Source organism: Streptomyces sp. NPDC126510, assembly GCF_040302345.1.
GTDB lineage: Bacteria > Actinomycetota > Actinomycetes > Streptomycetales > Streptomycetaceae > Streptomyces.
This window is the reverse complement of sequence record NZ_JBEORR010000028.1, coordinates 1-57,167: the sequence shown is the minus strand read 5'-3', so window position 1 is coordinate 57,167 and position 57,167 is coordinate 1. Positions and strand designations below refer to the sequence as shown.

The following is a 57,167-nucleotide window of genomic DNA, read 5'->3' as shown; positions in this document are numbered from 1 at the left end:
GCCACCGTCCGGGAGATCTTCGACAGGCCCTTGATGGACGCCCGTACCTCCTGCGGTGAGTCCTCGAAGGTGGTGGAGATGGTGTCCAGGGCCTTGGCCAGCCGGTCGGTGTCGACCTTCTCCGTCGTGGTGGTGAGATCGCTGAACGCCTGCACGACGTCGTACGCGGGGACGGTCCGCTCCAGGGGGATCTCGCTGCCGGGCTCCAACCGGCCCCGCCCCCTGGGGTGCAGGGCGAGGTACTTGGCGCCGAGGATCGTCTTGACCCGGATCGACGCGCCGGTCTCGGTGCCGAACCCCGGCTCGTCCTTGATCTTGAAGGTGACCTTGACATGGTCGCCGTCCAGGTCGACCTCTTCGACCTTGCCGACCTTGACCCCGGCGATCCGCACCTCGTCGCCGGGCTTGAGACCGCCCGCCTCCGCGAAGGCGGCGCTGTACGTCTCGCCGTCGCCGATCACCGGCAGGCGGTCGGCGTTGAACGCGGCCACGGTCAGCAACGCCAGGACGGTGAGTCCGACGGCGCCGATGACGATGGGGTTGCGCTCGCGGAAGGGCCCGAGGTGCGGGCGGCGGAGCCGTATCCTCGGCAGCTTCGGCGGGTCGACGCGGACCTTGATCAGCGGCTGTCGGCGCGGCTTGCGGCGGGGCAGGAGCCGTACCTCCGGCAGTCGTACTCTCGGCAGCTTCGGCGGTTCCACGCGCACCTTGAACAGCGGCTCCGGGCGGCGCTTGCGGCTCATGCCCCGCACCTCGCCCTCGCCACGTGCATCTCGGGCGTGAGCACCCGCTTCGTCTTCGGCAGCACGATCCGGCCGTCGAAGTCGCACAGGTAGAAGTTGAACCACGAGCCGTAGGACGCCGTCCCCGTCAGCTCGCCCAGCTTGTTCGGCAGCCTCTTCAGCACGCCCTCCACGGTCTTCTCGTTGTCGTTCAGCGTCCCGGTGAGGTCGGTCAGTTCCGCGATGTCGTCCTTGAGCGGCGGGCGCGCGTCCTTCAGCAGGCCCGAGGTGGCCTCCGTCAGGTCGCCGATGCTCACCAGCGACTGACCGATGGGCTTGCGGTCGGCGGACAGGCCCGAGATGACCCGGCGCAGCTGCTTGAGCAGCCCGGAGAAGCGGGCGCCGCGCTTGTCGAGCGTCTTCAGCACGGTGTTGAGGTTGTCGATCACCGAGCCGATCAGCTTGTCGCGGCCGGCCAGCGTCGTGGTGAGCGACGCCGTGTGCGTCAGCAGGCTGTTGACGGTGCCGCCCTCGCCCTGGAGGGTCTTGATGATCTCGGTGGCCAGCTGGTTGACGTCCTTCGGGCTGAGCGCGGCGAACAGCGGCTTGAAGCCGTTCAGCAGCGCGTTCAGGTCGAGGGCGGGCTGGGTGCGCGCGAGCGGGATCGTGCCTCCGGGGCGCAGCCGGGTGCCGTCGCCGGCGCCCTCGGTCAACGCGACGTAGCGCTGACCGACCAGGTTGCGGTAGCGGATGACGGCGCCGGTGCTGGTGAGCAGTGGCCGGTCCCGGCTGGCCGTGAAGGTGACCTCGGCCAGCGTCCGGTCCTTGATCCGGATGCCCGCGACCTCGCCGACCCGCACTCCGGCCACCCGGATGTCGTCACCCTCCTCCAGGCCGGTGACGTCGCTGAAGACCGCGCGGTACTCGTGCTCGGGAGTGAGGGAGATGTTCACGATGGTCGCGGCGAGCAGGGCCGTCGCCACCACCGTCACCAGCGCGAAGAGACTGAACTTGATCAGCGGAGCGGCGGTCTGCCGGGAACCTGTGGTGCTCATGCGACGCTCACCGCCGTCCCGCGCGCCATCGGCCCGAACAGCAGCGTCGCGACCGGCGGTACCTCGTCGGCGGGCACGCCCAGCACCGGCGCCACGAGCGAGCCGACGGCCCGCTGCTCGGCCCGGGTGGCGGAGACGCCGAGGGGGCCGCCCGAGGCCGTACCCGGGTTCTTGGAACCGTCATCGAGGTGGGCGCCGGGCGCCGGCACCGGAGGATGCGGCAGATCACGGCAGTTCGGGCCCGACCGCTCGCCGTAGCGCGGTTCCTCACCCGGTTCGTACGCACCCCGCGGTCGTACTACCTCCAGCGTGATGTGCATCTTCCCGCCCCGGAACGCCTCCTCGGACGCCTTCTCCTGCCGGACCAGACCGGCCAGCAGACAGGGGTACTGGGGCGAGTAACGGGCGAACAGTTCCAGCGTCGGGCGGGAGACCTGGCCGAGGGTGATCAGCCGGTCGCCGTTGGCGTCGAGGAAGTCCTCGGCGGTGCCCGCGACGGTCGCCGTGGTCGTCAGCGCCGCCGCCAGCCGTTCCTTCTGCTCGACGATCGTGCGGCTGGTGGTGACGGTGTTGCGCAGGATCTCCATCAGGTCGGGCGCCGCGTCGCCGTAGACCTCGGCGACGTCGGCGAAGCGTGCGATGTCCTCTTGCAGGGAGGGCAGGTGCGGATTGAGGCGGCGCAGGTAGGCCTCCACTCGCGTGAGGTTGTCGCCGATCCGGTCACCGCGTCCCTCGAGGGCGGTGGCGAACGCGGAGAGCGTGGCGTTGAGCTTGCCGGGCTGCACGGTCCGCAGCAGGGGCAGCAGGTCGTTCATCAGTTGCTGGACCTCGATGCCGACGCGGGTGCGGTCCTGGGTGATGACATCCCCGGCGCGGATGGGCCGGGCCGATGAGCCGCGCGGTGCGATCAGGTCGACGTACTTCTCACCGAACAGCGTCTTGGGCAGCAGGCGCGCGTGCACGTCGGACGGGATCCGGGCGACGTGCTCCGGCTTCAACGCGATGTCGAGCGTCGCCTTCGTCCCGTCGGCCCGCACCTCGCGCACCTCGCCCACCAGCAGCCCGCGCAGCTTGACGTCGGCGCGCGGATCGAGCTGGTTGCCGAGGCTGTCGGCCTCCAGCGTGATCCGCACGACCGGCGTGAACACCTGGCGGTAGACGGCGACGGACAGGGACAGCAGCAGTGCGATCACGGCGATGAAGACGACGCCGTACAACCTCAGTCTCAGCACCCTCATGCGGCGGCTCACCCCGCGATCCGTACGGTCGTGCTGGCGCCCCAGATGGCCAGCGACAGGAAGAAGTCCAGGACGTTGATCGCCACGATCGAGGTCCGCACCGCACGGCCCACCGCGACGCCGACCCCCGCCGGACCGCCGCTCGCGTAGTAGCCGTAGAAGCAGTGCACCAGGATGATCAGGACCGCGAAGACCAGCACCTTCCCGAAGGACCACAGCACGTCCACCGGGGGCAGGTACTGCTGGAAGTAGTGGTCGTACGTGCCCGTGGACTGCCCGTAGTAGCCGGTGGTGATGGTGCGGGCGGCCAGGTACGAGGAGAGCAGGCCGATCACGTACAGCGGGACGACGGCCACGAACCCGGCGATCATCCGGGTCGTCACGAGGAACGGCAACGAGGGCACGCCCATGACCTCCAGCGCGTCGGTCTCCTCGCTGATCCGCATCGCGCCCAGCTGGGCGGTGAACCCGGCGCCGACGGTCGCGGAGAGGGCGAGCCCGGCCACCAGCGGGGCGATCTCACGGGTGTTGAAGTACGCCGAGAGGAACGCCACGAAGTTGGAGGTGCCGAGCTGGTTGAGCGCGGCGTACCCCTGCAAGCCCACTTCCGTGCCGGTGAAGAACGACAGGAAGGCGATCACGCCGACCGTGCCGCCCACGACGGCGAGCGCGCCCCGGCCGAAGCTCACCTCGGCGAGCAGCCGCAAGATCTCCTTCTTGTAGCGGCGCAGGGTGCGGCCGGTCCAGGCCAGCGACCGCCCGTAGAAGGACAGCTGGGCACCCAGCTCCTCCAGACGACTCAGCAGCGCCATGCCTCAGCCCTTCTGCGGAACGACTTGGAAGTACACGGCGGTCATCACGAAGTTCGTCACGAACAGCAACATGAAGGTGATCACCACAGACTGGTTCACCGCGTCGCCCACACCCTTGGGCCCGCCCTTCGCGGTCAGCCCCTTGTAGGAGGCGACGATCCCGGCGATCGCACCGAACACCAGCGCCTTGGCCTCGGCCGCCCACAGGTCGGAGAGCTGGGCGAGCGTGGTGAAGGAGGCCAGGTAGGCGCCGGGAGTGCCGTTCTGGAGGACGACGTTGAAGAAGTAGCCGCCTGCCACGCCGACCACCGACACCAGGCCGTTGAGCAGCACCGCCACCAGCATCGACGCCAGCACACGGGGAACGACCAGCCGGTGGATGGGGTCGATGCCCAGCACCTGCATCGCGTCGATCTCGTCGCGGATCTTCCGCGCCCCGAGGTCGGCGCAGATCGCCGTGCCGCCGGCGCCCGCGATCAGCAGCGCGGTGACGATCGGCGAGGCCTCGCGCAGCACGGCGAGCACGGAGGCGGCCCCGGAGAAGGACTGGGCGCCCAACTGCCGGGTCAGACTGCCGATCTGGAGCGCGATGACCGCCCCGAACGGGATGGAGACCAGGGCCGTCGGCAGGATCGTCACGCTCGCGACGAACCACGCCTGCTGGATGAACTCCCGTGCCTGGAAGGGCCGTCGGGGGATCGTCCGGACGACGTCCAGCGCCATCGCGAAGAGGCTGCCGGAGTGCCGCAGCGCTCCGGCCGGTGACAGGGTCATGCGCCGGCCACCTCCTTCTGGTGGAGCTGGGCCTCGCGCCGTGCGATCGCCTGCCAGCGGGGCGGGCGGGTGATGCCCGGTCCCGGCAGCAGGCGGGGAGTCAGCTGCTGCGCGCGCGGGCTGTCGTCGATCTGCGCGAGCTCCTGCTCGACCTGCGCCGCGTCCTTCTCCTCCGCCATGCCGATCGGGCCCTGCATCCGGCCGTTCAGGAACTGCCGTACGACGGGCTCGTCGCTGTTCAGCAGCTCCGCGCGCGGCCCGAACATCACCAGCTCACGGCGGAACAGCAGCCCGATGTTGTCCGGCACCTGGCGGGCCGAGGCGATGTCGTGCGTGACGATCAGGAAGGTCGCGTCGATCTGGGCGTTGAGGTCGACGATGAGCTGGTTGAGGTAGGCGACGCGGACCGGGTCCAGGCCCGAGTCGGGTTCGTCGAAGAGGATGATCTCCGGGTCCAGGACGAGGGCCCGGGCCAGCCCGGCGCGCTTGCGCATCCCGCCGGAGATCTCGCCGGGCAGCTTCCCCTCCGCCCCGATCAGCCCGACCATGTCCATCTTCTCCAGCACGATGCGCCGGATCTCGCTCTCGGACTTACGGGTGTGCTCACGCAACGGGAAGGCGATGTTGTCGTACAGGTTCATCGAGCCGAACAGCGCGCCGTCCTGGAAGAGCACGCCGAAGAGCTTGCGCACCTCGTACAGGTCGCGCTCGCGGAGCTTGGTGATGTCCCGGCCCTGGATCGTGATCGAGCCGCGCTCCGGCTTCAGCAGTCCGACGAGCGTCTTGAGGAACACCGACTTGCCCGTGCCCGAGGGGCCGAGCATGACCGAGACCTCCCCGGCGGGCAGCGTCAGCGAGACGTCCTGCCAGATGACCTGGTGACCGAAGGACTTGGTCAGCCCTTCCACACAGATCTCGACACCCATCCGGTCCACCCTTCAGCCCGTGGAGCAGTGCCCCTGAAGCAGCTCTGACATCCGCTCTACGGGGAGGGGCTGGGCGTCCGTCGCTGGTGTGGCCGGATTTTTTTCGGGCGGGTTACGGGCAGCGCTCTCGGGTCGGTTTCCGGGCAGCGCCTTCGGGCGGCCGCCGGGCAGCGCTACCGGGCAGGTCTCGGCAGCGCTACGGAAGCGGGCTCGCCGTGAGCTCGGGGAACGGGGAGGTGGACGGCGCGTCGGATGTCCCGGGAGCTTCCGGGATGGCCGTGGCCGCCGTGTCCGTCGGCACCGCGGAGAGCTCCACCGGCAGGTCGGGGACGTCGGGCACCTGCGGGACCTCCGGCGCGGACAGCCCTGGCAGCGGGGCCGCCGGGACCTCCGGAACATCCGGCAGGCCCGGGACCTCCGGAACGTCCGGGACCTGCGCGACGACCGGGACCTCCGACAGCGACGGCACGGACAGCGGGAGGAACGATTCGCCGGCTGGGGCCCCGGCCGCTCCGCGCTCGGCTGCGGCAGCCGTGGGCTCAGGCACCCGAGGCGTACGGCCCTCGCCGCCGTCCGGCCGCAACGTCTCCGCGCCAGGCGTGGCGACCGCGGGCCGAGGCGTCGCGCCACCCCCGCCTCCGCTGCCGTCGAGCGCGTACGGCAGGACGAACCCCGCCACCGCCAAGGACGCCGCCGTCGAGGCGACCGCCACGGCCTGTGCCCTGCCGACCCCGCGCGGCCGCCCCCACCCGATCAGGAACAGCGCGCAGCCGAGCGTGGCGGCCAGCGACTGCCGCAGCGTCCGCCGGGCCCGGGCCAGCAGCGACTCAACGGTCCGGTAGCTCAGCCCCATCCGGACGGCGACCTGGCCGACGTCCAGGTCCTGCGACTTCAGCCGCAGCGCCTCGGCCTGCCGCGCGGGCAGCTCACCGCTGCGCACCGCCAGCCACTTCGCCTCGGCCCGGTCGCACACCGCCTCCTCGACGGGCACCGGACCCGGGGCGATGAGCGTCGGGCTGGTTCGCACCTCGGCCTCGCGGTTCATCTGCCGATAGCGGTCGACGCACAGGCGCATCGTCACCGTCGTCAGCCAGGCCACGAGCCGTTCCTCGTCCAGGTCGGGCCGCTCGGCGGCACGCAGCATCGCCTCGTGTACCGCGTCCTCGGCGTCCTCCGCACTCATCGACCTGCGCCGGGCCACCTTGAGCAAATGCTCGCGGTGGCTCCACATGCGCCGCCACCGCTCGTCGGCCGCGTGCATCTCCACAGGTGTCTCTGCGGGCATGTCCGTCGCCATGAGGACCCCTTCGCGCTCACCCACCGGAATCGTGCCGTCCGGCGGGGGGCGACATTACCGCCGAGTATCGGCGGTTGTGGAGGGGGAGACGGTCATCGAGTCCGCGCTGTTACTGGTGAGTGGGGCGCCGCTGGGCAGCAGGTTCTCGCCGGGGAGCTCGATGTCCGGGTCGGGGGCGGGGAGTTGCGGCTCGTCCGGCTTCTCGGGTTCGGTGGCCGGGCCGGTTCCGGCCGGAGCCGGAGAGGCGGAGGTGGACGGGATACGGGACGGCGGGGCACTCGGCCGGGCCGAAGGTGTCCGCGCCGGCTTCGGTGTGGCGGCCGGCCGCGACGGCTCCGGGCGCGCGGAGGAGGACCCGGCGGAGCCGTCCGGCACCACCCGGTGTCCTTCCGTGAAGTAGGCGTACCAAGCCCTGACCGTGCGCAGGTAGGCCGCCGAGTGGTTGTAGCCGAGGATCGCCCGGTCCAGCTGGGCGGGGACGGACAGGTCCCGGCCGCCGGCACACAGGTACCGTCCGGCGGCGAGTGCCGCGTCGAAGACGTTGTTCGGATCCGTACTGCCGTCGCCGTTGCCGTCCGCACCCCAGCGGGCCCAGGTCGACGGGATGAACTGCATCGGCCCGACCGCGCGGTCGTACGCGGCGTCCCCGTCGTGGACACCGCCGTCGGTGTCCCGGATCAGCGCGAAGGCCACCCCGTCCAGCCGCGGCCCCAGGATCGGCGCCACGGTCGTACCGTCCGACGTCACCCTTCCGCCCCGCGCCTGCCCCGACTCCACCTGCCCGATCGCCGCCAGCAGCTGCCAGCGCAGCCGGCAGCCGGGCGCCTCACGCGCGAGCCGGACCTCGGCCTTCCGGTAGGCGGCGAACACACTCGCCGGCAGCGCGCCGCCCACCTCCACGGCCGCCACGCCACCCGCGCGCTTCCCGGTCCGCAGCGGCGGAAGCTCCGTGCGGTACGGGGTGTCGCCGGACACGCTCGGTCCGTGCTCGGCCGGTGCCTGACCGGGCGCCGGTACGGAGGCCCGCGCCGGGATCACTCCCGGCGCCTGCGACGCGGTGAGCGCCGCCATCGCCGCCACCGCGGCCGCCGTACCCCTGACACGTCTGCCCCTGTGCCCTGCCACGTCCTGTTCCCCTCCCGGTGAGCTTCCTGTCGTCTGCTCTACGGGGGAGGGTGGGGGGTCCGTCGCGGGGATTTGCGCACGTTGCGGCTACGGCGGTTTCCGCACGCCGCTCAGCGCCTTCTCCGCTCGCTGGCCGACGAGGCGGGTGACGAGGTGCTGGCAATCGTCCGCGAGCGCGCAAGGAATGCCCTGCTCAGGGATGCTCGACTGGCCAAGGGAGTGTGTGAACCAGCCCCCACGCGAAGCGGCGAGCTTTCGATCCGCACTCCCCCAGTGGCATGATCGATTGACAATTCGAATTGACGGGCTTGGAGGGGGACAGGTTGTCTTTCGAAGAGGAGTGGGCCCAGTTGAAGGCCGACGCCTTGGCGCGTCAGCAGACCGGCACGCAGATCAATCAGTTGCCGGCGGACAGCGGCGGCGGGGCCGTCGCCCCGGCTACCGGTTCCCTGGTCGCCAAGGCCCAGTCGATCAACGGCAACGCGAACCTCCTGATCGAGATCGCGGGCTTTCTCCATGAGGGCCGGCCCGACGACGAACTGACCACCATGACCCGCGCCCCTCGGGCGCCCGCGGACGTGTGCAAGCAGGTGGCACGGTTCGCGGGGTTCGCCGATGACCAGTACCTGGACGCCGTCGCCCTGTTCGCGGCCCTGTCCACGCGCCTCAGGACAACCGGCAGCGACTTCGTGAAAATCGACGACGACACAGCTCAACGCTTCCTGGACAACGTGCTGGAGTATGGCCAGTACGTCGCCCCGGAGGCGCGATGAGCAACGGCATCAGTCACCGTAAGGACGTCGAGTTCCTGGAAGACTGCAACCCGCCCCTCGTCGAACGGAACGCGGACGAGTTCAAGCGCCTGCACGACATGCTCGTGGCGGTCGACCCTTCCGCCGAACGCGCCGAGAAGCACACGCAGTGGAAGAGCGAGGGCAGCCGGCACTACGAAGCCCGGCTCTCCGAGGGGCGCAAGCTGGTCGCACAGCTCGCGGAAGGCTATGACAAGGCGTCCAGCGCTCTGCGCGGCTACGCGTTCGCGCTGGAGGTGGCCAAGGCCCACTACTCCAACGGCAAGGCGAACGAGCGGTTGCTCGCGGACCTGATCCACACCAAGGGCACGGCGATCACCCGTGAGGCGCAGGAGGCGGAGCCGATGCGCCAGTGGGAGGACATGCGTGACACCACCGGGGTCATGGACTTCTTCGCCGAGCTGACCATGGATGTCGACGACATCCGCGAGGACGCGAACCGGCTGCACGACGCCGCCGGTGGGGATTTCCAACTCGCGAAGACCACGGAACACGAGGCGCGGGAGATCTGCGTCCACGAGCTCAAGCAGGCCTATGACCTGCTACCTGATTTCCGCATGGGTTTCATCCAGCGGGTCGACATCGTCTCGGCGATCCCGGAGCTGCGGCGCGAGGCAGCCGAGGCGAGTACGAACCCGCTGACGCGGCTGTCCGGCAGCGGCCTCAAGCAGGACTACTCCCCCATCGCCGGCGACGACATCGTCTCCCCGGCCCTGCGGGACATCCGCCTCCAGATCGCCAACCTTCCCGGAGGGCAGGACAGTTACTGGAGTCCGCCGTCCACCGCGCAGGACCGCGCCGACTGGATAGCGGCGAACAAGGAGATCATCAAGGCCGCGGCACGGAATTCCGGGCTGCCGCCGGACATGGTCGCCGGTATCGCGTGGCAGGAGGTCGGCGGACAGCCCGGCATCCTGGACGACATGACCGACACCATCCGCGAACAGGCGGACTCTCCCTTGAGCCCGATCGCTCCTGAGAGCCTGCCGTGGCGGCTCGGCGGTGACCCGGACAACACGTCCATGGGCCCCATCGCCATTCAGGTGCGACGTGGCGCCGAGGTTCTCGGATACGACCCCGAGCACCTCACCGACCAGCAGCGCGGCACGGTGGAAACAGCCCTGCAGGACCCCGCGCAGAACATCTTCATCGCTTCGGAGTACCTGGCCCAGCTCAAGGCGGAGAGCGAGTTCGCCGATGTGCCGGCCGAGGAGATGACACCGGCCCAGTACCAGGAACTCGCCGCGCGTTACAACGGCGGGCCGTACTGGGAGACCGACGACGCCCAGGACTACGGGCGTGGGTTCGCGAACAATTTGGACGAGGCAAGGAACGCACTGCGCTGATGACCAGCCCTTCCCACGTGGACGACGACCGCGGCTGCCTCCGTCTGGTCCTCGCTGTACCCCTCACCCTGCTCACCCTCATCGCCGCGTACTTCTGCTGGACAGCACTGACCATCACGCCGTCCGGCACCTGGGACGACGACGCGTACGCCGGAATCGTGCTGTCGTGCGTCGTCACCATCGCTGTCGCCGTAGCTGCGGCGGCGCTGTGGCTGGTGCCTTCGGTGCGGAGGGCCATGCCGTGGTGGTGGATATTGCCCCCTCTGCTGTTGGCCGTGGTGGCAGGAGCGCGATGGGCCGTAGGTGGCTAGGTCCAGCCACCGTCGCGTGTCACATCGACCCACAACACGTCCGCCCAAGGCGACGCCACCCGGACGTGCCCCAACGGACCATCTGCTTCCAGCAGGTCGGCACGTCGTCGGGCGGCATGGAGAGGACCGGCTTCGGAGCCGTGCAAAGCCGTGCTGATGCCCCGCACAGCGCATCTACGAGAACCAGGTGACGCTGGGCAGCCTCGGTATCAACACCCGGGGCCGGTCCGCGTAGCTCAGCCTCAACTACCGCACTACACGGCAGATCCTGCACTCCACGCTGGAGGTTCTGGGCGAGGAGACCTACGACGACCTCGATGGGAACTCGGAGACTCTCGCCGGATTTCGTTCCGCGCTCAGCGGCAGCGCACCGGGCATGCACCCGTGCACGGACTGGCAGACGGAACGCGAGCCGATCGCCGCACACATTCGGGCCTGGGACGCCAACCCGGACGAACGGATGGCCCACGAGCAGATCGCCATCTGCGTTCCCACCAGTCTGATGGCCAGTGAGATGGGAAGCACACTCGGGGAACACGGCATCCGGGCCCTGGAGATCGGTGCCGACGGCGCGCGGGGCTAGCCCGGAGTTCACATCGGGGCCATGTTCCGTTCAAGGGCTTGGAGTACCAGCGCATGATCATCGCCGGGGTCAGCGATGGTCTGGTCCCACGCGAGCAGGTCAACCAGTTGCGCCAGGTGGACCCCGCCCGCTACCGGAGGGAGCTCCAGCAGGCGCGATCCCTGCTGTTTGTGGCGTGACCCGGGCACGCGACAGCCTCGACATCTTCTGGCACGGCACGCCGAGCCCATTCCTCCACCATCTGCCATCCTGAGCAGAGCAAACCCCCGAAGGTGGATAAGGGCCTCCCACTCAGGTCAGAGGTCCTTCCCGGGGCAGAGCTGCCGACAGCGGCAGACGAGTCGGGCTGTACGCCGGGGAAGATCACCGCAACGCTATGACCTGCGCAAAAATGCAGGATGGCCCGCTCCATGGCTACTTTGACGGCTACTTATGTTCCCTGCCCTGGTCTACCTCTGCGTAGTAGCGCCCCCGGCTCAGCACCACCGAGGGCCTGCCTCCGCCAGTCTCCCAGGGAACGACGTGCGCCCTTCTCACGCCCCCCTACATCGCAGCGACCCTCTCACACCCGAGCGCGGCCACATCACCCGATGGCCGTCCTGGTCGCACCCCCGTGCCTGGTGACGCGCGGGCGGCACCGGATCCTCACTGCGCCTCGGACGAATGCCTCGTCGGTGGCCTTGCCCGACCACACGAAGGCCTCACCAGGGTTCAGCGACGCCATTTTTTCTGCGGTCAGAGCGGACAGGGCGGCGTTCGCCTTCTGCAAGTGCTTCAGCCATGCAGGTGAGGTGAACTTGTGCAGCACCATGTGGTTGGAGAGCTCGATCAGTGAAATCGGCACGGACGGCGGATCCTGGCTCGCCACGAGAATAGACATGCCCTTATGCCGCATTTCGCGGACGCTGGACACCAGCCCATCGACAAGGTCGGGGCTGCGGATGTACTTGTGGGCCTCGTCGAACACGACAAGTTTGTTGAACGGCTGTCCCTCGTGCCGGGCATCGGCAAACAACTGCATGAGGACAACGAACAGACCCAGCGCCTCATCCTCTCCGATGTAGTCGTCACGCAGATCGACGATGATCAGGCGTCCGGGCCGTACCAGATCCTGGAGCCGAGCATCGTCGTCGATGTACTCGGCGGCCAGATCCAGTCGATCGTAAGCCAGTTGCTTGAGTGCGTCCGACAGTGAGGACTGCTCGATCCCGAGCCGGATCGTGTCCAGCGTCAGATCGTCGCGGTTGGCCTTCATGATTCTTCCGAGCTGACGGATGTAGAGGGCCTGGTTGCCGACTGCCCCCATCAGGAACCGCCAGTGCGCGGCCTTCAACTCAGACGAGGAGAACGTGAGCGCCCGTACGTCGAGGTCCGGATAGTCGCGCCTGCGCTCGTCCACTCTGTCGGCGGGAGCCAGCAGCAGGACGTCGGACAGTGCCGCGGGCTCGGCTCCGTACCGTTCCCGGAGGGAGGCCAGCTGGTCCTGGTCGCTGTTGGGCCTGGTCATGCTGGTGAACTCGGGCGCGTAGTCCTGCGTGTCGCTGTAGTGGAAGACGATGCTGGCCAACGGGTGCGAAAGGTGGTTAACGCCGGCAGCGGGCAGGCTCGCCATCTCCAGAATCGATCCGAGGGTGTAGCTCTTCCCTCCGCCCTGCACACCGAACAGGCTGATGGTGTGAGTCTCGTTGAGGTCGAGGGCGATCCTCCGGCCCGCGCTCATACCGAGCAGACCGTATTGCGCGGTCGGTTTCGACACTCCGAGGAAGACGTCCGGGACCGGGGGGCTGTTCGGCGGATCCACCGATGACGCAGCGGCTGGCGGCTGTGCGGGGGTCTCCGGTTCGCGGTCCGGCGCAGGCTCCTCGACCTCCGCCGCGTTCCCGGCGTTCTCGCCGTCCGCCCCGGCAGCTGCGGCATCCGACGATCCCGGCGCCTGCTCTGTACCGATGGGGTGTTCGGAGGCCTGTCGCGAGGCAGAGCTCAGTGGTTCTCCTGCCGTTTCTCCCACAGCTCCCGCGGCCCGTTCGTCGGCCGTCCCCGCGGTGCCCTCGCTGCCGGCCGCTGCCGGTACGAACTCCTCGTCCAGCACAGCGCTGAGCGGAGCCGGTTCCTCCGGCAGCTCGCGGCTGCGGTCGCGTGGACGCAGACTCCGCGTGGACTCTCCGCGTTCGATGCCCGGGACTTGCGCCTCCGCCAGCATGTGGGGCGCGCTGCGGACAGGCCCGCCGAGGTACTCCGTCTCCACGGCGTCCAGCAGTTCGGTCACCTGATGACGGCCGATCCGGTGGAAGGTGATGCCCCCCTCGCCCTCGACGTCCGTGCCGTCCCCGCCCAGGTCGAAGAGGAGTCCGGTCCTGGAGAACTCCAGCGTGTAACCGTGGTCGAGATGGTCGAGGAGCCACCGTGCCTCGTCGTACCCCTTTTCGTCGAAGAGGCCGTAACGGTTCGCACGCGCGAGGTAGTGGCCGAGCAGCGAGCGGAGCGTGAGGTTCTGCAGGGGACGGTCGGGGCGCTCGACCAGCGGGTCGAACTGCGCGGCCAGGATCTTCCGGCTGTTGTCGATCTGCTGGCTGATCTGTTTCTTCTTGGCGTCGTAGGCGCCCAGACCGCCCACTCCGGTGAAGCACTTGACCTCGATCAGTCGGCACACCACGACCCGGCGCTCGGCGTCCAGGTCGAACAGCGCCAGGTCGGTCCGGTGCAGCCGCACCGCACCGTCACCGGCCGCGATGCGTCGCTGCGCCTCGCCGTAGAGGTCGGTGTGCGCGTCGAGCGGGATGAGGATCTGGTTGTGAAGCGCGCCCTGGTACCCCAGGTACAGCCGGGCGAGCGCCAGTCCGAGGACCTCGGTACGGCTGCTGCTGCCGAGCGCGGCGAGCTTGAAGGCGAAGCTGCCGGAGAGCTCCCTGAGCTGATCGAAGAACGTCGCCACATGGCGCGGTTCGATGCTGAGCTGCTTGTCGCCGAGCACGGGCCCGACCAGTGCGCGCAGCTCGTCGACCGATCGCGACGAGACCACGATGTGATGGCCCATGCCGGGCTGGGCGGTCGCCGAGTAGTCGATGACGTATTCGGGCCGGTCCGCCCGCCCGTGATCGAAGTACTCCACTCCGAGGGTCCGGTCCACTGTGACGACCCAGTCGCTGGTCTGGTGCACGTCGTGCAGGAGAGCCTTGTCCTGAGCCGACAGACGCAGCGTTATCTGCGGCAGATGTCCCGGACGTGGCTCTCCCGACGTCACAGCGACCACGGCGGCCGACAGGGCTTCGGGCAGTGCCGCCATCAGGTCACCGGTCTCCTCGGCGCCGGGCACGGGGTCCGTGGCGCCGTGGCGGGGCTGACGGCTCCACGCCACGGACTCCTCGTCCTCGGCGTAGTGGCTGGTCAGTTCCTGTACGAGCCCGTGTGCCGCCGCCCGGCCCGAGGTACGGGCACCCGGCGCGATGTCGTACTGCTCCCCGCCGAAGGGGTCGAACAGGATACTCAGGTGGGCGGGGAAATCGGCCGCGCGGGTGCGGAGGTCTGCGGCATCACGCACGACGACGGCGAGCTTGGGACGCAGGGGATCGCCCGGCGTACCGAACGGCTCCGCGGCGGCGGCCCGCGGCCCCGACCCCGGCGAGAACAGATCGGTGAGCGCCTCACCCACCCACGGCTCCTGGGGATGATCCGTGAAGAGGCGGACGGTGTAGCGCAGCCGGGCCAGGTGCCTGCGGCTCTGCAGCTCTGTCAGCATGGAGGCCAGAACCTCTCCCCGGCCGACACCGAGGGCGTTGATGACGAGGCTGTCCGCATACGGGTGGAGGCGCACATACCGCTCGACCCGGTCCGCGAGGTCGGAGCCACTAATCATGCCGGAGGCCGTCGAGCCGTCGCTCACGCCCAGGGCGGAGCCCAGTCGCGAGACCGTTCCGCGCGGATCGGCCGTCTCACTGGGCAGGCAGACCTGCCAGTAGTCGGTGAACTGTCCGGCGGCGAAGGTCAGTTCACCAGTGGTGAGCGGCACCACGAGCGGGAACCCTAGAGGCGCGAGCCGTTCGACGAGGCTGTGCAGGGTTTCCAGTACCCGGTCCTTGTCCTGGCCCTCGGTCCGGTCGAGCCAGTGGTCGGCCAGCGCCGCCTGCCCGCACCACCACAACACCCGCAGCGGATGAGTGGGGGCGACGAGCACCGCCTGACGCAGCCCGTCCTGCGCGTCGGCCAGCTCCACCACCATAGTGTCGGTGCGCAGCAGCAGCGCGAGTTCGGCCCGGTCCCGCTCGGCCGTGCCGCCACGGGGATTCTCCAGTGCGCGGACGCATCGGGTGACCGCTCTCAGATAGGCCTCCGCGCAGCTCTCGGCCTCCTTGCGCACCGCGCGAGGGTCGGTTCCTTCCACCACGAGCGGTACGGATCCGTCCGTATCGGCCCGCACCGCCGCGAACAGTGTGGCGCGCGCCTGGAGGTAGCTGCCGAAGTCGCTGCCTTCGGCAGGGGTGATGGCCGGGCTTTCGTCGTCGCTCAGCTGCCACCGTCCCGAGGCGTCGACGCTCAGCCGGGGTCCTTCCAGGGCGTACGGCCGGGCCAGCATGCGTTCCTCGGCCTCGGCGAGGGGAGTGGGCAGGTCGATGGTGACCGGGCCCGCGGGTCCGAACCGGGCCCGCAACGGCCGGGTCTTGGCCGTCCGGGCTCCCCAGCTCACCTCCCGGCACGACACCCGCCACGGATCGCGGCCCTCCGCCCGGGCGATGAAGCGCAGCCGGTTGATCGCCTGGGCTAGCCCGGGAGCATGCTGGGAGCGCTGGACGGGCGGGTCGTCGAACTCGCCCTCGGGGACGACGTAGAAACGGTCGCTCTCGTGCGGCCGGTGCGTGCTGTCGGCGCCGGCCACCCGCAGGGGATCGCCGTTGGTGTCGAGCGGGGTGACCCTGACGAAGTGCCACCCCTCCTCCCAGTCGGCCTTGCGGCCCTTCTTTAGCTTGATGCTCGTCTTGTAGACCGTCTTGGCGGTCTTGGCCACCGCGAGCGTGGCGGTGAAGCCGGTCGGGCTCACCGTGCTGGCGCCACGGCCCTCGTCGGTCTCGTTCTCGCTGAGGATCTGGATCGAGAAGCGCGCGAGGCCCGTGATGTGGCGGGGATCGGGATCGACGGTGAAGGAGACGGGGAGCGAGGAGAGCCCGCCGGGCAGCAGATACTGCCCGCCGAAGAGCCTCTCCAGCGCGGGATGGTTGCGCAGGTCGTCCTCGTTCTGGCCAGCCTTGGGCAGTACCGTCAGCTCGTGGACCTCGATGCCGACCTGTTCTCCGCCGGGGGCGTTCTCCTGCGGCCAGTGGTGGAAGGCGAGCGGCCAGTTGTCCGGGTCCACGGCGATCGCCCGGCACCAGCGGGACGGGGTGTCGAGGCCGGTGCGGGCGGCGAACCGCACCAGTCGGCGTACGAATTCCTCTCCCGCCGGCGAGTTCTGCGGCAGCCCGAGGCTCAGGACCCTCTGGCGGTCGGTGGATGTCGCCTCGGTGAGCTTGGCGACGGTTTTGCGGTTCCGGTCCGCCTTGCGGCCCACCAGCGTCATGTCCTGGAACAGGCCGAAGTCGGGGATCAGCCCGAGCAGATGGACGGCTGCCCCGGCCGCCTCCGGGTCGTGGTCGTTCTCCCGCAGCGTCAGCAGATACCGTACGGCGGCCCGGTCGTCCGCCACCGCGCCGCCAGCCGTGACCTGGTCCTGGCGGTCCAGTAGTTCGGTGACGGGCTGCCGCAGCGCTTCCGGCACCTCACGCAGCAGTGACGTCTTGAGCTTCGCGTGGACGTCGTCCAGGGACAGTTGCTCGAAGGTGGCGATACCGAAGGAGTCCTCGGCGCTGGCGCGGATGCCGGGCGGGACGAACACCAGCAGCGGGGGCCGGAGTCCGCCGTCCTCGTCGGGGTTGCGCAGTTCGACGAGTTTGGTGCTGGTCACCGCGACGTCGGCGGGAGTACGGCCGTCGCCGCCACCCAGGACGAACACCTGCGCGTCGGGCACGAGGACACGCAGTCCGCGTACCAGCCGTGCGGCGAGGTCGGTGTCCAAGTCGCCCAGCCGCATGCAGTGCCCGGCCTGCCTGCCGCGCAGCACGGCCGCCAGCCGTGGCAGCAGGGCGTGCTCCAGGGCGTCCCGCCACTGTGCCTCGGTGATCTCCGTCAGTCCGCGTGCCATGCCGTCACCTCCCGCCCGTCGTGACCGCGCCGTCCAGGGAGATCGCGAATCTGGGCGTGATCACCTGGGTGAGGTAGGCGTCGGATAGGTCGCTGTAGAAACCGATCTCCCGCATCCGGGTGGTGAACGCCTCAGCGTTCGACCGCAGAGCCGCCTGCTCCTCGAACCCGGAGGTGGGAAAGCCGTCGTCGGCCGGCAGCCGGTCGACGTATAGCCCGTATCGGGTGCGCAGCGTGTCCATGAACTCGTCCAGCCTCAACTGCTCGGTGTGGTACGGGAAACGCGAGCGTGTGCCGCGCGGATTGGGCCGAAGCAGCGCGATCTGGACCAGGACCTCCAGGAGCGCGCTGTCCATGACGAAGCGGCGGCGGCCCCGGTGGGGCTGGGTGATGACCGCGCCGGGACGGTTCTTGAGCAGCAGCGAGTCGATGGTCTCGACGATGTAGTCGTAGTGGTACTTACCCCGGTACGCCATGATCAGCTCGATGTACTTCTCGAACGCGCCGAGCCCCATCCCCGCGCTGAGCAACGGACGTACGCCTTCGGGCTGTTCGTCGATCGGGGTCTCGTCGAGGAGGGTGTCCATGCGCGACGCGAAGAACTGCTCGCGCCGCTCCCGGTACGCCTCTCCCGCGTACTGCAGCAGCTCTGCGACGGTGAAGAATCCTCGGGACGGCCTCGTGATCTCCTTGGCATCGGCCAGGTGATCGGCGAACTCGCCCAGCTTGCGTACCACGTAGCCCGCGCGCACGAAGCCGGGGACCCGCCGCAGCCAGATGTCCGCGCTGTGCTCCGCGAGGGCGGCGACCGGGGTGCCGGGCACGCCTGCCGCGTCGACCAACAGCCCCACCCGGAAGGGGCAGCTCGCGAATCCGTCTGCCGAACCGCCTGTCCCCAAGGGGCAGTTCTCCGGTCCGCAGGTGGGTTCGGCCGCGGAACGCTCGACGGCGGACGGCAGCAGTTTCATCGCCTTGAGCTGGCCGAGCGCCAGATGGAACGCGAAGAGGATCTTCAGGTACTCGACCATGACGATACGGGGCAGCAGGTCCTGCAGGGACAGCAGTCGCAGTACGTCGTCGGCGAGCAGGTCGGACTGTCCCGCGCACAGCGGAGGTGCCGAGTACCAGCCCTTGACGGTCGCCGGGGAGTCCTGCTTCACCTGGCTGTTGAGGTGGAGCACGGCCTGGGTCTCGACGTCGACGCCGGTGCCGGCCAGCTGGGTACCCAGGGCGGGGTCGAGTCCGGTGAAGAAGAAGGCGCGGATCTTCTCCAGCGCCATCGTTCCGCGACCGCCCCGTGCGTGCCGCAGCATCTCGTAGAGCTGTGCGTCAGCTCCGTAGGCGCGGGAGTGGTGGTGGTTGCGGAACTTGTACGTCAGCCCGTGCAGGGGACGCAGCCCCGCGACCGCCTGGTTGGGCCTGCCCCGGTTGACCATGTCCAGGAGCTGGGTCTCGATCCAGCGCCGCGCAATGTCGGGAGAGTCCCGGAAGCCCTGGAACTTCTCGGCATGCTCCTGGGCGCGGAACTCGTCGACGAACTCGTTCGCCAGCGTCTTGCCCCGCACCATCTTGCTGGTCTGGCCGTTGTGGTTGACCCGCATCAGGAACCCGGTCAGGACACGGTCCATCTCGACACGCTTGAACTCCAGGTAGGACACACCCAGATGACGGAATTCGCTGTCCCGCTTGCGCAGCACCATCAGTTCCCCTTCCTCGCGGCGTCGTTCGCCGCACCCACCGGCCCGAGCCTGAGCGCTCCGTCCGGCAGCCGGGTGATCCGGTGCGGCACACTGCCCGGTGCGGTGAGCAGCACCTCCTGGTAGGAGGTGGCCGACAGCGCGTTCTTGAACACCGCCAGCGCGAGGTTCTGCCCCTGACGGTCCTCGACCCCCGGCTGATACCCGGAGTGCAGCCGGTCAAGGAGTTCGTACAGGTCGAGGCGGACCACCAGTTCCGCGTGGTGCTCGGCGGATCCGTCCGGTGTCCGTCCCCGGTACCTGACGACGATCTCGCGCGGGCCGGCCTCCACGTAGGCGGAGGCCGGGGGCCTGCCGACCTCGATGGTGAACCGGTCGGCGGGGAATAGCCGGTGGCTGCGGATGGTCCCCCCGGGCACGGACCTGACCTGCAGCGCCAGGGCCCGTTCACCGTCGTACAGGGCCCCAGGCAGCCCTTCACCCCGGTTGACGGCCTCGATGATCCGGTCCAGTTCCGCCTGGCCGGGTTCGCCCGCCGCGAGGAGGTCCAGGAAGCGTCCCCCCGCACGGTAGCTGAGCAGGGTTTTCCAGCGTTCGCCGTCCAGGCTCTCGAAGAAGAAGCGGCGCCGGGCCGCGGCGAGGTAGGCGCGGTGCGCGGCGGCTTCCGCCGGGTCGGCCGACGGGGTGCGGGGCAACGCTGCGAACCGGTCGCCGAGCAGTTCCGCGTCATGGCTGCCGCGCTGGTCGACGGAGATCAGGCTGTGACCGCCGTCCGGGCCCACGTAGTCGAGCTTGCGGTCGAGCTGGGGGTCGGGCACGGTCGCGACGTCGAGTTCCCGCAGCTGGGCGAGGAGCCGGTCCTGTTCCGGCTCGCCCTCGGTGTGCAGGCCCGCCCAGCTGGTGAAGTAGAAGCTGTCCAGCCGCTCCTGGACGCTGTCGGGGCGCTGGTAGAGGTCATGGATCTGAGCGCAGTCCCGGCCGGAGGTGAGCATGTAGGCCAGAGCGGAGCGCAGATCGCGGAGGGTGATGTGGAGTCGTCCGCGCAGATGGGTCATCCGGTACAGGGCGGCGAGCCGCTCGGTGATCACGGGGCCGGCGGTCGGGTGCGCGAAGGTCTGCGCGTTGTGCCTGGCGTAGCAGCGCGGCGCCAGGTCGCAGGAGGCGCAGCCGCTCCAGTGCCGGGGGTCGGTCATCGCCTGGACCATCCGGTGCAGGATGGAGTCCCCGGTGCCCTCGGGATCGGCGACGACGTCCCGCGCGTTGAGGTTGACGACGGCGATGCCGTGCTCGGCTCTGCCGCTCACCAGTCCCTGGCGGACGGTGTCCGCCAGCAGCGGATAGCGGTCGGCGTGTGCGGTGACGAAGTCGGTCAGGCGCCCTTCGTTGACGGCGATCAGCCGCGTCTGATCCTGCGGCCAGGCAGCGGCGTCCGTTCCCTGGAACGGCGAGAGAAAGGCGTCGAGGACGGTGTCGTTGTCCTGGTGTCCCTCGTCCTGGCTGCCGTCGTGGTTGGTGTGGAAGGCGCGGCCCCGGAAGACGAAGTCATCGCCGTTGACGCGTTTCTCGCCCATGTCGGCGTTCCGCTTGACCGCCTCGACGGCCAACTGTTCCAGAAAGGCCGTCTTCCCGTCACCGGCGTTGCCCGTGATGACGACCAGCAGGTGTCTGCCCGCCAGGACGTCGTCCCGCAGCGCGGTGTCCAGGGCGGTGGCCACGTACAGCGGGAACTGCGCGGGATCGAGCCCGCGGGTGCCCGCGTTGGTCCGGGAGCTCTGGCTGTAGAGGGTCTGGAGATGACCGACGAATGCGTTGGTGCCGTCCCGCCCGGCTCCCGTGGTGCAGGCCGGCTCGGGCTCCGTCCGGATCTGCTCGTCCTGCTCCTCGCCGTCACGCGTGCGCCGGACCTCCCCTATGGCCCGTACGGCCGCCAGGAACGCCTCGGCGTCCGGGAACCGGTCGGCACGGCGTGGCTTGACGGACCTCAGCAGTACGTCGGCAAAGGCACGGCTCAGGTCGCCCAGGCCACTGATCTTGCGCGGGTCCAGCGCCTCCTCGTCCCTGGGCGGCTGCGCACGTCCCGGCCAGGGATATGTTCCGGTGAGCGCGATGTAGGCGGAGACCCCGAGGGCGTACAGGTCGAGGTCGGCGAGTTCTGCCCGGGTGGGGCGCTGCCGGGCGACGGTGTCCGGGGCCTGGTAGCGCGGCGAGCCGAGGGTGGGCGTCAGGGTGGAGTCGACGGACACCGCCGCGTTGAAGTCCAGCAGCTTTGTGCCGTCGGCGGTCCACAGCAGGTTGCTGGGCTTGATGTCGCAGTGGTAGACGCCGTTGCGGTGCAGATGGTCGAGCCCGGCCAGACAGTCCTCCAGCAGCCGCACCACGTCGGCGGCCCCCAGTCGGCGCTCACGGGTGGCCGAGGCCTGAAGGTCCTGCCCCTCCACGAACTCCAGCCGCAGATAGGGGAATCCGCCCTTGGGCAGCCAGTCGGCATCGATGACACGCACCAGGTTCGGATGCGCCGGCAACCGGCGCAGAATCCCGTACTCGCCCTTCAACCGTACGCCGACCGATTCCGGATCACTGGTGATGATCTTCAGGACCTCATCGGTGTCGTCGAGGGTGTTGAACACCTGGTAGACGACACCGAACTTGCCCTGCCCGAGCTTCTTGCGGACGTGGAACTTCTCGGTGAGCCGGAAGCCGGACGGCAGGTCCCGGTAGTTGTAGGGGTTCTCCCAGTCGAAGGGCTCGTCGGGCGTCCCGGGAGCCGACGTCCCCGATCCCCCTCCATCGCCGCCGCGCCCCGCACCGCCGCGCACCAGCCGCTCCAGTTCGGCGATCGCCTCCCGTGCGGTCGGCCGCAGTGCCGGATCCGCGGCCAGCAGCCGCCGGACCAGTTCCCGTACCTCTGGCGTGACGTCGGCTCCGTCCAGGCTGTCGACCAGGCGGTTGCCGCCGGTCACGAAAGGCAGCTCCCCCGTGTGCAGTTCATGGAAGAGCACGCCCGCGGCGAAGACGTCGGAGGCGGCGGAGAAGCCCTCGGGACCGCTCAGACACTCCGGCGCGAGATAGGCCAGGTCGGCGCGCTCGTACGCGTCCATCGCCACGGTCCCGGCCCGCTTCTGCCCCGTGTGCGCGTAGTCGAAGCCGGTGATCATCGCCGTGCCGTTCCGCGCCACCAGAACCGTGTCGGGTGTGAGGTGGCGGTGCACGACCCGGTACGCGTGCGCCAGCGCGAGCCCGGCGAGCACACCGGACATGATCCGCCGTCTCGCGTCCGCGCCCTGGGTGCCGGGCCCGCCGGCCATCCGTACCCGCAGCGCCTCGGCGTGCACGTCCTTGAGGACGACCGCGTATCCGGTCTCGTCCTCCAGCGGCAGCACATGCACGCAGGGCACGATGTGCGGGTTGGGCGGCAGCTTGTTGAGGGCCTGGATCGGATTGCCGATCCGTTCCCGCTCCCGGGTGTGCTCCTCCTCCGGCAACAGCGGATCGACTGTGTGCACCTGGACGAGGTACGTCCCCGAGTTCGGCTGGTCCGGCTGCACCGCCCGGTACACCGACACCCGGTCCTCGGCGTCCGCTTCCGCCCCTGCCTCCGGTGCCGGATCCGCTTCGACGAGCGTCTCGACGGCCTGGTAGTGACCGAACCTGGGCAGTCCGGGCTGGGCTCGCGACACGGCGCCCAGGGCACGGGCGATGTCCTCGTGCAGCCCGGCGATCGGGAAGGCGGGCCCGATCTTGGCCGGACTGTGCTTGCGGAGATGGGGAACGAGGTCCTTGAGCAGGACGGTGTTCTTCTCGTCCCGGTTGTCGTGGTCGACCAGCTCGGCGTCCTCGAACGGGAGGATCACCAGTTCCTCGCACCACACCGAGCCGAGGGCCGCCGAGATGTGCGACTGCCGCAGCAGGCCCGCCACGGTCTTGGCGTGCTCGCGCAGCTTGCGCACCGGACTGGGGAAGGGCGCCCGCCCCTGCGGGAACCACCGCTTGCCCCGTACCTCTATGCGCCCGTGCGTGCCCTTGGTGTCCGCGATGTAGCAGGCCGTGTCGGTGAGAATCGCGAGGTCGACCTCGAAGCACTGACGGCCGCGGTAGATCTCGAAGTTGGAGATGACGGTCCACTCGGCGGGGCCCTCGTCCCGGAGATGGCGCAGCACCATGCGCTCGGCGTCGTTGACGGGCTCGCCGACCTTGATGATGCGTGCCATGAGTCCCCCGGGGCCCGTCCGTACCGTTCGCATGCGTGCGGACGCGGTGCGCGCCGCACTGCCATGTGCCGGAGTCACTTTAGTACCAGGGGCCGAACTGATTGTCCGGATAGAGTGTTTGCCGGTCAGACCGGTGACGGGGGAGGACACATGTCGCAGTCGTTCTACATCCGCAATCTGAGCAGACGACTGATCGAACGTTTTGAGCCATTCATCGACATGACGGACGAGCCCGGGATCTCGGAGAAGAAGCGGAAAGAGAAGCTTCTCAGCCGGGCGGTGGCCGCACTTGCGGTCAAGCGCGAAACGGGGTACGCGGACCGGGAAGCGGCCCTTTCGGTCATCGACGGCCGCGACGACTGGGGAATCGACGCCATCGCGGTCGAACTGTCCGCGTCGGGTCAGGGTGGGCGGCCGCACATCACGCTGGTCCAGGCGAAGTGGAGCGAGAACGCCACCGCCGGCTTCGGGCAGAGCGAGGTCGACCGTCTCTTCCGCGGCCTCGACTATCTGATGAACCTGGAATTCAGCCGGTTCAACAAGCGCATCGAGCAGCACACGGAAGCCCTTGAGAAGGCTCTGGACAGCGGCTCCCCGAAGATCACTCTGCTGCTCGCCCTGGTGACCGACACCGAACTGCACCCGGACACAAGGGCGTTGCTCGACTCCGAGGTCAAGAAGCGCAACTGGGCCGAGGAGATGATTGAATGGCGGGTTATCGACCTCCGCGGCCTGTACCAGGAGATCCTCGGCGAGCACGCCGACCGGAAGATCGACCTAGAAGCGTGGGTCGAGGGCGTCGGCCGGGAGGAGATTCCTTTCACCGCCTACTACGGGACGCTTTCCGCGGCCGAGGTCGCCGAGTGGTACGAGACCCACGACCGGCACCTCTTCGCCCGTAACATCCGCGACTCGCTCGACACCGACGTCAACGACAAGATTCGCGCCACTCTCCTCCACGAACCCCAGAACTTCTGGTACTTCAGCAACGGCATCACCCTGCTGTGTGACCGGATCCGGAAAAAGGGCAAAGGCGCGTTCTCTCCGGGCGCGGGAGCGGGATTCGTCCTGGAAGGGGCCAGCGTCGTCAACGGCGCGCAGACGGTCAGCGCCATGTACCGTGCCATGCAGCGAAATTCGGCCACGGCGCAACACGGCCGCGTCATGGTCAAAATCATCTCCCTGGAGAACTGCCCCGAGGGCTTCGGCGACCAGGTCACCCTCAACACCAATACCCAGAATCCGATCGAGGAACGGGACTGGAAGTCCCGGGACCCCATCCAGACCGGCCTCAGGGACGACTTCGCCCTCTCCCTCGGCCGCACCTACGTGGTGAAGCGCGGAGAGTCGGAGCCCGCCCCAGACAGCGGCTGCACTATGACGGACGCCGCGGAGGCCCTCGCCGCGACCCACCGCAATCCCGAACTGGCGGCGAAGGCCAAGCGGGACATCTCCCTCCTCTGGGAGAAGGCGAACTACCAGGAGATCTTCGGCCGGACACTCAACACGGCGCCGAGCGCGCAGCAGGTGTGGCGCCGCGTACAGCTGGTACGCGCGGTGAAGGCGGCCCTGGCCGAGCAGAGCGACGACCTCTTCGGCCGGGCCGCGAGCGCCGCCAGCAACGGTGACCTGCTGATCAGCCACGTGGTCTTCCAGAACCTGGACACGGACGGCCTCGACGACGAGCACGCCGACTGGGAGGCCCAGTTGGCGAGGGTGCCGGAACTGGTCGAGCGGACGCTGGGCTGGCTGGTGACCACCATCGACAAGGCGTACGGCCCTACGAGCCAGATGCTGACCAGCATGCGCACGGCGGAGCGTGTACGTCTGGTCTCACGCCGTGTCCTGGAGTCGATGCGATCCGGTGAGACCGCCCCCGACAACGCCGACTACCGCGTCGAGGAACGGCCCCAGGGCAAGCCCGCCCGCTCGACCAACGCGACCAGCCTCATCGTCAAGGCCGAACGGATTCCGATGGGTACGCGTCTGGAGTTCCGCCCGGTCACCCGCCCCGACCGGCTGGGCCTGGGCGCCTGGCTGACCGAGAACCCCGACCGCGCCCTCGCGACCTGGCAGCAGAACACGTCCAGGCCGCTGCGCTGGGCCGCCGACGGCCAATCGTACGCGCCCAGCACGCTGGTCCGCAAGATCCGCAAAGAGGCCATGGGCAACAACCAACAGGTCCAGGGAACCCTGTACTGGCACATTCCCGGCGAGGGTTCCCTGGTCGACCTGGCGGCGGAGCTGCGGGCCGAGGACGAGTTGAACGCGGGCGACTCCTGACTGCCTAGCACGTCCGCCTGTTCACCGGCATGGGGATCCGGACGGGTTCAGGGACCTCTCCAGGTGGTCCCGCCCTGCCGGAACCACCTGGTCCGGGTCTGTGGTCCATTCCAGGCCGCCACCGACCGGGCGGAGAAAGACGAGGCGACGGGCCGGGCGGGCGGCCGGACCCGGCGGTTCGTCGGCGGGCTGATAGAGGAGTACGTCCCTCAGCGTGCCTTCGCGCCCGGTCGCGCTGTCCCGGACCAGACTACCGACGGGCATGCCGGGGAGGCCGGCGGGCGGGGCGTACGCGTTCGGCTTCTCGCTCTCGGGTGACCGCTTCACAGGATCTCCCCCCGGCTGCGGGCATTCGCCTCGGCGACCTGCGGGCTCAACGCCTCACCGGCACGCGCCAGTTCGATGTGCTCGGGCTGCGCGGTCCATTCCCGGCCGCCGTCCTTGGGCCGCAGGTACACCTGGCCCGGGGTGCGCTCCATCACCACCCCGTAGCGGTTGCGGACCGTGTCATAGGCGAGGTCTCCGACGACGGGGGAGGGTGGGGCGGACGGGGCGTTGGTGTCAGGGTGCTGGGCAGCGTCCATTGAGGGTCTCCGTGAACGAGGGTGCGTGCGATCGGTGGAAATCACCGTTCGTGCCCTTATCGTCGCCGTCCGTGGCTACGCTCGACAGGGGTGAACCGTCCCCTCCGGAGACCCGGAACAAACGGGACCACGGGACCACGGGACCACGGGACCACGGGACCACGGGACCAAGGAGAGCCGCACTGATGGCGATTGGCGCACGCGACCTCGAACCCGCACGCTCGGCGCGGGAGCTGTACGGCACCGAGCTGCGTCGGCATCGGCAGCTGGTCCGGATGTCACTGGACCGCCTGTCAGAGGTGGTCAACTACAGCAAGACGCACCTGCACGGGGTGGAGACGGCGGAACGGCTACCGTTGCCGCCGATCTCGGAGAAGCTGGATGTGGCTTTCGGGACGGGGGAGTTGTTCCAGGGACTGTGGGGGGCGGTCAAGCGGGAGCACACGCCGCGGCGATTCGATCATTGCTTGGAGCTGGAGGCGAGGGCTGCGCGGATTCAGGAGTTCGGCGCGAGCACCGTTCCCGGGCTGCTTCAAACGCGGGCGTACATGCAAGCGTTGCTGCGGGAAGGCAGCGCAGCCCCGGGGGAGATCGACCGCCTGATCGCAGATCGCCTTGGCCGTCAGGAGGTCCTGCGCGGCGACAACCCGCCGGACTTCTGGGCGATCCTCGACGAGGCCGTACTACACAGGGCTGTGGGCGGCAAAGCAGTCATGTGCGAACAGCTTGCAGCCTTGTTGCCGCTGGCGAACACCTCGCACACAACCATCCAGGTCGTCCCGTTCGAGGCTGGCGCATGTGCGTTCATGAGCGGCACCCTCATCTTGCTCACCCTCCCGGACAATTCCACCACCGTGTACGAGGAGGGCCCCCGCAGCGGGGAGATCTTCGACGACCGGGACACCGTCACGCAGCGCCTCCGGGAGTACGATCGCATGAAGGCCTGCGCCCTACCGCCAAGGGAATCCGCAGCGTTGATCGAGGCGGCGATGGAGAAGTTCAAGCCATGCGAGCCACCCCAGACCTGAGCACCGCAAAGTGGCGTAAGGCCAGTTACAGCGGAAACGCGGAAGGGTCTGCCTGTGTCGAGGTAGCCGACGCCATCCCGGCCCTCATCCCCGTCCGCGATAGCAAGACGCCTCTCGCCCCTGTACTGGCCTTCACGCCGGACGCCTGGGGCGCGTTCGTCGTCGCACTCAAGAGCGGCACGACACCGATCCTCTGACGCCTCCGCCCACGGCCCGGTCCGCAGTGGGCCGGGGCACCGGGCCGTCCTGCTTGTTCCCTCAGCTGTCAGGGAACAACACCCCCGTGTCCGTAGACAGACCGGCCCCCGTCACCCAGTCGCGCTGTGCTCCAACACCGCCCGCTCCAAAAGCTCCAGGGCCCTGTCTTCCTTGCGGTCGGCCTCATCACGCTTCCGGTACGCAGTGCGGATCGTTTCCGCGATGCGTTCCCGATCGGGGGCGGTGAGGACAGGGACGGGAATTTGAGCGCGGAGCCCCTCGTGAATGTCCTGCTGCTTCCCGCCGGTGGACATGGAACGCAGGACGCGGAACATGGCCTCGGAACGGAGGAAGGCGAAGAGGTAGGCGCCGGGGATATCGGAATCACCGCTGCGGATACGGAGAAAGTGCTCCGAGTACGCGTACGACAGCCACGCCCCGGTGGCAAAGATCGGGCGGCAGAACACCTCGTTCTCACCTAGGGTCCCCTGGGAGGCAACGAGGATCGTCTCGTCCTTGGCCAGCACTTCGGGCGACGTCTTGGCCTTGCTGATCCAACGTCCTACCGGCCGCAGCCAAAACGCCTGCCGCTGACCCACCAGCTGATAGCTGTAGTGCGGGTCTTCGGCGCCGTCCACACGCATGAAGCGCAAGCCCCTGCTGAGCTGCCCCCCGTTGCAAATCTCGCCAAGCGTCACATGTTCAACGTCGCGCAGCTGCTTCAGGATCCGAGCCGCCCTGGGCTGAAAGTTGAGCGCCCGCAACGTCGTAGACGTCAACCCTCGCCGCACAAAGCCGAGATCCTGAGCCCGATCGTCATGCCACCGCAGGTCGATAAGTTCCTCAAGCCCCGCCGTCTTGAACAGATCCTCGGTCGCCCCGACCGACCCCGCCTGGAACTCGGCCCTCAGCGCGGCCGCTTCCTCCACCAGGTCGTGGATCTCCTGTTCCAGCGCCGGATCGAACCGTGGCACAGGCAGCCAGGAAATATGGTGGGGCTCGATGTGCTGGATGATCGCGCCGTATGCCTGGCTGGTGACGATGGGGATACCAAAACGACTGCGGAGGAAGGTGTTCAGGTAGCCGGAAGGAATTCGTTCCGGCTTCGGCTGAACCTTCATGACGTGCTGGGAAGACCAGATACCCGCCATGTCATTGCGGACGTAGGACATCCGGCCGATCGTCCCGGAGCAGGAGATCAAAGTCATTCCGGGCTGGATCTCCAGGTACGGAAATTTGTCTGCTACCTTGGCCCGACTCAGCAGCGGCAGATGGGTCAGGTCCGCTTCCATCATGTCCGTGCTGCCGAGGAACGGAACCGCTTGCGCTGGATCGGTGACATAGACGCGGCTGAACTTGGGCCCGTTGAAAATGCCTCCGCCGTGCCCGGCTGTCAGCTCTTCCAGCTTGTCCTTGCGAACCGGCAACCGCTCCAACAACTTCCGCGCCTCGAACGCTCCCGAAAGATAAGGCGCCGCATCCATCCGCAGCCCCTGCTCCCGCAGCCAGCTCAGCCGTACCGGATTGTCCTTGGACGCGATTTTCACTGCGCGTACTCCGTCGTCGTGTATGCCGTCGTGGTCTCGGCCGGGAACCAGTCCGCGAGCGTCGCCCTCAGGTGCTGGAACGACGCGTCCGTGCAGCCGCGTACGGAGGGGACCGTCTCCGCGTAGCGCCGGAAGATGCCGTTGTTCTTGGGGCCGGTGTACTTCTTCTCGTGCAGGTACTCGACCGCGCGCTTCGGGTCATCGGGTTTGTCCTTGCCGGGGTCCCACAGGCCGGCGTCCTGAAGCACCTGGCGCGGGGTGCGCTCGTCACCCTTGCCCGGGGGCCGCCAGACGAGGGCCTTCTTGATGGCCGGGGTGTGGTCCGACCAGAACCAGTTCTCCAGCTCCGGTTCGATGACGACGACCGCGAACTGCGGCCAGTGGTCCGCCAGTTGCGTGCTGATGCGCTTGCGGATCTCGTCCGGGGGCAGCGGGTTGTCGTACGCGTGGTCCTGCACCACGATCGCGCGACGGTACTCGCCGCGCCAGGGCTGGAGCAGCGCACCGGCCCGGAGCGGCAGCTCGGAGTCCTTGTGCGGCGCGAGCTTGATGTCCCGCCCGCCGTCGAAGGTGAACGGACCACAGCCGAGCTTGTGGTGGATGTCCTTCCGGTCCAGGAAGGCGCCGATCATGGCCTTCATGCCCTGGTCGGCGACATAGAAGACGACGTCCCGCTTCCCGGACTCGTCTGCCGGCCCCGTCTGCTGTCGCGGAACAGGCGCGACCGATCCGTTTCCGCTTCCGCGCGGTGCCCGCCGTGCAGCCCCCCTGCTCACTCGAACACCCCCGTCGCGAACAGCGTCCCCAGATCAAGATCCCCACGCCAGTCGGCGAGCCTCGGATGCAGGTCGCCCCGTACGACGGTGACCGCGCCGGTGTCGTGGTCGACGCGGGTGGCGAGTACGTCGGGCAGCTCCACGTTGGCCAGGACCAGCGGGGACTGCGTGGCGACGAGCACCTGACAGTCCCGTACGGCCTGCAGTGCCTGCATGACGATCTCGATGGCCTGCGGGTAGATGCCGTTCTCCGGTTCCTCGGTGACCAGGAGGGCCGGCGGGTCGGGCATGAAGGCTGGCAGGGTCAAGGCGAACACGCGCAGGGTGCCGTCGGACAGACCGGAGGAGGTGACCTGGTGGCCGCCCGCGTAGGTCACGCGGAAGTACGCGTGGCGATCGTCCTCGCGCTCGACGACGTCGATCTCCCGCACCTGTGGCAGGGCGATCCTGACCAGGTCCACCCAGGCGTCGTACAGCTCCTTGTCCTCGTACTTGAGACGCAGGGCCAGCCACGGGGTGTTACGGCCGACGGGGTCGAGCTGAGGCGTGCGGCCCGCGGGCGGAGCGGCCTGGCGCAGGGCGGCCCAGTCGGGGGCGTAGGACAGCGTGCCCTCGCGCAGCAGGCCCCGGAACCACAGCGCCGCGGGGAAGTGACCCTCGTCGAACGGAACCGTATCCAGCGCGAGCCTGCTGTGCGGGCTCTGCCAGGTCAACGGGGGCTGCCCGCCGGACTCGGAGGTGAAGCGTGAGACCCGTCCCCCGGTGCGGGCGATCACCGGGCGCCAGCTCTCGTCCCAGGCCCACCGGACGCGATGGCTGCGGCCCCGGCCGGTGACGATCTTCTCGTCCGGGTCATCGAAGGCCCGCTCCCCCGGTACCGGCCGAACGGGATGCCCTTCGGGGAAGAGCACGAGGTACTCCGCCGCGATCTCGATGCCCCGGCCGTGGTCGACCGGGGTGAGGTGCAACTCGTACCGCAGATGCGTGGGCAGCGGGAGACGGGGGTTGCGGGTGGCCTCCGCGAGGACCTCGGTGACCTCGTCCGGGAGCCGCGCCTCCACCGCGAAGCCGAAACCGGTGTCCCTCCCCCGGTGGACGGGCTCGGTCAGGGACTGCGCACGCGGCGGACGGCCGGTGCGGGCGGACGGCCTCAGGAAGGCGTCCTCGATCCGCTCGGCGCCGAGCAGCTCGGCGAGCAGGACCGGGATGTCGAGCAGGGTGCTCTTGCCCGAGCCGTTGGCGCCGGCCAGCACATGGAAGCCGGACAGGTCGACGGCGAGGTTCTCGAAACAGCGGTAGCCGTACGCCTCGATACGGGTGATCATGCGCCGGCATTCCAGGGGAACTCGTGGGCGTACCGCGCGGCGAACTCGTGGTAGGCCTTGGCGATCTTCGGCAGATCATTGTCGATCTTCTGCACGCTGCGCCGGATCTCCCGCGGCACCTCGACACCGCCGATCCGCAGGATCTCGCGCTCCACCTCTTCCTCGGCCACCACCTCGCCGTCGGGGGTGCGCACGAAGACCTTATTTCCTCGCCGGTCCACGCCGACCTTCTCCGCGACCGCCATGAACACCGGGTAGTCGGCGGCCCCGAACTCCATCTCCTCCTGCCGCTCCTGGTCGGTCTTGCGGCGCAGGAAGAGCAGGGTGGTGAGGATGTTGACGTTGGCCTCGGCGATGAAGGTCTCGACGGGGAGTTCCACGCTGCCCAGGACCCAGCACTGGTCGAGGATGAAGCGGCGCACCGCCTCGTCCGCGGGGCCGGGGTTGGACAGGATGCCGTTCGGCAGGACGATGCCGATGCGCCCGCCGGGCTTGACCCACTCCACGGCGCGCTGCACGAACAGTCTCTCGGGGGAGACGGCGGTCGCCCCGTCGCCCCTCGTCAGCTCGCCCTCGTTGTTCTTCGCCCAGGTGTAGGCCACCCCGTACTGGCCGCCGCTCTTGCGGAAGGTGTTGAGGATCATGTCCTCGGAGACGGGGATGTCCGAGCCGAACGGCGGGTTCGTCATCAGGACGTCCACCGCGCCCAGCCTTATCTGCGGGAAGCCAAACGCCTCGTCGTTGCCCGGCAGATGGCCGTCCGGGAACGCGAGCGAGTCCATCTGGAAGGCGTGTCCCGCCGTGTCCGTGAGGGTCATCAGGCTCATCACGGTGGCCCGGCGCAGGAAGGGGTCGAAGTCGGCCCCGAAGAGGTGCTCGTCCGCGTAGGCCGCCAGGCGCCGGCGGTAGTCGGCCATCTGCCGGGCGAGTTCCTGCGCGTTGGTGAAGGTGCCGTTCTCGGCCTTCTGCCACTTGCGCAGCAGATGGTTCAGGGTCTCCCGCAGGAAGCCGCCGGTTCCGCAGCAGGGGTCGAAGACGGTCTCGTGCTCCTGCGGATCGAGGATGTCGACGACCAGCTTCACCGCTTCGTTGGGCGTGAAGTACTGGCCGCGGTCGCCGCGCAGGTTGTCCCCGACGAGTTCCTGGTACGCGACGCCCTTGGCGTCGATGTCGGTCGTGCCCAGGTCGTACGGCGCCAGTTCACCGACGATGAAGGTGAGCGCGGGGACGGACAGCGTCAGCTCGTCACGGTTGTCGAAGAGCCCCTGCTTCTTGTAGAAGTCCTTGACCTCTTCGAAGAGCTTCTTGACCCGGGCCGCCACCTCGGGGCTGCCCGCCCTGCGCTGGGCGCCGCTGGCGGTGGTCTCGGTCCTGACCAGGTCCTCGATGTCGATGCGGAATCGCGGTTCGCGCCCGTGCTCGCGGACCATGCGCTCGTCGTAGATCTTCGCGAACAGGACGTAGAGGAACTGCCAGAACGCCGCGTCCTTGGGCAGCCCCTCGTTGCCGTGGATGTAGTTGTGGCAGCGCCGGAAGGCGAAGCGGAGCATGTACTTGTCCGCGCGCCGGATCTCCGCCAGGGAGGACGCGTCACGGGCGGCGTCGAAGGCCGTGTCGTCGCCGCGCGGCCAGTTCGGCAGGGGGCGGAAGCGGTCCTCGAACCGGAGCTCCCGGCCCTCGTCGTCCTTCTTGAGCCGCTCCACGAAGTACAGGTCGATGTCGTCGGTCCACAGGCCCAGATGGCACTGCGGCCCCACCACGCTCATCAGCGACTGGAGCTCGTCGATGTCCTTCGTCGCCTGCTCGTGCGTACGGATCTTGGTGACGGTGCGGCCCGTCCGGGGACGCGGCTTGGTGATGACGATGCGCCGCAGGTACTCCAGGCGGTGTGGCTTGTTGGCCTCGAAGACGGCGATGCTGACCTTCTTCCGGCTCTTCCGGGTGCCCTCACCGGCCGGAATCTCGATCGCGTAGTCCCGCGCCATGTCGTCCGGATTGATCCCGTACTGGTGCACGAGGACCCGGGCGATGTGCTGCCTGACCTTTTCGGCCTCGGTCAGCTTGAGGACGTCCTGGCCGGTGATGTAGTCGATCGTCTCGTCGTCACCGAGCGCGCGCGGCGGCGAGGCCCCCCCGGACCGCTTCTGGGACTCCTCCGGCACGGAAAATCCAAGGCCCAACTGCTCGTCCGCCATATCCGCCGTCTGCTCCGTCCCGACTTCCACCACGCCCGCCCCGTGCTCTGCGACGGGCCCACCGACTGTGCGGACCCACCTTACGGCGTGGTGCGCGACAGCGATCGCGGGGTGAACCGGAACGTGGAGTGGGCCAGACGAGTGCTGACCACGGTCACGAACAACTGCTCGGCAGCGAAGGCTTTCGGGCACAGGGGTATCGTGCGCCGCTGTGGCCAGTTCGCCGGACAGGGTGGGGTCGACCATGAAGCAGTTGTTCAGTCAGCCCAGCGCAGTCGGTTCAAGACAGCCCTCGTCCGTGGTGGCACGCGGACAGTCCGCCACGGCGGGGAACCGGGTCGCCTCGCGCAGGGGCTCGACACTGTCCTCGCCCTGGGTGCGCGGCGAACGTTCCCGCCCACCACCGTTCGGTCTCGTCCAGTGCGGTCAGCCGTTCCTGGACCACCTCCGCCGGGATGCGGTCACTCAGCCGCGCCTGAACGGTGTGACCAGCGCCGAACCGGGCCTGCGCAGATCAGATGCCCTTTCCGAGGCAAAGCCGCAGGTAGCGGCAGACGAGCCGGGCTGTACGCCGGGTTCTGTACCCCGGGACCTCGCGGTCGTCGGGGCGACGGCCATCCATCTAGGACCGGCGTTGCCACCGGCCTCCTGCGGTCTACCCGCGGACTCGGGCGGGCAGCCCTCGATCGTCCGCGCAGAGCCACCTCCGAAAAGGCGGCCCCTCTTGACCTTGCTCCGGGTGGGGTTTACCTAGCTGTCTGAGTCACCTCAGGCACTGGTGGTCTCTTACACCACCGTTTCACCCTTACCCAGCACCGAAGTGCTGGGCGGTCTGCTTTCTGTGGCACTGTCCCGCGGGTCACCCCGGGTGGCCGTTAGCCACCACCCTGCCCTGTGGAGCCCGGACGTTCCTCGGGAAGCTCCCCGTCAGGGGGACTCCACGCGGCCGTCCGCCCGGCTCGTCTGCCGTGTCGACCATGGTACCCGGCGGACGACACGCTTCGGCGCCGCGGCCGTGGCCAGGACCGACCCCGCCAGGATCAGGGTGAAGGCGACGCCGATGCCGAGGGTCAGCTCCTCGTCCAGGAACAGCGCGCCCGCTGCGACCGCCACCGCCGGGTTGACGTACGTGATCACGCCGGCCCGGGTCGGGCCGACCTCCTTGATCAGCTCCAGGAAGGCCACGAACGCGATTGCCGTGCAGACCACGCCCAGGCCTGCGAGGGCTGCCAGGACCTCGCCCGACGGCATGGTGGCGGGCCTGGTCAGGAAGGCCGCGGGGGCGTAGACGGCGGCGGCCAGCAAGAGGCACGGGGTGATCAGCTGGAGCGTCGGGACGTCCTTGAGGTAGCGGGCCGCTATCAGCGGGGCCGTGGCGTAACCGACGACCGTCACCAGCACCTCGGCCATCGAGAGGGCGTCGCCCCCGGTGAGATGCGGCAGGGTCAGGACGGTGACGCCCGCGAGGCCGAGGGCCAGGCCCGCGATGCGGCGGGTGCCCACCCGCTCCCCCGCGCCGAAGAAGCGGGCCAGGACGAGGGCGACGATCGGCACGCCCGCGATGAGGAGGCCGGCGGTCGAGCTGGAGAGGTGGCGCTCGGCGTCGGTCAGGGTCCACCAGGGGCCGACGATCTCGATGACGGCGAAGGCCAGCATCGGCTTCCAGTGCGCCCGCACGGTGCGGCCGAAGCCGCCCTGGCGCAGGGCGAACGGGAGCAGGAGTGCGGCGCCGAGGGCGCAGCGCGCGAACACCACCATGGACGGGGACAGCTCGTCCACCGCCACCTTGATCATCAGGTAGGGAACACCCCAGACGACTCCCATCAGGGAGAACAGGAACCAGCCGCGTGCAGTCATGCGATGAGTCTCGGGCCTGTCACCCCACGGTGTCTTGAACGCTGTTGCGGTACGCCGCCGGGGTCACCCCCAGCACCCTGCGGAACCAGCGGGTGAGGTGCGCCTGGTCGGCGAAGCCGACGAGGCCCGCGACCTCGGCGGGGCGCAGTCCGGCTTCCAGGAGGCCGCGGGCCCTGGCCACCCGGTGCTGGGCGAGCCAGGCGTACGGCGGTACGCCCATGGTCGTGCGGAAGGCGCGCAGCAGCTGGTAGCGGGACAGGCCCAGGTCGGTGGCGAGGGCGGCCAGGGACGGAGGGTCCAGCAGCTCGTCGGCGAGGCGGTCGCGTACGGTCCTGGCGATGCCCACCGCCCCGGGCACGGTGTCGTCGGTCGCCCGGGCCGTGGAGTGGCGGCGGGCCAGGGCCGTGAGCAGCCAGGGCAGCCGGGACTCCGCTTCCAGCGGGTCGGGGCAGGCGCTGATGTCGGTGTGGGCGGCGCGCAGGGCCACCGCCAGTTCCGGGTCGTGGAGGACGGCGTCGCGGAAGTGCGGGAGGCCGCCGAGGGTGCCGTCGGTGAGGAGGGCCGGTTCGGCGTAGAGGGCCTGGTAGGCGTAGCCGTCGCAGGCGGCCGGGCCTCCGGTGTGCATCTCGCCCGGCTCCAGGACGACGATCGAGCCGGGGTAGGAGTGGATGTGCCCGCCCCGGTACGCGATGACCTCCGAACCGCCGACGGTGACGCCGATGGTGAACTCGTCGTGGGCGTGGGGCGCGTAGACGTGCTGGTCGAAGTGGGCGGTGAGGAGGTCCAGGGGCGGGCCGGCGCGGCCGAGTCGTGCCCTGGTCCAGCTGGCCTGTTCTCGAATCCGCGCTTGTGTGCTCACCTCGTACCCCCCGGCTCACAGGGGATCAGAGGAAGTCGGTGGTGTCCAGGTCGAAGGCGAAGGGGTTCGGGAGAGTGAGCGATCTACCGAAGGCCGCAGTGCGGGAACGGAGGTAGTCGCCGTCCGGCTCGGTGAACAGCGTCGTCGAGGAAGTGTCGCGGTCGACGAGCAGGTAGAAGGGGATGCCGCCGCGGGCGTAGCAACGCCGCTTGGCAACTCTGTCGATCTCCGGCCTGGTGAACGTCACTTCCAGCACCATGGTGACCCCCTCGCAGGGCATCCAAGAGGGAGCGCCCCGAAAAGCGCGTGCCTCCCGGGCGACGATCGTGCCGTCGGGGATCACGTGATCCGGGGGGTGACCGTGCGCAGCGCTCAGTCGCAGGCCTTTGTTCCCCGAGAACAGGAGGTCGAGCTGCGAGTGCCGGTGGAGCTGTCTGACGATCCGGCTGATGCAGTGCTCGTGGTGACCGTCCGGCTGTGGAGTGAGGACGAACTCGCCCTCGATCAACTCGGCGCGGAAGCCCTCCGGAGTATCCAGTCCGAGGAACCACTCCAGTAGTAGCTTCTGCGTGTACGGGTCCAAGCCCATGAGGTTGACGCTCCTTTGCCGTGGTCACCGGCAAGACTGGGACCTGACCGGGATCACGTGGGCGGGAACAGGGAGCAGTTCCACCGATCGTGGTCTCTTGACCCCGCCGCAGCGTCAACGTCTTCACTGGTGGCATGCGGATCGGAGAACTCGCCGGCGTCGTCGGCGTCACCACGCGTGCCGTGCGGCACTACCACCATCTGGGGCTGCTGCCGGAGCCCGAGCGGCGGGCCAACGGGTATCGGGAGTACGGGTTGCGGCATGCCGTCGTGCTGGCGCGGATCCGGCGGCTGACCGAGCTGGGTCTTGGGCTCGCGGAGGTGCGGGACGTGCTCGCGGACGAGGCCGGCAAGGACCTCGTCGAGGTGCTGACCGAGCTGGACAAAGATCTGGCGCGGCAGGAGGAGGCCCTGCGGGAGCGGCGGGCGCGGTTGCGGGTCCTGCTGGACGCGGAGGGCGGGGTGCCGGCGGAGGGGCCGGTGTCGCCGGAGCTGGCCGCGCTGTTCGCCCGGGCCGCGCATCTGTCGGACTCGCCCATGGCCGTCAAGGACCGCGAGATCATCGCGTTCCTCGAGACCGCCGTGCCGGACGGGGAACGGGAGCGGCTGGTGGCGTCGGTGGGTGAGGCGCTGGGGAGTCCGGGGGCCGTGGCGCGGGCCGGTGAGGCCTACGCGCTGCTCGACGCGCTCGCCTCCGCCGAGCCCGCCGACCCGCGCGTCGAGGAGGCGGCCCGGGCCCTCGCCGACTGCATTCCGCCGACGCTGTTCCCGGGGATCGGTGAGATCGGTGAGCTCGACCGGCACGACAGCGTGCTGCGCGCGTTCTACGACGACCTCGCCCCGGCCCAGGCGGAGGCGGTCCGCCGTGCGTTGCGGATCCTCACCGAGGAGCGGCGATGAGGGTGGGGTGGTCGCTGGTCCGGCACGAGGTGCTGTTGCTGGCGAGTCTCGCCCTGTGGCTGGCGCGGCGTACGCACGGGACGGGCGGCGGGTCGGGCTTCGGATATGCGCGGGGGCAGGGCGCGATGATGGCGGGGTTCGCGTTCGTGTGCGTCGTCGAGACGGTGACGTTGTCCGTGCTGCTGCGGGACTGGCCCGCCGTGCATGCGGCGTTCCTCTTCCTGGACGTGTACACGGTCGTGTTCGTCGTCGCGCTGCATGCCTCGTCCGTCGTCCGTCCGCATGTGCTGGACGCGGCCCGCGGGACCCTGCGGATACGGCGCTACGTCCATGTCGACCTGCTGGTCCCGCTGGAGCGGATCGGCTCCGTGCGGCGTGAGCTGCGGATGACGCACGAGTCTGCCGAAGGGGAGCTGGATCTGGAGGTGGGCTCGCAGACCAGCGTCACGCTCGAACTGACCCAACCGGTCACGCACGTCACCCTTCTCGGGCGGCGCCGCGAGGTGCGGCTCGTGCGTTTCCACGCCGACGACGTCGACGCCCTGGTCCGCGCCCTCGGCCGGGCGCGTGTCTGAGCTCCCCGTACGCTGTCGGGCGGAGTTCGATCGAAGGAGTACCCGTGCTTGTCCTGCTGCCGCCGTCCGAGGGCAAGGCCTCTTCCGGCCGCGGTGCCCCGCTGAAGCCGGAGTCACTGTCGCTGCCGGGGCTGACCGCCGCCCGGGAGGCCGTTCTCACCGAGCTGGTCGAGCTGTGCGCCGGCGACGAGGACAAGGCACGCGAAGTGCTGGGGCTGAGCGAAGGGCTGCGGGGCGAGGTCGCGAAGAACGCGGAGCTGCGCACGGCGGGGGCGCGGCCGGCCGGGAAGATCTACACCGGCGTGCTCTACGACGCCCTCGGCCTGGCGTCGCTGGACACGGCCGCCAAGCGGCGGGCCGCGCGGTCGCTGCTCGTGTTCTCCGGGCTGTGGGGTGCCGTGCGGGTGACGGACCGGATTCCGTCCTACCGCTGCTCGATGGGTGTGAAGCTGCCGGGGCTCGGGGCGCTGGGCGCGCACTGGCGTACGCCGATGGCGTCGGTGCTTCCCGAGGTGGCCGGGGGCGGGCTGGTGCTGGATCTGCGGTCCGCCGCGTACGCCGCCGCCTGGAAGCCGAAGGGCGAGGTCGCCGGGCGGACGGCCTCCGTGCGGGTGCTGCACGCTCCCACCCGGAAGGTGGTCAGCCACTTCAACAAGGCGACCAAGGGGCGGATCGTGCGCAGCCTGCTCACCTCCGGGACCGACCCGAAGGGCCCGGCCGAGCTGGTGGAGGCGCTCCGGGACCTCGGGTACGTCGTCGAGGCACAGGCGCCCGCGAAGTCGGGGCAGGCATGGTCGCTGGATGTGCTGGTGGACGAGGTGCACTAGCTCGCGTTGCATGTCATGCAATGACCTTTGCGCAGCCTGCACTGCGACGGCAGGATGACGCCATGGTCTCCTCTCCCCTGCCCGCTCCCCTTCCCCCGCCCGCTTCCGTGCTGGGCCTCGCGCCTGTCGTCCCCGTCGTCGTCATCGAGGACGTCGGCGACGCCGTGCCGCTGGCGCGGGCGCTGGTCGCGGGCGGCCTGCCCGCGATCGAGGTGACGCTGCGGACGCCCGCGGCCCTGGAGGCGATCGGGGAGATCGCCGAGGAGGTGCCCGGGGCCGTGGTCGGGGCGGGGACGGTGATCCGGCCCGGGCAGGTCGCCGAGGCGGTGGCCGCGGGGTCCCGGTTCCTGGTGAGTCCGGGCTGGACGGACGTGCTGCTGGAGGCGATGCGGGCGTCGGGGGTGCCGTTCCTGCCGGGGGTGTCGACCGCGTCCGAGGTCGTGGCGCTGCTGGAGCGCGGGGTGCGCGAGATGAAGTTCTTCCCGGCGCAGGCCGCGGGCGGCACGGCGTATCTCAGGTCGCTGTCGGGGCCGTTGCCGCAGGCGCGGTTCTGCCCGACGGGCGGTATCGGCCCGGACTCCGCGCCGGACTATCTGGCCCTGCCCAACGTCGGGTGCGTGGGCGGCAGCTGGATGCTGCCGGCGGACGCGGTCGCCGCCCGCGACTGGGGGCGCGTCGAGGCTCTGGCCCGGGAGGCGGCGGCGCTCAGCGCAGGTGGGACGTGTCGTTGAGGAGGCGGACGCTGGCGTTGCCGTCCGCGTAGTAGGCGACCACCGACAGGGACGCGGCCGACAGTTCCATGCGGAACAGTGATTCCGGCGGGGCTCCCAGGGCGAGCCGGACGAGCGTCTTGATCGGGGTCACGTGCGTGACGAGCAGGACCGTGCGGCCCGCGTGGGCGGCGACCAGCTTGTCGCGGGTGGCGGCGAGCCTGGTGGCCGTCGCGGCGAAGCTCTCCCCGCCGCCGGTGGGTTCGGCGTCCGGGGAGGCCAGCCAGGCGTTCAGGTCGTCGGGGTGGCGCTCGCGCACCTCGGCGAAGGTGAGGCCCTCCCAGGCGCCGAAGTCGGTCTCCCGCAGTCCGTCGTCGATGCTCACGTCGAGCCCGAGCCGGGCGGCGACGATCCCGGCGGTCTCCCGGGTACGGGCGAGCGGCGACGACACGACGGCCTGGATGGTGCCCCGCCGGGCCAGCATCGCGGCGGCCCGCTCGGCCTGCTCCCGGCCCGTGCCGGAGAGGGAGGGGTCGGTGCCGCCGCTGCCGGAGAACCGCTTCTGGGGCGTCAGCGGGGTCTCGCCGTGGCGCAGCAGGACGAAGGTGGCGGGGGCGCCCATGTCGGCGGGCGCCCAGCCGGGGGCGGCCACGGCTTTGGCGGCGCGGGTGTCGGTTTCGGCCCTCGCGGCACGCGCATCACCAACGGACATCGCAGCACGTGCATCACCATCGGCCCTCGCGGCACGTGCATCACCATCGGCCCTCGCAGCACGCGCATCACCATCGGCCCTCGCGGCACGCACATCGCCATCGGCATCGGGCACTGCACGCGCATCGGCACCGGCGTCGGCCGCGGCACGCGCATCGGCGCCACCCGTCGCCGAGCCGGAAGAAGCTCCGGCCGGGACGCCCCGGCCGGGTTCCGCCGAGGCCCGTGCGGCAGCCCGGTCCGAGTCGGCCGCCGCGGCCGACTCGCGGCCCTGAGCCAGAGCTCCGCGCACCCGCGCCGCGCCCGCCGCCGCGTCACCGGGCGGCCCGGGCGGCGCGACGGTCTCAGCGCTCCGGGCGCTCCCGGCCGCCGCGTCCAGCTCGGCCGTCGATCCCGACTCCGACCACCGCTCGCCCCTGGCCCCCGCGTCCATCGCCTCGTTCGCCAGCCGGTCGGCGTGCTTGTTCTGTTCCCTCGGCATCCACTCGTACGTGACCCGCCCGGGTGGGAAGACCCGGGCCGCCTGCGCGGCCAGGGGCTTCATGTCGGGGTGCTTGATCTTCCAGCGGCCCGACATCTGCTCGATGACGAGCTTGGAGTCCATCCGGACGTGGACCGTCGCCTCGGGGTCAAGCGCGTGGGCGGCGCGCAGGCCGGCGAGGAGGCCGCGGTACTCGGCGACGTTGTTCGTGGCGACGCCGATGTACTCGGCGGTCTCGCGCAGGGTCTCCCCCGTCGCCGCGTCGCTGACCACGGCTCCGTAGCCGGCGGGCCCCGGGTTGCCCCGCGACCCGCCGTCGGCCTCGACGATGAACTCCCGCACCGGAGGAACTCCCTGAAGGCCTAGAGGCCGGACTCGGACGTGCGCACCAGAATGCGGCGGCAGTTCTCGCAGCGGACCACCGTGTCGGGCGCCGCCTTGCGGATCTCGGCCAGCTCGGTGATGGCGAGCTCCTGCCGACAGCCCTGGCAGCTGCGCGCGTACAGCTTCGCCGCGCCGATGCCGCCCTGCTGCCCGCGCAGCTTGTCGTAGAGCCCCAGCAGATCGGCCGGGATCGAGCCGGCGACGACCTCGCGCTCCTTTGTGACCGTGGCGACCTCGCCGTCGATCTCCTCGAGGGAGGCGTCGCGGCGCGCCGTCGCGTCGTCGATCTTCGACTGGACGGAGGTGACGCGCTCGGTCAGCTCGGCGACCCGCTCCTGCGCGGACTCGCGGCGCTCCATGACCTCCAGCACCACGTCCTCCAGATCGCCCTGCCGCTTTGCGAGGGAGGCGATCTCGCGCTGGAGGTTCTCCAGGTCCTTGGGGGAGGTGACGGCGCCCGAGTCGAGGCGCTGCTGGTCGCGGGTGGCGCGCTGGCGCACCTGGTCCACGTCCTGCTCGGCCTTGGTCTGCTCGCGGGCGGTGTCGCTCTCCTCGGTCTGAGCGGCCACGAGCAGGTCGCGCAGCTGGACGTGGTCCTTGGTCAGCGACTCGATCTCGGCGTGCTCGGGCAGCGACTTGCGCTTGTGCGCGAGCTGCTGGAGGCGGACGTCGAGGTCCTGGACGTCGAGGAGACGGATCTGGTCGGCGGGCGCGGCGTTCAGTTCGGGGCTCCAAAGGGATCAGAAGGGGGCGAGGCCGCGTGCGCGGTCCAAGGGTCGGTGACCGTCTTCGAGACGTGGACACGCAGGTCCCATCCGTGCCGGTCGGAGATCTCGTCGAGCTGGCTCGCGGCCAGCTCGCACCAGGGCCACTCGGTGGCCCAGTGCGCCGCGTCGAGCAGCGCGAGGGGGCGGGGGGCGACAGCCGCCGTGAACTCCGCCGCCGGGTGGTGGCGCAGGTCGGCCGTGAGGAAGGCGTCGACCCCGGCGGCGCGGACCTGGTCGAAGAGGCTGTCGCCGGAGCCGCCGCTGACGGCGACCGTGCGCACGAGCGCCTCGGGGTCGCCGGCGACGCGGATGCCCTGCGCGGTGGCGGGCAGCCGCTCGGCGGCGCGGGCGGCGAACTCGCGGACGGTCAGCGGGTGGTCCAGCGCGCAGAGGCGGCCCAGGCCCCGGCGGCCCTCGGGGTCGGCGGGGTCCGGCACGAGCGGCCCGGTGACGCGCAGGTCCAGTGCGCCGGCGAGGGCGTCGGAGACACCCGGGTCGGCGGTGTCGGCGTTGGTGTGGGCGACGTGCAGCGCGATGTCGTTCTTGATGAGGGTGTGGACGACACGGCCCTTGAAGTGCGTCGCCGCGACCGTCGTCGTGCCGCGCAGGTAGAGCGGGTGGTGGGTGACGAGCAGGTCGGCGCCCAGTTTCACCGCCTCGTCGACGATCTCCTGGGCCGGGTCGACGGCGAACAGGACCCGTGTGACCTCCTGGTCCGGGTCGCCCGCGACAGTGCCGACCGCGTCCCAGGACTCGGCCCGCTCGGCGGGCCACAGGGTCTCCAGCGCGGCGATGACTTCAGACAGACGGGGCACGGAAGCAAGGCTACCCGCCTGATCTGTGGCGTTGCACCGCCACCGCCCGCTCCCGATACCCATCGCCCCGCTCAGCACAATCGCCCCCTTTTCCTCAGGCGAATCGTTCCTGGAACACCCTTATGTGTGAAGCCCGCTGCAGCGGAATTCCACGCTCCTGCGGGCGAACTACCTTCGTCACTGGAGGTGACCGAGCGATGACGGTCTGTGCGATCGAGCCTTCGGCGGGATGCGAGGACGAGGACGGAGGCGGGGGCGGGGGCGGCCGCGGGGACGGGTCCACGCCGGCCGGCTGCACGTTCACCGCGGACGGCGCCTACGGCGCGCGTCTCGCGTCGGCCGGCGGCTCCTGGTTCCCGGAGCGCTGGACCCTGGACGGCCCCGAGCCGTACGCGGTGCCCCTGCCGCGCAACCAGCCGGAGGAGCCCGGCACCGAGGTGCAGCCGATGGCCGACGGGCGGGTGCTCATCCACCGGGTGGTGGCCGGGCGGCACGCCTTCTCGCTGCTGTACCCGACCGGCCCGGGCACCGGTGAGCTGCCCCTGGGTGCGGTCGGCTGCCCGGACCCGACGGCCCGGCTGCGGCTGCTGCCGCCCGCCCCGGACGGCGAACGGGCCTACGCCCTGGCCGTCGGGCCGCGTACGACGTCGGTGTGGCTGGTGGCAGGTGGCTTCGGGCCCGAGCGGCTGGCGGAGCTGCCCGGCCGCTGCTCGGGCGGGGTCTGGCTGGACCGGTCGGGGCGGCTGCTGACCCTGGACCAGGAGATCGACGACCGCACCAAGGCCGTCGTGGTGGACCTGGAGTGCGGCGGTGAGGTGTCGCCGCTGCTGCAGATCGCCGCCGACAGCGACGACCGGGTGCTGCTCGCCGACCACGACAGCGGGCTGCTGATCGTCCGCTCGGACGCGCCTTCGCCGGGGCAGGACCGGCTGGGCTGGGGTGTCCTCGGCAGCACGCTGCCGGTGCGTTTCCCGGAGTGCCTGCGGCTGCGGGACTGCTCCGTCACGCCGTTCGCGATCCAGCCGGGGCAGGTGCTGACGCCGGAGAGCTGCGCGGTGGCGTTGCGGGTGGACGGGCCGGCGGGCAGCTGGGTCGGTGTCTGGCGTCCCGCCGAGCGGCGGGTGCACCATCTCCGGGCGCCCGAGGGGTGGTTGACGGGCACGGGCCTGTGGACGCCGGAGGGGGTGCTGCGGCTGCCGTACGCGACGGCGGCCGTGCCGTGCGGGGTGGCGCAGGTGAGCCCGCCGCCCGTCGCCGAGCCGGAGCCCGGGGCCGCGCCGGGGCCGCGACCGCGACAGGCGCAGCCGTCGCATCAGCAGCCGGCGGCCCCGCCTCCGGGACACCCGGGACCGCTCGCGGCACCGGACGAGCCTCGCCCGCCGGCCTCGGCCGGCCCGCCTCCGGCACCCTCGGCCGCACGTCCTGTGCCGCTTCGGGAAGCGCCGTTGGGACGCCTTGTAACGAACTAGTGCCGGTTGGCGTGGCCGCCTGGATCCGAGGTCAGGGGTGCCGGTTAGACTCACCCGGCTGTAAAAAAGATCATGTTGACGGGGTGAATTCCATCCGATGAGCGACGCCAGCACGAACCAGCCGAGCGATGCCGACGTCCGGCAGCAGTCCTCCGGCCCCGGCCGGCACCGTGGTGAAGTCTCCACGCAGGACGGCGGGACGGCTCCGCGCGGACGTCACCGCAAGCCGGTGGCCCAGACCGAGCAGGCCGTGACTGCGGCCTGACGGCACGCCAGTCACCAGACGGAGAACGGCCCTCCCCGCCACACGCGGGGAGGGCCGTTCCGTGTCTGTCACCCGTTGTCACCCGCGTTTCAGACCCAGCACCTCCGCCGCGGCGAAGGTCTCCCCCGGCGGCCGGTCCGTGTAGTACGGGCCGAGGACGGCCTCCAGTTCGTCGTAGGTGAAGGTGTCCTGCTTGCTGTCGAACCTGGCGGCGATGCGAGGCCGTTCGACGACGGCGACCATCCCGCCGTGCACCACGAGGAGCTGCCCGTTGACGTGGGCGGCGGCGGGCGAGGCCAGATAGCCGACGAGTGGGGCGACGTGCTCGGGGGCGAGGGGGTCGAGGCCGGTGCCGGGCGGCTGCTCGACGCCCGCGAAGACGTCCTCGGTCATCCTGGTGCGGGCGCGCGGGCAGATGGCATTGGCCGTGACGCCGTACTTGCCGAGGGCGAGGGCGGTGGAGGTGGTGAGGCCGACGATCCCGCCCTTGGCGGCGGCGTAGTTGGGCTGGCCGGCGGAGCCCGCGAGGAACGCCTCCGAGGAGGTGTTCACGATCCGCCCGAACACCGGCTCCCCGGCCCGCTTGGACCGCTCCCGCCAGTGCGCTGCGGCGAACCGGGTGGTGTTGAAGTGGCCCTTGAGGTGTACGCGGAGGACGGAGTCCCACTCCTCCTCGGCCATCGAGAAGACCATGCGGTCGCGCAGGATGCCCGCGTTGTTGACGAGGATGTCGAGCTTGCCGTACGCGGTGACGGCCGACTCGACGAGCGTGCGGGCCTGCGCGAAGTCGGAGACGTCGCCGGTGTGCGCGAGGGCGCTCCCGCCCTCCGCGCGGATCTCGGCGGCGACCTCCTCGGCAGGGCCCGCGGAGGCCTCGCCCGTGCCGTCGCGCCCGGGCTGCCCGTAGTCGTTGACGACGACGGCGGCCCCGAGCCGGGCGAGTTCCAGCGCCTCGGCCCGGCCGAGCCCTCGGCCGGCGCCCGTGACGACGGCGGACAGCCCTTGAAGTGGCAGTGACATCGGTGGCGTCCTCAGATCTCTATGCACGTACGCAGGGCGGTCCCGGTGCGCATCTGATCCAGCGCCTCGTTGATGTCGGTGAGCGGCACCCGGTGGGTGATCAGGCCCGCGAGGTCGATGCGGCCCGCGCGCCACAGGGCGATGGTGCGTTCGTAGGAGGTCAGCATGTCACCGCCGCCGTACATGGACGGCAGGATCCGCTTCTCGTCGAAGAACAGCTCGAACATGCTGAGCTGGAGGAAGTCGTCCATGGCGCCCGCGCCGACGATGACGAGGGTGCCGCCGCGCCGGGTGTTCTCGTAGGCGGTGCGGGCGGTGGCGGACCTGCCGACGACCTCGAAGACGTAGTCGAAGCCCTCGCCGCCGGTCACCTGCTGCTTGGCGTCGGGCAGTTCCTCCGGGGAGACGGCCCGCGACGCGCCGAACCTCAGTGCCGACTCGCGGCGCGCGGCCACCGGGTCGACGGCGACGATCTCGGCGGCGCCCTTCAGCCGGGCCCCCTGGATCGCGGAGATGCCGACTCCCCCGCACCCGATGACGGCGACCGACGAACCGGCCGCCACGTCGGCGGTGTTGAGCGCGGCGCCGAGGCCGGTGGTCACCCCGCAGCCGATGAGGGCGGCGATGTCGAAGGGCACGTCGTCGGGTATCGGCACCGCGCAGCCGGCGTCGACGACGACCTCCTCGGCGAAGGTTCCGGTCCCGGCGAAGCCGAAGACGTCCCCGCCGGGGCGCTTGAAGTTGGGGGTTCCCGCGTTCATGAACCCGGCCAGGCACAGCTGGGTCTGGCCGCGCTTGCAGGCGGGGCAGGCGCCGCAGGCGGGCAGCCAGCACACGACGACCCGGTCACCGGCCTGCAGACGGCTGACACCCTCGCCGACTTCGAGGATCTCTCCGGCCCCTTCGTGGCCGGGTACGAAAGGGCCGGGCTGCGGGAGCACCCCGCTCATCGCGGACAGGTCCGAGTGGCACAGCCCCGTGGCGCGCACCCGGATCCTCACCTTGCCCGGCCCGAACCCCACCGCCTCGACGTCGTCGAGGACCTCCAGCTTGTCCTGGCCGATCTCGTGCAGTACGGCTGCGCGCATGGTGCGGGCTCCCCTCGTACGGCGTGGTGGTTCAGGTGTGTTCGACGACGGTGTCGGCGAGGACGGGAGCGTCCTCACGCTCGACCGCGCCGACGGCGACCCGGGTGGAGCCGGGTGTGTGCCACATGCGGATCCGCAGGGTCTCCCCCGGGTACACGACACCGGCGAACCGGGTGGCGTAGGACCGCACCCGGGTCACGTCCCCGCCGAGGAGGGTGTCGACGACCGCCTTGAGCGTGACGCCGTAGGTGCACAGGCCGTGCAGGATGGGCCGTTCGAATCCGGCGACCTTGGCGAACTCCGGGTCGGCGTGCAGCGGGTTCCAGTCGCCGGAGAGGCGGTAGAGGAGGGCCTGGTCGTCGCGGATGGGCCGTTCGACGGTCCGGTCGGGTTTCCCGGCGGGTGGTTCGAGCCGGGCGGAGGGGCCGCGGTCGCCGCCCCAGCCGCCCTCACCGCGGATGAAGATCTGGGCGTCGTTGGTCCACAACGGGCCGTCGTCGTCCGCGACGTCGGTGCGCAGTACGAGGACGGCCGCGGTGCCCTTGTCGTGCACGGCGGCGATCCGGTTGGTCGCGGTGGCGGTGCCCGCCGCCGGGAGAGGCCGGTGGAGGACGAGGTTCTGGCCGCCGTGCAGGACGCGGGCCAGGTCGACCTCGATGCCGGGCATGGACAGCCCGCTGGTCACGCCGGGCTTTCCACCGCCGGCGACGGTGGCGAAGCTCGGCAGGACGTGCAGCCGGGTCTCCAGGGTGTAGCGCAGTTCGTCGGGGTCGGTGGCGGGGCTGCCCGCGCCGATGCCCAGGTGGTAGAGCTGCACGTCCTTGTGGTCCCAGGAGAGTTCACCGGTCCGGGGTGCGGCGGCGAGCGCCGTGGCTGCGTCGATGGGCATGGGGCTCCTGATCGCCGGAGGAAGGACCTCGGTACGGCCGTCCGCACCGTCGGCCGCACCGAGGCCGTCTGGGACCGGACCGGGACGCGAACTGAAACGCGTTCCAGTCCCGCGCCTCTGTATAGCCGAGGCCCCGGCAGTTGTGAAGGCTCCTGACGCTGTGTCAGATCGGTGTGGCGATGACATTTGTCCTGCCGCAGTCCGTACAAGCGCGTCTGCCCTGCGGCCCGGCGGGTCCGTACCCGGAAGGTTTCCACAGCGACCCGGGCGTGTACGTTGGCCGATGGTCCGCGCGCCCACACGTCGAGGCCGCCGGCAACGGTTGAGGACCCCAGGGGAACGGGAGCACATGGGACGCGTCGCCGTCATCACCGCGCCGAACATCGGATACCGCAACACGGGCATGCTGACCGTGGACTTGGCGTTCGAGTCCCTGCGGCGGCGGATGGACACCGCGTTCGACGCCACCTGGTACACGCTGCACACGCCGGAGACCGTGCCGCTGCGGGAGGGTGCGCGCGGCGCCGCCTTCCCGTTCCGCTTCCATCCGCTGGCCGAGCACCTCGGCACACTCCGCGACCATGACGCGGTCGTCTTCTGGGGCGACTTCCTGCACACCCGGCACTACCTGGCGCAGGACGCGACGAACCGCCTGCTCGACTTCGGCTTCGCCACGGACCGGGACGACGCCCGGGCGCAGCTGAACCGGGCCCTGCTCCTCGCCGACCAGCCGGACGAGGTCCTCGCACGGACCCTCAGCTACGGCGGGACGATCCTGCACAACACGCAGTCCGACTACGAGGACAAGGAGTACGGCCCGCTGTTCTCCCGCCTGGTGACGGGCAGCCACCGGATGTGGGTGCGGGATCCGCTCTCGGCGGCGAAGCTCGCGCATCTGCGGGGGGACCGTACGACCGACCACTTCGGTTCGGACGCGGCGCTGCTGTCCCGCCCCGGCGACCTCGACCACCTCCCGGTCTCGCAGTGGTCCCGGTCGGTGCCCGAGGGCGGTGCCATCGGCGTCTTCCTCGGCGCCCGTACGCCGATCCCCGACTGGCTGCCCGCCTTCTGCCAGGGCCTGTCCGACCGTCTGGGCGCCCCGCTGGAGTGGCTGCCCTGGTTCGACCGGGACGTCCCCGCCGCGGTGAGCCACATCGCGGCCCGCCCGGGGAGTCCCACGGTCGGCGATCTGGTCGGGGTCCTGCCCCGCTACCGGCTGGTCATCACCGACACGTACCACCTGGCCGTCAACGCGTGGGGCGCCGGCACGCCCGCGGTGTGCGTCGGCGCGCCCGAGCCGACCCCCAAGACGCACGACGACTACCTGACGCTGAGCGATGTGAAGAAGCACGTCTTCCACATGGCGTACGACGCGACGGACTTCTACCTGACCACCCAGGAGGGGCACGGGCAGGACCTGGACCGGATCGCCGGCCTCCTGGAGGGCGGCGGCGCCGATACGGTCGCGGCGCGCATCCGCGACCACGCGGACCACTCGGCGGCGTCCTTCATGCGGACGCTGACCTCGCTGCTGGACACCCGCTCCACCCCGGGCCCTTGACCGGCCGCCGCGTCCGTGTGCTGCTCTCGGACCGCAACCGCATGGAAGCCCTCCGCGAGGCCCGCCGCCAGGGCTGGCTGTAGCCTCCCTACCTCTTACGGCACCTGGGCCGCCCGCCCCCGCTCCTCTCACGGCGCCTGGGCCACCCGCCGTGGCAGCCACACCCACATCAGCACGACCCCGGCCGTCAGCACCCCGGCCCCCACGCGGAACGCGAGGGCGTAGCCCGCTGTCAGGGACTCGGGGGTCGTGCTGCCCGCCGACTCGGCCGCAGCCAGTGTGGACAGGACCGCCAGGCCCAGGGAACCGCCCATCGTGCGGGACGTGTTGACGAGGCCGGAGACCAGGCCCGCCTCTTCGGGGGCGGCGCCGGAGGTGGCCAGGGAGGCCAGGGGGGTGGCCGCCAGGCCCGCGCCGAGCATCATGAGGACGCCGGGGACGAGGATCGCCGTGGCGTAGGAGCCGTCGGAGGTCATCGTGGACTGCCAGGCGAATCCGACCACGGCGACCAGGGTCCCCAGCGCGGCGACGTTGCGCGGGCCGACCGGCCGCATCAGGCGCGGTGCGAGCTTGGAGCCGAGGATGACGGCGAGGGAGCTCGGGACCAGGGCGAGGCCGGCCTCGATCGGGGTGTAGCCGAGGACGTTCTGCGCGTACAGGGTCATGAAGAACCACATGCAGAACATCGCGGAGCCGCACAGGAACATCGAGACGTTCGCGGAGGAGACCGAGCGCACACGCAGGAGGCCGAGCGGCATGAGCGGACTCGCCGTGCGGGCCTCGACCACCAGGAACGCCCCGAGCAGGACCGCTCCGGCGAGCAGCGGCAGCAGGGTGGCCGGTGCCGTCCAGCCCGCGGCCTCCGTCTGGGAGATGCCGTAGGCCAGCGTGCCGAGGCCGGCCGTGACGAGCAGCGCGCCCGGCAGGTCGAGGCGGCGGCCGTCCCCGGCGCGGCCCTCGGCGAGGAACCAGGCGGCGGCGCACAGCACGACAGCCCCGACGGGCACGTTGATCAGCAGCACCCAGCGCCAGGAGAGCGTCTCCACCAGCAGCCCTCCGACCAGACCGCCCGCGGCGCCGCCGCCGGCCCCGACGGCCGTCCAGGTTCCGATGGCCCGGGCCCTCGCGGCGCCCTCCGGCACCGACGCGGTGAGGATCGTCAGCGTCGAGGGCGCCAGGACCGCCGCGCCGAGCCCCTGCACGGCCCGCGCCATCAGCAGCTGCCAGTCGTCCTGTGCCAGTCCGCCGGCCGCGGAGGCCAGGGTGAACAGGCCGAGCCCGACGAGGAACATCCGCTTGCGGCCGTAGAGGTCCCCGGCGCGTCCGCCGAGCAGCATGAACCCGGCGAAGGCGATGGCATAGGCGTTCACCACCCATTGCAGGCCCTGTTCGCCGAGGCCCAGCCCCGTCCGCATCGACGGCAGCGCCACGTTGACGACGGACACGTCCAGCACGACGAGGAACTGCCCGGCGCAGGTGAGCGCCAGCACGAGCCACATCGGCGGCGCTCCGCGCGGCCTCAGCCGGGACAGCCGGGACAGCCGGGATATACGGGGGCGGCGGGCGGTGGCGGCATCGGCGGATTCGAGCATGGGTGTCATGCTCTCAACCACCTTGCGCCCCTTGCATCGGGATTTCGCCGGGCCCGGTTCTCGGTCCCGGGACCTAGGCCTCGGGACAAACCGCCGTATATCCGTCCGTAATCCCCCGCCAGGACCAAGGGAAGGTCAAGTTTTCGTTAGGGTGCCGAAGCAACGGAATAGTTGCCTGGACATACAAGGTTCGTACTCCACGTAACCCCGACGCTCCCCGGCCTGGAGGCCCTCCTCAATGACGCAGACGACGACAGACCGCCCCGCCGGCAGAGCGAGCGGGGCCGTGGTCCCGGTGCTCGCCTTCGCGGGCATCGTTGTCGCGGTGATGCAGACCCTGCTCGTTCCGGTGATCAAGGATCTGCCGCAACTGCTGGACACCGCCCCCAGCAACGCCACCTGGGTCCTCACCTCGACCCTCCTCTCGGGCGCGGTGGCCACCCCGATCATGGGCCGCCTCGGCGACCTCTACGGCAAGCGCCGCATGCTGATCCTGAGCCTGGCCGTGATGGTCGTCGGCGCCCTGGTCAGCGCGCTCACCAGCGATCTGCTGCTCATGATCACCGGCCGTACGCTGCAGGGCTTCGCGATGGGCGCGATCCCGCTCGGCATCGGTCTGATGCGCGACATGCTGCCCCGCGAGAAGCTCGGCTCGGCGATGGCCCTGATGAGCTCCTCCATCGGCGTCGGCGGCGGCCTCGCCCTGCCCGCCGCCGCCCTGGTCGCCCAGCACAGCGACTGGCACGCCCTCTACTACGGGGCCGCCGGCCTCGGCGTCGTGGCCATCGCCCTCACCCTCCTCGTCGTGCCCGAGTCCCCGATGCGCGCCGAGGGCTCCTTCGACCTGCCGGGCGCGCTCGGCCTGTCCGCCGGGCTCGTGCTGTTCCTGCTGCCGATCACCAAGGGCAGCGACTGGGGCTGGGCCTCCGGCACCACGCTCGGCCTGTTCGGCGCCTCGGCGGTCGTGCTCGTGCTGTGGGGCGTGATGGAGCTGCGCCTGAAGGCCCCGCTGGTCGACCTGCGCACCACGGCCCGCCCGGCCGTCCTCTTCACCAACCTCGCCTCGATCATGGTCGGCGTCTCCTTCTACGTCGTCTCCCTGGTCCTGCCCCAGCTGCTCCAGCTGCCCAAGTCCACCGGCTACGGCCTCGGCCAGTCGATGGTCGTCGCGGGTCTGCTCGTCGCGCCGCTCGGCCTGACGATGATGTTCACGGCGCCCGTCTACGCACGGCTGTCCGCGAAGTACGGCCCCAAGTTCACCCTGATCCTCGGCCTGCTGATCATCGCGATCGGGTACGGCGCCGGGCTCGGCCTGATGAGCGCCGCCTGGCAGAGCCTGGTCATCTCGGTCCTCCTGGGCGCGGGCATCGGCCTCGCCTACTCCTCGCTGCCCGCGCTGATCGTGGGCGCCGTCCCGGCCTCGGAGACGGGTGCGGCCAACGGCCTCAACACCCTGATGCGCTCCATCGGCACGTCGGTGTCGAGCGCCGTCATCGGCATGGTGCTGGCGAACACCGCGAACAACGTCGGCGGCGTCGAGATCCCGACCATGCACGGCTTCCGGGTCTCGTTCCTGATCGCGACGGGCGCGGTGGCCGTGGGCCTGCTGCTGGCGCTGTTCCTGCCGGGCCGCAGGCCCTCGAACAAGCCGCAGCTGCGCGCCAGCAGCGAGGAGGACGCGGCACTGGAGCGCGCCGAGCAGGTCCTGCGCGGCTTCCGCGGCCGGGTGCTGGGCGCCGACGGCTCACCCGTCGCCCGCGCCAAGGTCACCCTCATCGACCGCCGCGGCCGTCAGGCCGGCGCGACACTCTCCGCCGAGGACGGCAGCTACGCGATCGTCGTCCCCGCCCAGGGCTCCTACGTCGTGGCCGCACGGGCCACGGGCCACGGGCCGCTCGCCTCGTCCGCGACCCACGCGGGCGACGAGCGCCCGGTCGACCTGGACCTGTCGCTGCCGGGCTAGACGGTCCCCGCCTGACCCACCGCCCCTTCCCCTACTCACCGGTACCCCCTGTCGTCCGCGCGGCAGGGGGTACGGCACGATGGGCGCCCTGACCGTCGTACGACCGAGAGGAACCCCATGCCCGCGGCCCCGAAGCCCGAGATCCTGGCCGCGTTCGAGGCGGCGAAGGGGTTCATGCCCGTCGGCGAGGGCCTGGCCCTGTACGCGGCGGCCGTGGAGGCCGGGCGGCTCGGGCTGCCGCTGCTGGAGGTCGGCACGTACTGCGGCCGGTCCACGGTCCTGCTCGCCGACGCGGCCCGCGAGGCCGGGGTCGGCGCGCTCACCGTCGACCACCACCGCGGCAGCGAGGAGCAGCAGCCGGGCTGGGACTACCACGACCCGGAGACGGTCGACCCCGAGATCGGCCTGATGGACACCCTGCCCACCTTCCGCCGCACGCTCCACCGGGCGGGCCTGGAGGAGCACGTGGTGGCACTGGTCGGCCGTTCCTCGCAGATCGCCGCGTTCTGGCGGACGCCGCTGGGGTTCGTCTTCATCGACGGCGGCCACACCGACGAGCACGCGGGCGCCGACTACGAGGGCTGGGCGCCGCACGTCGCCGAGGGCGGGCTGCTGCTCATCCACGACGTCTTCCCCGACCCGCAGGACGAGTTCACCGGCCAGGCCCCCTACCGCGTCTACCTCCGCGCCCTCGCCTCCGGCGCGTTCACCGAGGTCTCGGCGACGGACTCGCTGCGGGTGCTGCGGCGCACGGGGCCGGGCATCTGAGCAGGCGCCCGGGCGGGTGAACTGCGCCGGGCGCACCCCCGCCCGGTCGGCCCACGGGCGGCGTGGCGCGTCGGTGGGCGACCGTCGCTGCCCAAGGATCCGGGCGCGTGGCACACACCTTCGAAGAGCTCGTGGAGAAGCAGCGCGCGGCGGACGAGGCGTACGCCCGCGTGCGTCATCTGCAGGACGCGTACGGGCCGCCCACCCAGACCAAGTGGAGCGGCCAGCAGACCAGCACCTGGGAGACGGCCTGGCGTGCCTGGCGCGACCTCGCCCGGGACGTCCAGGCGGCGGTGACCGGGTACGCGAAGCAGGAGGGCACACCGCGTCAGGAGGTGGAGGCGCGGGTGAAGGAGGCGGTACGGCACGGGGGCGGCGGCGGGAACGGAGCGTAGCCCGTGTCCGCGGAGTCCGGACACGGCCCTGCCACCACCCGTCGGGCCGTCCTCGGCCCGCCGCCCCCGCCGACGGCCGCTAGGGTGGCAGGCGTGTCGTACGTAGGCCCGGACTTCGAACCTCCCCAGCCCCGCCGCCCCCGCCGCGGCCCCCTGACCGTCGCGCTCGCCGCGCTGGTGCCGGGGGCGCTGCTCGGCTGGCTGGTGTACGAGACGGTGGGCGGCTCGGGGGACGACGGCGGCTCGGGACGGGCGACCGTACGGTCCTCCTCGCCGGCCGCGTCGAGCGCGCCCTCCGACGACGCCAAGGAGCCGAGCGCCTCCCCGCAGCCCACGGACACTCCCTCGGCCTCCGCGCCCGCCGCCTCCGGCCCGCTCAAGGGCAAGGTCGTCGTCATCGACCCGGGGCACAACCCGGGCAACTTCCAGCACGCGTCCGAGATCAACCGCAAGGTGGACATCGGGACGAACTCCAAGGAGTGCGACACCACGGGCACGTCCACCAACGACGGTTACACCGAGGCGAAGTTCACGCTGGACGTGGCACACCGGATGCGCACCCTGCTGGAGAAGCAGGGTGCCACGGTGAAGCTGACGCAGGACGGCGACCGGCCGTTCGGGCCGTGCGTGGACGAGCGGGCCCGGATCGGCAACCAGGCGAAGGCCGACGCCGTCGTCTCGATCCACGCGGACGGCTCGGGCGCCGGCAACCGCGGCTTCCACGTGATCCTGCCCGGGGCGGTGCACGCGGGCGCCGCGGACACCCGGGCGATCGTCGCGCCCTCCCGCGATCTCGGCGAGCGCGTCGCGGGCCGCTTCGTGGCGGTCACCGGCAGCGCGCCCTCCAACTACATCGGCGACGGCAGCGGTCTCGTCACGCGGAAGGACCTGGGCGGTCTCAATCTGTCAACGGTTCCGAAGGTGTTCATCGAGTGCGGCAACATGCGCGATAGCAAGGACGCGGCGTTGCTCACCAGCGGCGCGTGGCGACAGAAGGCGGCGCAAGGGATCTCCGAGGGAATCGTGAGTTTTCTGCGCGGGTAGTCCCGGACCGGCAGATCCCGGCGGACACCCTGACCTGGCGGACGATAGGGTCCTCCTTACGATGAGGGGCCACCCCCGCGCTTCACACCGAGTCCGGACGGCGGCATGGTGACAGCGACGCCTCTACCGACGATGAGACGACCTACGAAGGACCTGAAGTGAATATCCGCTCCCTCACTCGGGGCGACGGCGTGGTGATCGGAGCAGCGGTATTGCTGTTGATCGCGTCGTTCCTCGACCTCTACTCGTTCGACAATGTCCCCGACAGCGTCGACCTCCCCAGCCTGTGGGGCAGCGGCCCGGTCGTGTTCAGCGTCGTGCTGGCCGGGATCATCGGCGCGGCACTCGTCGTCCTCGCGCGCGGCCTGCCGCAGCTGCCGAAGATCGCAGGGATCGAGCTCGGCCAGTTCGGCGCCGCCTTCACGGTGTTCGCCGCGTGGAGCGCGCTCGGCAACGTCTTCGACGTGCCCGGCGGCTTCGACAACATCGGCGAGAACGGCAGCCAGGGCGCCCCGAGTCCGGGCATCGGCATCATCCTCGCCCTCGTCGCCACCCTGCTGATGGCCGCCGCCGCCCTGTCCACCCCCCTCGTCCCGGTCCTCAAGGGCGCCCTCGTTCCCGCCCCCCGTCCGGCCGCCCCGCAGCCCTACGGCGCCCAGCCCCCCGGTGGTTACGGCTACCCGGGCGCGCAGCAGCCCGGCGGCTACGGCCAGCCGCAGCCGGGGCAGCCGTACGGCGGTCAGCCCCAGCCCCAGCCGCAGCAGGCGCAGGCGCCGCAGCCGCCGGCCGGGGACTTCTCCCCGTTCTGGTTCGCGGTGCCGGTGCCGCGGCCGCTGTTCGCGGAGGACGGCTCGCCCACGCCCATCGCCGAACTCGCCCCGGGTACCTGGTACCTGGCCGTCGAGCAGCGCGGAGCGGCCCTGGTCGCCCAGACGCAGGACGGCCGCCGCGGTGTCCTTCAGGACACGTCGGGCATCCAGCGCGGCTGAGCCCGCATCCCTCTCGCACGGCCCCTCGCCCTTCCGGGCGGGGGGCCGTTGCCGTACAGTCGTCGCCTCCGTCAGCTGACGCACCGTCAGGAGGCAGGCATGCGGCTCGGTCTCGCGCTCGGCTACTGGGGACGCGGCCCCTCCCTGGGCCATGTGCCCCTCGCGCAGGAGGCCGAGCGGCTCGGCTACGACTCGGTCTGGACGGCGGAGTCCTGGGGCTCGGACGCGTTCACCCCGCTCACCTGGATCGCGGCCCACACCTCCCGCATCCGGCTCGGCACGGCGGTCGCGCAGATGGCGGCCCGTTCGCCCACCACGACCGCGATGCACGCCCTCACCCTGGACCATCTCTCCGGCGGCCGCATGATGCTGGGCCTCGGCCTCTCCGGACCGCAGGTCGTCGAGGGCTGGTACGGCCGCCCGTTCCCCGCCTCGCCGCTCACCGCCACCCGCGAGTACGTCGACGTCCTGCGGCAGGTGCTGCGCCGCGAGACCCCCGTCGAACTCGCGGGCCGCTTCCATTCCCACCCCTACCGGGGCCCGGACGCCACGGGCCTCGGCAAACCCCTCAAGCCGATCACCCACCCGCTCCGCCCGGGCCTGCCGATCCTGCTGGGCGCGGAGGGCCCGAAGAACGTCGCCCAGACGACCCGGATCGCCGACGGCTGGCTGCCGCTGTACTGGGCGCCGACCCGGCCCGAGGTCTACGGCCCCGCCCTGGCCGAGCTGCCGGAAGGGTTCCTGGTCGCGCCGATGGCCCGGGCCCGGGTCTGCGACGACGTCGCCGAAGGCCTGCTGCCCGTCAAGGCGATGCTCGGCTTCTACATCGGCGGCATGGGCCATGCGGCCCGCAACTTCCACGCCGACCTGATGGCCCGCATGGGCTACGAGGCCGAGGCCCGCCGGATCCAGGAGCTGTTCCTCTCCGGCCGCCGGGAGGAGGCCGTCCTGGCGGTCCCCGACGCCTTCGCCGACGAGATCTCCCTGGTCGGCCCGCGCGAACGGATCGCCGAGCGGCTGGAGCTGTGGCGCAAGGGCCCGGTGACGGACCTCCTCGTGCTCAGTCCCGACCCGCACACCCTGCGGGTTCTCGCGGAGTTGAACTCCTGAGCGAATCCCCGGGTTTCATCCAGAGTTCAAGGGCAATCCGGAGACTATGTCCCCTCGATATCGCAACGGCGCGAGTCAAGCCGGCACGATCGTCGCGGTCGTGGCCGACATCATGGCCCTGATCCTGGGTCTCTGGATCCTGATGTACCTGCTGGACGCCAACCCCGGCAACTCGTTCGTCCAGTTCATCCACGACGCGGCCCGCTGGCTTGCCGGCTGGTCGCACGACCTGTTCACATTCGACGAGGCGTGGGCCCGAGTGGTCTGCGGCTACGGCCTGGCGGCGGTGGTCTACCTGTTCGTGGGCCACGCGATCGCCAGTCGAGCACACCGGCACTGAAAAACGCCTCAAGGGGCTCGCCCTTCAGGGGCGCGGGGAACTGCGCGATCAACCACGCACTACCCGCGCCCGCACACCGGGCGAAGCCCCCGAGCTCCTAGGTCGTGTCCGCAAAGTCCCGTCGTCCGCCCGGAGGGCGGGCCCCGCGGCGTCTGGTGCGTGCTCTCGGCGTGCCGGGCGGAGTCCCTCG

The 57,167-nt window shown here is 70.5% G+C and carries 45 protein-coding genes, 1 other RNA gene and 2 pseudogenes (1 of these 48 running past the window's edge); 21 read left to right on the top strand and 27 right to left on the bottom strand.

From position 1 onward, the window contains the following. The 8 genes from ABTX60_RS32130 to ABTX60_RS32095 all read right to left on the bottom strand — a co-directional run. Window positions 1-743, bottom strand: partial view of an MCE family protein gene (locus ABTX60_RS32130; protein WP_352100517.1) — the 5' portion only. 424 nt of this gene lie to the left of the window's left edge; 743 of the gene's 1,167 nt are visible here — the first part of the coding sequence; its start codon is at window positions 741-743; the stop codon falls past the left edge of the window. Continuing rightward, window positions 740-1,777 carry an MCE family protein gene (locus tag ABTX60_RS32125; protein ID WP_352100516.1) on the bottom strand — a complete coding sequence of 346 codons (1,038 nt, stop codon included), beginning with the start codon at window positions 1,775-1,777 and terminating at the stop codon, window positions 740-742. The genes ABTX60_RS32130 and ABTX60_RS32125 overlap by 4 nt, the downstream gene beginning before the upstream one ends. Then, window positions 1,774-3,015, bottom strand: a complete 1,242-nt coding sequence (locus tag ABTX60_RS32120; RefSeq protein ID WP_352100515.1) for an MCE family protein — start codon at window positions 3,013-3,015, stop codon at window positions 1,774-1,776. Before ABTX60_RS32120 ends, ABTX60_RS32125 begins: the two co-directional genes overlap by 4 nt. 8 nt (window positions 3,016-3,023) lie before the next feature. Further along, on the bottom strand, window positions 3,024-3,827 hold the full coding sequence (locus ABTX60_RS32115) for an MlaE family ABC transporter permease (protein WP_010036859.1): 804 nt from the start codon (window positions 3,825-3,827) through the stop codon (window positions 3,024-3,026). A 3-nt stretch (window positions 3,828-3,830) separates the two neighbouring features. Continuing rightward, window positions 3,831-4,601: an MlaE family ABC transporter permease gene (locus ABTX60_RS32110; RefSeq protein ID WP_352100514.1), complete on the bottom strand. Its 771-nt coding sequence runs from the start codon at window positions 4,599-4,601 to the stop codon at window positions 3,831-3,833. Then, window positions 4,598-5,527: an ABC transporter ATP-binding protein gene (locus ABTX60_RS32105; RefSeq protein WP_352100513.1), complete on the bottom strand. Its 930-nt coding sequence runs from the start codon at window positions 5,525-5,527 to the stop codon at window positions 4,598-4,600. The genes ABTX60_RS32110 and ABTX60_RS32105 overlap by 4 nt, the downstream gene beginning before the upstream one ends. 196 nt (window positions 5,528-5,723) lie before the next feature. Beyond that, window positions 5,724-6,824 (bottom strand): sigma-70 family RNA polymerase sigma factor, encoded by a 1,101-nt coding sequence (locus tag ABTX60_RS32100; RefSeq protein WP_352100512.1) that lies wholly within the window; start codon window positions 6,822-6,824, stop codon window positions 5,724-5,726. A 54-nt stretch (window positions 6,825-6,878) separates the two neighbouring features. After that, on the bottom strand, window positions 6,879-7,895 hold the full coding sequence (locus ABTX60_RS32095) for a lytic transglycosylase domain-containing protein (protein ID WP_352100573.1): 1,017 nt from the start codon (window positions 7,893-7,895) through the stop codon (window positions 6,879-6,881). Between the two features lie 404 nt (window positions 7,896-8,299). Here ABTX60_RS32095 and ABTX60_RS32090 point away from each other — a divergent pair, with 404 nt between their 5' ends. From ABTX60_RS32090 to ABTX60_RS32075, 4 genes and pseudogenes are all read left to right on the top strand, one after another. Continuing rightward, window positions 8,300-8,722: a hypothetical protein gene (locus ABTX60_RS32090; RefSeq protein WP_352100511.1), complete on the top strand. Its 423-nt coding sequence runs from the start codon at window positions 8,300-8,302 to the stop codon at window positions 8,720-8,722. Next, window positions 8,719-10,107, top strand: coding sequence for a hypothetical protein (locus ABTX60_RS32085; protein WP_352100510.1), 1,389 nt, complete (start codon window positions 8,719-8,721; stop codon window positions 10,105-10,107). Before ABTX60_RS32090 ends, ABTX60_RS32085 begins: the two co-directional genes overlap by 4 nt. Further along, the gene (locus ABTX60_RS32080; protein WP_352100509.1) at window positions 10,107-10,418 is read left to right on the top strand and encodes a hypothetical protein; all 312 of its coding nucleotides are present in this window, start codon (window positions 10,107-10,109) and stop codon (window positions 10,416-10,418) included. Before ABTX60_RS32085 ends, ABTX60_RS32080 begins: the two co-directional genes overlap by 1 nt. Window positions 10,419-10,584: 166 nt before the next feature. After that, window positions 10,585-11,254, top strand: a pseudogene (locus tag ABTX60_RS32075) (3'-5' exonuclease); the annotation flags it as partial. Between the two features lie 330 nt (window positions 11,255-11,584). On the opposite strand, the gene mads8 reads toward ABTX60_RS32075, so the two are convergent. Genes mads8 through mads6 form a run of 3 tightly spaced genes read right to left on the bottom strand, consistent with a single transcriptional unit; the run spans window position 11,585 to window position 23,074 of the window. Next, window positions 11,585-17,170 carry a methylation-associated defense system ATP-binding protein MAD8 gene (mads8, locus tag ABTX60_RS32070; protein ID WP_352100508.1) on the bottom strand — a complete coding sequence of 1,862 codons (5,586 nt, stop codon included), beginning with the start codon at window positions 17,168-17,170 and terminating at the stop codon, window positions 11,585-11,587. 4 nt (window positions 17,171-17,174) lie between these two features. After that, window positions 17,175-18,869 carry a methylation-associated defense system protein MAD7 gene (mads7, locus tag ABTX60_RS32065; RefSeq protein ID WP_352100507.1) on the bottom strand — a complete coding sequence of 565 codons (1,695 nt, stop codon included), beginning with the start codon at window positions 18,867-18,869 and terminating at the stop codon, window positions 17,175-17,177. Continuing rightward, on the bottom strand, window positions 18,869-23,074 hold the full coding sequence (gene mads6 / locus ABTX60_RS32060) for a methylation-associated defense system protein kinase MAD6 (protein WP_352100506.1): 4,206 nt from the start codon (window positions 23,072-23,074) through the stop codon (window positions 18,869-18,871). Before mads6 ends, mads7 begins: the two co-directional genes overlap by 1 nt. A 150-nt stretch (window positions 23,075-23,224) precedes the next feature. Here mads6 and ABTX60_RS32055 point away from each other — a divergent pair, with 150 nt between their 5' ends. Beyond that, the gene (locus ABTX60_RS32055) at window positions 23,225-25,357 is read left to right on the top strand and encodes an AIPR family protein (RefSeq protein WP_352100505.1); all 2,133 of its coding nucleotides are present in this window, start codon (window positions 23,225-23,227) and stop codon (window positions 25,355-25,357) included. Window positions 25,358-25,680: 323 nt separating this feature from the next. Here ABTX60_RS32055 and ABTX60_RS32050 read toward each other — a convergent pair whose 3' ends face one another. After that, window positions 25,681-25,941, bottom strand: coding sequence for a hypothetical protein (locus ABTX60_RS32050; RefSeq protein ID WP_352100504.1), 261 nt, complete (start codon window positions 25,939-25,941; stop codon window positions 25,681-25,683). 185 nt (window positions 25,942-26,126) lie between these two features. Between ABTX60_RS32050 and ABTX60_RS32045 the strand changes: the two genes are divergently transcribed. Both ABTX60_RS32045 and ABTX60_RS32040 read left to right on the top strand, forming a co-directional pair. Then, the gene (locus ABTX60_RS32045) at window positions 26,127-26,969 is read left to right on the top strand and encodes a DUF5753 domain-containing protein (RefSeq protein WP_352100503.1); all 843 of its coding nucleotides are present in this window, start codon (window positions 26,127-26,129) and stop codon (window positions 26,967-26,969) included. Then, complete coding sequence (locus tag ABTX60_RS32040; RefSeq protein WP_352100502.1) at window positions 26,948-27,166, top strand: DUF397 domain-containing protein; 219 nt, start codon at window positions 26,948-26,950, stop codon at window positions 27,164-27,166. The genes ABTX60_RS32045 and ABTX60_RS32040 overlap by 22 nt, the downstream gene beginning before the upstream one ends. A gap of 111 nt (window positions 27,167-27,277) precedes the next feature. Here the strand turns inward: ABTX60_RS32040 and mads5 are convergent, their stop codons facing one another. From mads5 to ABTX60_RS32000, 8 genes and pseudogenes are all read right to left on the bottom strand, one after another. Then, the gene (gene mads5 / locus ABTX60_RS32035; protein ID WP_352100501.1) at window positions 27,278-28,714 is read right to left on the bottom strand and encodes a methylation-associated defense system restriction endonuclease subunit S MAD5; all 1,437 of its coding nucleotides are present in this window, start codon (window positions 28,712-28,714) and stop codon (window positions 27,278-27,280) included. Next, complete coding sequence (gene mads4 / locus ABTX60_RS32030) at window positions 28,711-29,490, bottom strand: methylation-associated defense system protein MAD4 (RefSeq protein ID WP_352100500.1); 780 nt, start codon at window positions 29,488-29,490, stop codon at window positions 28,711-28,713. Before mads4 ends, mads5 begins: the two co-directional genes overlap by 4 nt. Continuing rightward, window positions 29,487-30,815 (bottom strand): methylation-associated defense system AAA family ATPase MAD3, encoded by a 1,329-nt coding sequence (gene mads3 / locus ABTX60_RS32025; protein WP_352100499.1) that lies wholly within the window; start codon window positions 30,813-30,815, stop codon window positions 29,487-29,489. Before mads3 ends, mads4 begins: the two co-directional genes overlap by 4 nt. Further along, window positions 30,812-33,043, bottom strand: coding sequence for a methylation-associated defense system DNA methyltransferase MAD2 (mads2, locus tag ABTX60_RS32020; RefSeq protein WP_352100498.1), 2,232 nt, complete (start codon window positions 33,041-33,043; stop codon window positions 30,812-30,814). The genes mads3 and mads2 overlap by 4 nt, the downstream gene beginning before the upstream one ends. 518 nt (window positions 33,044-33,561) lie before the next feature. Next, window positions 33,562-33,972: RNase P RNA component class A (rnpB, locus tag ABTX60_RS32015), an RNA gene on the bottom strand. Between the two features lie 115 nt (window positions 33,973-34,087). After that, window positions 34,088-34,804, bottom strand: a pseudogene (locus ABTX60_RS32010) (DMT family transporter); the annotation flags it as partial. Between the two features lie 82 nt (window positions 34,805-34,886). Continuing rightward, on the bottom strand, window positions 34,887-35,726 hold the full coding sequence (locus tag ABTX60_RS32005; protein WP_502992438.1) for an AraC family transcriptional regulator: 840 nt from the start codon (window positions 35,724-35,726) through the stop codon (window positions 34,887-34,889). A 25-nt stretch (window positions 35,727-35,751) separates the two neighbouring features. Continuing rightward, on the bottom strand, window positions 35,752-36,315 hold the full coding sequence (locus tag ABTX60_RS32000; RefSeq protein WP_352100497.1) for a Uma2 family endonuclease: 564 nt from the start codon (window positions 36,313-36,315) through the stop codon (window positions 35,752-35,754). 134 nt (window positions 36,316-36,449) lie between these two features. On the opposite strand from ABTX60_RS32000, the gene ABTX60_RS31995 reads away from it, so the two are divergent. From ABTX60_RS31995 to eda, 4 genes are all read left to right on the top strand, one after another. Further along, window positions 36,450-37,214: a MerR family transcriptional regulator gene (locus ABTX60_RS31995; RefSeq protein WP_352100496.1), complete on the top strand. Its 765-nt coding sequence runs from the start codon at window positions 36,450-36,452 to the stop codon at window positions 37,212-37,214. Continuing rightward, the gene (locus ABTX60_RS31990; RefSeq protein ID WP_352100495.1) at window positions 37,211-37,789 is read left to right on the top strand and encodes a hypothetical protein; all 579 of its coding nucleotides are present in this window, start codon (window positions 37,211-37,213) and stop codon (window positions 37,787-37,789) included. The genes ABTX60_RS31995 and ABTX60_RS31990 overlap by 4 nt, the downstream gene beginning before the upstream one ends. Window positions 37,790-37,833: 44 nt before the next feature. Beyond that, a complete protein-coding gene (gene yaaA, locus ABTX60_RS31985; RefSeq protein ID WP_352100494.1) occupies window positions 37,834-38,616 on the top strand; it encodes a peroxide stress protein YaaA in 783 nt (260 codons plus the stop codon). A 62-nt stretch (window positions 38,617-38,678) separates the two neighbouring features. Continuing rightward, window positions 38,679-39,347 carry a bifunctional 4-hydroxy-2-oxoglutarate aldolase/2-dehydro-3-deoxy-phosphogluconate aldolase gene (eda, locus tag ABTX60_RS31980; protein ID WP_352100493.1) on the top strand — a complete coding sequence of 223 codons (669 nt, stop codon included), beginning with the start codon at window positions 38,679-38,681 and terminating at the stop codon, window positions 39,345-39,347. On the opposite strand, the gene ABTX60_RS31975 is transcribed toward eda, so the two are convergent. Genes ABTX60_RS31975 through ABTX60_RS31965 form a run of 3 tightly spaced genes read right to left on the bottom strand, consistent with a single transcriptional unit; the run spans window position 39,322 to window position 42,484 of the window. Then, window positions 39,322-40,860 carry a bifunctional RNase H/acid phosphatase gene (locus ABTX60_RS31975; RefSeq protein ID WP_352100492.1) on the bottom strand — a complete coding sequence of 513 codons (1,539 nt, stop codon included), beginning with the start codon at window positions 40,858-40,860 and terminating at the stop codon, window positions 39,322-39,324. The genes eda and ABTX60_RS31975 overlap by 26 nt on opposite strands. 20 nt (window positions 40,861-40,880) lie before the next feature. Further along, complete coding sequence (locus ABTX60_RS31970; RefSeq protein WP_352100571.1) at window positions 40,881-41,624, bottom strand: zinc ribbon domain-containing protein; 744 nt, start codon at window positions 41,622-41,624, stop codon at window positions 40,881-40,883. Then, complete coding sequence (locus tag ABTX60_RS31965) at window positions 41,621-42,484, bottom strand: Nif3-like dinuclear metal center hexameric protein (protein WP_352100491.1); 864 nt, start codon at window positions 42,482-42,484, stop codon at window positions 41,621-41,623. The genes ABTX60_RS31970 and ABTX60_RS31965 overlap by 4 nt, the downstream gene beginning before the upstream one ends. Window positions 42,485-42,681: 197 nt before the next feature. Here ABTX60_RS31965 and ABTX60_RS31960 point away from each other — a divergent pair, with 197 nt between their 5' ends. Both ABTX60_RS31960 and ABTX60_RS31955 read left to right on the top strand, forming a co-directional pair. Beyond that, entirely contained in the window at window positions 42,682-43,953 is a 1,272-nt protein-coding gene (locus ABTX60_RS31960) for a hypothetical protein (RefSeq protein WP_352100490.1), read from the top strand. 97 nt (window positions 43,954-44,050) lie between these two features. Further along, window positions 44,051-44,218: a hypothetical protein gene (locus ABTX60_RS31955; protein ID WP_352100489.1), complete on the top strand. Its 168-nt coding sequence runs from the start codon at window positions 44,051-44,053 to the stop codon at window positions 44,216-44,218. A 78-nt stretch (window positions 44,219-44,296) separates the two neighbouring features. Here the strand turns inward: ABTX60_RS31955 and ABTX60_RS31950 are convergent, their stop codons facing one another. The 3 genes from ABTX60_RS31950 to chsH3 are packed head-to-tail and all read right to left on the bottom strand — an operon-like array spanning window position 44,297 to window position 47,215. After that, window positions 44,297-45,238: a 3-oxoacyl-ACP reductase gene (locus ABTX60_RS31950; RefSeq protein ID WP_352100488.1), complete on the bottom strand. Its 942-nt coding sequence runs from the start codon at window positions 45,236-45,238 to the stop codon at window positions 44,297-44,299. Between the two features lie 11 nt (window positions 45,239-45,249). Beyond that, window positions 45,250-46,326, bottom strand: a complete 1,077-nt coding sequence (locus ABTX60_RS31945) for a Zn-dependent alcohol dehydrogenase (protein ID WP_352100487.1) — start codon at window positions 46,324-46,326, stop codon at window positions 45,250-45,252. A 31-nt stretch (window positions 46,327-46,357) separates the two neighbouring features. Further along, window positions 46,358-47,215 (bottom strand): enoyl-CoA hydratase ChsH3, encoded by an 858-nt coding sequence (gene chsH3 / locus ABTX60_RS31940; RefSeq protein ID WP_352100486.1) that lies wholly within the window; start codon window positions 47,213-47,215, stop codon window positions 46,358-46,360. 349 nt (window positions 47,216-47,564) lie between these two features. Between chsH3 and ABTX60_RS31935 the strand changes: the two genes are divergently transcribed. Beyond that, the gene (locus tag ABTX60_RS31935) at window positions 47,565-48,776 is read left to right on the top strand and encodes a hypothetical protein (protein WP_352100485.1); all 1,212 of its coding nucleotides are present in this window, start codon (window positions 47,565-47,567) and stop codon (window positions 48,774-48,776) included. 128 nt (window positions 48,777-48,904) lie between these two features. On the opposite strand, the gene ABTX60_RS31930 is transcribed toward ABTX60_RS31935, so the two are convergent. Beyond that, on the bottom strand, window positions 48,905-50,377 hold the full coding sequence (locus ABTX60_RS31930; RefSeq protein ID WP_352100484.1) for an MFS transporter: 1,473 nt from the start codon (window positions 50,375-50,377) through the stop codon (window positions 48,905-48,907). A gap of 229 nt (window positions 50,378-50,606) precedes the next feature. On the opposite strand from ABTX60_RS31930, the gene ABTX60_RS31925 reads away from it, so the two are divergent. The 7 genes from ABTX60_RS31925 to ABTX60_RS31895 all read left to right on the top strand — a co-directional run bounded on the left by ABTX60_RS31925 (window position 50,607) and on the right by ABTX60_RS31895 (window position 56,977). Next, complete coding sequence (locus ABTX60_RS31925) at window positions 50,607-52,331, top strand: MFS transporter (protein ID WP_352100483.1); 1,725 nt, start codon at window positions 50,607-50,609, stop codon at window positions 52,329-52,331. A gap of 117 nt (window positions 52,332-52,448) precedes the next feature. After that, entirely contained in the window at window positions 52,449-53,099 is a 651-nt protein-coding gene (locus ABTX60_RS31920; RefSeq protein ID WP_352100482.1) for a class I SAM-dependent methyltransferase, read from the top strand. A gap of 107 nt (window positions 53,100-53,206) precedes the next feature. Next, window positions 53,207-53,494: a hypothetical protein gene (locus tag ABTX60_RS31915; RefSeq protein WP_352100481.1), complete on the top strand. Its 288-nt coding sequence runs from the start codon at window positions 53,207-53,209 to the stop codon at window positions 53,492-53,494. Between the two features lie 93 nt (window positions 53,495-53,587). Then, entirely contained in the window at window positions 53,588-54,538 is a 951-nt protein-coding gene (locus ABTX60_RS31910) for an N-acetylmuramoyl-L-alanine amidase (RefSeq protein WP_352100480.1), read from the top strand. A gap of 158 nt (window positions 54,539-54,696) precedes the next feature. Further along, window positions 54,697-55,527, top strand: coding sequence for a hypothetical protein (locus tag ABTX60_RS31905; protein WP_352100479.1), 831 nt, complete (start codon window positions 54,697-54,699; stop codon window positions 55,525-55,527). A 99-nt stretch (window positions 55,528-55,626) separates the two neighbouring features. Next, the gene (locus ABTX60_RS31900) at window positions 55,627-56,637 is read left to right on the top strand and encodes an LLM class F420-dependent oxidoreductase (protein WP_352100478.1); all 1,011 of its coding nucleotides are present in this window, start codon (window positions 55,627-55,629) and stop codon (window positions 56,635-56,637) included. A 46-nt stretch (window positions 56,638-56,683) separates the two neighbouring features. Beyond that, window positions 56,684-56,977 (top strand): hypothetical protein, encoded by a 294-nt coding sequence (locus ABTX60_RS31895; protein ID WP_352100477.1) that lies wholly within the window; start codon window positions 56,684-56,686, stop codon window positions 56,975-56,977. Window positions 56,978-57,167: the final 190 nt, after the last annotated feature.

Coding starts and splice junctions, on each gene's coding strand:
- chsH3 (WP_352100486.1), bottom strand. CDS start 47,215: ATGCCCATCGACGCAGCCACGGCGCTCGCCGCCGCACCCCGGACCGGT.
- ABTX60_RS32055 (WP_352100505.1), top strand. CDS start 23,225: ATGTCGCAGTCGTTCTACATCCGCAATCTGAGCAGACGACTGATCGAA.
- ABTX60_RS32110 (WP_352100514.1), bottom strand. CDS start 4,601: ATGACCCTGTCACCGGCCGGAGCGCTGCGGCACTCCGGCAGCCTCTTC.
- ABTX60_RS32045 (WP_352100503.1), top strand. CDS start 26,127: ATGGCGATTGGCGCACGCGACCTCGAACCCGCACGCTCGGCGCGGGAG.
- ABTX60_RS31955 (WP_352100489.1), top strand. CDS start 44,051: ATGAGCGACGCCAGCACGAACCAGCCGAGCGATGCCGACGTCCGGCAG.
- ABTX60_RS32105 (WP_352100513.1), bottom strand. CDS start 5,527: ATGGGTGTCGAGATCTGTGTGGAAGGGCTGACCAAGTCCTTCGGTCAC.
- ABTX60_RS31925 (WP_352100483.1), top strand. CDS start 50,607: ATGACGCAGACGACGACAGACCGCCCCGCCGGCAGAGCGAGCGGGGCC.
- ABTX60_RS32100 (WP_352100512.1), bottom strand. CDS start 6,824: ATGGCGACGGACATGCCCGCAGAGACACCTGTGGAGATGCACGCGGCC.
- ABTX60_RS31900 (WP_352100478.1), top strand. CDS start 55,627: ATGCGGCTCGGTCTCGCGCTCGGCTACTGGGGACGCGGCCCCTCCCTG.
- ABTX60_RS32080 (WP_352100509.1), top strand. CDS start 10,107: ATGACCAGCCCTTCCCACGTGGACGACGACCGCGGCTGCCTCCGTCTG.
- mads7 (WP_352100507.1), bottom strand. CDS start 18,869: ATGGTGCTGCGCAAGCGGGACAGCGAATTCCGTCATCTGGGTGTGTCC.
- ABTX60_RS32050 (WP_352100504.1), bottom strand. CDS start 25,941: ATGGACGCTGCCCAGCACCCTGACACCAACGCCCCGTCCGCCCCACCC.
- mads3 (WP_352100499.1), bottom strand. CDS start 30,815: ATGATCACCCGTATCGAGGCGTACGGCTACCGCTGTTTCGAGAACCTC.
- ABTX60_RS31945 (WP_352100487.1), bottom strand. CDS start 46,326: ATGCGCGCAGCCGTACTGCACGAGATCGGCCAGGACAAGCTGGAGGTC.
- mads6 (WP_352100506.1), bottom strand. CDS start 23,074: ATGGCACGCATCATCAAGGTCGGCGAGCCCGTCAACGACGCCGAGCGC.
- ABTX60_RS32115 (WP_010036859.1), bottom strand. CDS start 3,827: ATGGCGCTGCTGAGTCGTCTGGAGGAGCTGGGTGCCCAGCTGTCCTTC.
- ABTX60_RS31960 (WP_352100490.1), top strand. CDS start 42,682: ATGACGGTCTGTGCGATCGAGCCTTCGGCGGGATGCGAGGACGAGGAC.
- eda (WP_352100493.1), top strand. CDS start 38,679: ATGGTCTCCTCTCCCCTGCCCGCTCCCCTTCCCCCGCCCGCTTCCGTG.
- ABTX60_RS32125 (WP_352100516.1), bottom strand. CDS start 1,777: ATGAGCACCACAGGTTCCCGGCAGACCGCCGCTCCGCTGATCAAGTTC.
- ABTX60_RS32120 (WP_352100515.1), bottom strand. CDS start 3,015: ATGAGGGTGCTGAGACTGAGGTTGTACGGCGTCGTCTTCATCGCCGTG.
- ABTX60_RS32000 (WP_352100497.1), bottom strand. CDS start 36,315: ATGGGCTTGGACCCGTACACGCAGAAGCTACTACTGGAGTGGTTCCTC.
- ABTX60_RS31990 (WP_352100495.1), top strand. CDS start 37,211: ATGAGGGTGGGGTGGTCGCTGGTCCGGCACGAGGTGCTGTTGCTGGCG.
- ABTX60_RS32040 (WP_352100502.1), top strand. CDS start 26,948: ATGCGAGCCACCCCAGACCTGAGCACCGCAAAGTGGCGTAAGGCCAGT.
- ABTX60_RS32095 (WP_352100573.1), bottom strand. CDS start 7,895: ATGGCGGCGCTCACCGCGTCGCAGGCGCCGGGAGTGATCCCGGCGCGG.
- mads8 (WP_352100508.1), bottom strand. CDS start 17,170: ATGGCACGCGGACTGACGGAGATCACCGAGGCACAGTGGCGGGACGCC.
- ABTX60_RS31995 (WP_352100496.1), top strand. CDS start 36,450: ATGCGGATCGGAGAACTCGCCGGCGTCGTCGGCGTCACCACGCGTGCC.
- ABTX60_RS31930 (WP_352100484.1), bottom strand. CDS start 50,377: ATGACACCCATGCTCGAATCCGCCGATGCCGCCACCGCCCGCCGCCCC.
- ABTX60_RS31950 (WP_352100488.1), bottom strand. CDS start 45,238: ATGTCACTGCCACTTCAAGGGCTGTCCGCCGTCGTCACGGGCGCCGGC.
- ABTX60_RS31920 (WP_352100482.1), top strand. CDS start 52,449: ATGCCCGCGGCCCCGAAGCCCGAGATCCTGGCCGCGTTCGAGGCGGCG.
- ABTX60_RS31935 (WP_352100485.1), top strand. CDS start 47,565: ATGGGACGCGTCGCCGTCATCACCGCGCCGAACATCGGATACCGCAAC.
- ABTX60_RS31895 (WP_352100477.1), top strand. CDS start 56,684: ATGTCCCCTCGATATCGCAACGGCGCGAGTCAAGCCGGCACGATCGTC.
- ABTX60_RS32085 (WP_352100510.1), top strand. CDS start 8,719: ATGAGCAACGGCATCAGTCACCGTAAGGACGTCGAGTTCCTGGAAGAC.